We start from the raw sequence: 57,671 nt of genomic DNA, 5'->3' as shown, positions 1-57,671 counted from the left end.
TTGCTTGACGTAAACGTGATTCCCGCTGAAAATGTGTTCAGCGGGAATTTTTTACTGATGAAACGGTGGATCTTATGAAAGAAATTTTCTATTTTAAAAAAAAGCTTGTTGAAACAGGCAAACGACAGGGCTGGTGGGATTCCGCAGGCCTTGTGGCCGCGCTTTCCGGCGGCGGGGATTCGGTCGCCCTGCTTTGGCTTCTGCATAAGTTTTATCCCGGGCGCATCGTAGCGGCGCATCTTGACCACTGTACCCGCGATGGCGCTTCACATGAGGATGCCGCGTTTGCCCTTGAACTCTGCCGCGGGTGGGGCATAGAGTGCCGGGTAAAGACCGTTGAAGTCTCCGCAGGCCGCCTGACCGGCGAGTCTTTCGAAATGGCGGGGCGCCGTGTGCGTTATGAGCATTTCAACGAGACCGCAGAGGCTGAAGGTCTGCCGTTTATCGCTGTCGGGCACTCTGCGGATGACCTTATAGAGACACAGCTTATGAATCTTTTCCGCGGAACGGGGCTTGCCGGCCTCCGCGGCATTCCTGAGGTCCGTGGCAATATAGTGCGCCCTATAATCGGTTTCAGGCGCGAGGAACTTCGCTCGCTGCTGCGCGGCAACGGTATACCGTGGCGCGAGGATGCAAGCAACGCAGACAGGACTTATACGAGAAACAGGGTGCGCGAAGAACTTATCCCCTGGATCAAAAACAACCTGAATCCAAACTTCGAGTCCTCTATGACAGGGCTTGCCAGACAGATAGAGGCCGAGCTCGCAGAGCGCGATGCGGTCACAGCGCGCAATCTTGAGAGGGCAGTCTTTGATATGCCGCCCGCGCTTGTCTGCTGGAAACCCTCCGTGCTTAAAGAAATCTCTGATACAGGGCTTGCCGATATGCTGCGAGCCCAGGGGGCGCAGCTGGATCTGCCGATCCTTTCAAGGGACAGGACGCTTAAGCTCGCCGCCCTTGTAAGAAAAGGCGGCTGTTGGCGGTTCCAGTGGGCGCGTGATATTGAGGTCTGCTATTCGGACAGAGGGATCGGATGGCTCCATCGCAAAGACGTCATAAAAGGCGTGCTGAAAAATGCGGGAAAACAAGGATTGCCATGGTGGTCAGGATAGCATTTGTTATGTTATGATGTATGCTGTTTTTGTGAACGGATCCTGTTCATAGGAGTTGTTGTATGTTGGGCTATAAAATAGGTGAAATTTTGATTTCTGAGAAGGAACTGCATGACAAAGTCGCCGAGCTTGGCGACAGGATACGCCGCGATTATGCCGGCAAAGAGCTTACCTGTGTCTGTGTGCTCAAAGGGGCTGTGGTATTTCTTGCGGACCTCGTCAGACATATCGGGCCTGAGGTCGATGTGCGGATAGATTTCCTTGCCATCTCTTCCTACGGAGCGTCCACTAAGAGCAGCGGTATAGTTCAGATCCAGAAGGACCTGAGTTCTGATATTAACGGCAAACATGTTTTGATAGTTGAAGATATACTTGATACCGGGCTCTCTCTCTCTTACATCAGAACGCTCATGAAAGAGCGGAGGCCGGAAAGCCTTGCTGTTTGCGTGCTTCTTGACAAGCCCGAACGCCGCAGGCAGCCTGTTGACGCCGAATATATCGGTTTTTCTATCCCGGATGAGTTTGTTGTAGGTTACGGACTTGACTATGCGGGCAAGTTCCGCCATCTCCCCGCAGTGCATATCGCCGAGCCGGAATAATGTGGTTCGATAACATAAAAGGCCATGAAAGTGAGGTAATACCGATTTGAATAAAAGGTCGAAAAACGTAGGCATGTACATTGTCCTGATCGTGCTTGTCGTGAGTCTTGTAAATGTATTCCTGACACCGGACACGAAAAAACAGGGATCTGAGGTGCTTCCATACAGCCAGCTGCTTACCGAAGCCAATGCGGGCAATGTCTCAAAGGTCATGATCGACCATGAACAGATCAAAGGTACTCTTAAATCCGGCAAGGAGTTCACGACATATATCATTGATGCGTCAACTTTGCCGGAAGTGCTCGCCAACAAAGGAGTCGAGGTCGAGGTCGTTCCTCCGCCAAAGAACTCTTGGGTGACGGCGCTCCTGACGTCTCTGCTTCCGACGCTGCTGCTTATCGGGGTGTGGATATACTTCATGTACAACATGCAGGGCGGCGGGAACAAGGTGATGAGCTTTGGAAAGAGCAAGGCTAAGATGTTCATGGATAACAGGCCCAAGGTCACCTTTGCAGATGTGGCCGGCTGCGACGAGTCAAAAGAGGAGCTCTCGGAGGTCGTTCAGTTCCTTAAAGAGCCGGACAAGTTTACGAAGCTCGGGGCCAGGGTCCCGCGAGGAGTGCTTCTTCTCGGCGCTCCAGGCACGGGTAAGACGCTTCTTTCGCGTGCCGTCGCCGGAGAGGCGGATGTTCCGTTCTTCAGCATCAGCGGTTCCGACTTCGTCGAGATGTTTGTCGGTGTCGGAGCGGCACGGGTCAGAGATCTCTTTGAGCAGGCGCGCAAATTCCAGCCCTGCATAATTTTCATAGACGAAATCGACGCAGTCGGACGCCATCGCGGCGCAGGCCTTGGCGGCGGACACGACGAACGTGAACAGACGCTGAACCAGCTTCTCGTAGAGATGGATGGATTTGATACAGGAGCGGGTGTGATACTTATCGCAGCGACCAACAGGCCTGATATCCTTGACCCTGCGCTTCTGCGCCCCGGGCGGTTCGACAGGCAGATAGTGGTAGACAGGCCGGACGTAAACGGCAGGCGTGACATACTCAAAGTCCATTTAAAGGATAAAAAGGTCGCCAAGGGAGTGGATCTTGACGTCCTTGCACGCAGGACCCCCGGTTTTGTGGGCGCCGATATAGCAAACCTCGTAAACGAGGCGGCGCTGCTAGCCGCGCGCCGCAGCAAGAAAACTCTCGGGATGCCGGAGTTCGAGGAAGCGATCGACCGTGTAATGGCCGGTCCCGAGCGCAGGAGCCGCATAATAAGCAAAAGGGAGCGCGAGATAATCGCATATCATGAGTCAGGACATGCGCTGGTGGCCAGCAAGATCCCCGGCAGCGACCCTGTCCACAAGATCTCGATAATCCCGCGCGGGCATATGGCGCTTGGTTTCACCCTGCAGCTTCCCGCGGAAGACAGGTTCCTGATCTCTAAGCAGGAGCTCTCAGACAAGATCACAGTTCTGCTCGGCGGCCGGGTAGCGGAGATCATCCGCTTCGGCGACGTTACCAACGGGGCCTCCAATGACCTTGAACGTGCAACGCAGATCGCACGCCAGATGGTCACACAGTTCGGCATGAGCGAGAGGCTTGGCCTTGTGACGCTTGGCAGGAAACAGCACGAGGTGTTCCTTGGCAGGGACATCGTGGAGGACAGAAATTACAGCGAAGAAATAGCCTACGCCATAGACCAGGAAGTCCGCAGCATCATCGACGACTGTTTCAACAAGGCGAAGGATATCCTTACGGAGAACCGTGATCGTCTTGAGGAGATAACAGCCCTGCTGCTTGAGAAAGAAGTGCTTGAGGGCGACAAGCTTGACGAACTGCTCGGATATCCGAAAAAAGAGATCACAAAAACAGTTGCTGACGAAGAAGCTGAGAAAGAAGGGCCTGCTTCGGAGGAAACCGTTCCGGACATTGAAGAGCAAAAGGCCGAAGGCCGGTATAAGCCCGTCGAAACAGAGCAGGGTGCAAAAAAGAAGGATAACGTGGATAATGACGACGACGATCCGGACGACGAGGAGGATTAGTTTAAGCAGATTTTCCGAGTTGAAATTAAAATTATTTTGATATACTCTGCGAGGGGCGCCCGGGATTTCCCCGGGCGTCAGTTTTGGGGCGTAGATTTTAAAAATACACAGCAGGGATCGAAAGATGGAAGATAGGTTTGAATTGTATTCACCTTGGCCGCTTGCCGGGGATCAGCCCGAGGCGGTAGAAAAGCTCGTAAGAGGTTTCAGCAGACCGGGAGCGGTGCAGACACTGCTCGGCGTCACCGGCAGCGGAAAGACGTTCACGATGGCGAACATCATCCAGCGCCTGCAGAGGCCCACTCTTGTCATGGCGCACAACAAGACCCTCGCCGCGCAGCTGTACAGCGAATTTAAAGAATTTTTTCCCAATAACTCCGTAAACTACTTTGTGAGCTATTACGATTATTACCAGCCGGAGGCCTACATGCCCGCGCAGGATATCTACATAGAGAAGGACGCGTCGATCAACGAGCGCATCGAGAAGCTTCGCCTGGCCACTACCAAGGCGCTGCTTGAGCGGCGTGATGTCATAGTCGTCGCGAGCGTATCCTGCATATACGGTCTTGGGAAACGCAAGAACTATGAGGATGCCATCTTCCGCTTTGCTGTCGGCGAACGCTGGGAACGACGTGCATTTATGACCAGGCTTATAGAAAACTACTATCAGCGCAATGATGTTTCACTGCTTCCAGGCAATTTCCGCAGCAGGGGCGAGACGATGGAGATATACCCTGCCTACAGCGACACGGCAGTCCGTGTTATTTTTTTTGATGACGAGATAGAGCGTATAGAGGAGATAGATCCGGTCTCTGGCAGGTGCATCCTCACAAAGAGCCACACAGGAATATTCCCCGCCCAGCATTATGTCACAACGACGGATGCTATAGAGAAGGCAGCCGTAGAGATCGAAAAAGAGCTTGAAGCCCGCGTATCGACTCTTGAGTCCGAGGGCAAGCTGCTTGAGGCGCAGAGGCTTAAAATGCGCACAAAGTATGACCTTGAGATGCTGCTTGAGGTCGGCTACTGTTCCGGGATCGAGAACTATTCCCGTTTTCTGGACGGCAGACAGCCGGGAGATGCTCCGGGAACACTTATGGATTTTTTCCCTGAAGATTCGCTGATATTCATAGACGAGTCCCATATGACGCTTCCGCAGGTGCGCGGCATGTACAACGGAGACAGGGCGAGGAAGGAAGTTCTTGTGGAGCACGGCTTCAGACTGCCCTCGTGCCTGGATAACAGGCCGCTCAAGTGGGATGAATATGAGCCCCTGCTGAAGGACGCGCTCTTCATCTCCGCCACGCCCGGCGACTATGAGTTAGCTCACTCCGACCAGGTGGTGGAGCAGCTTATCAGGCCTACCGGCGTCACCGACCCTATCGTTGAAATACATCCTGCCGCCGGCCAGGTCGACGACCTGCTCTCGGAGGTGCGCCCGATAATAGAGAACGGCGAAAGGGTGCTTGTATCTACACTGACGAAACGCTCGTCTGAAGATCTTGCAGAGTACATGGCTGAGCTCGGCATAAAGGTGCGTTACATCCACTCGGAACTGGATACTTTCGAGAGGGCGGAGCTGCTGCGTGACCTCAGGCTCGGGGTATTTGCGGTGCTTGTGGGAGTGAACCTGCTTCGTGAGGGCATAGACTTACCGGAGGTCTCTCTTGTCGCGATACTGGATGCCGACAGGGAGGGCTACCTTCGCTCCCACCGCTCTCTGATACAGATGATAGGGCGTGCCGCCAGAAATCAGGCGGGCAGGGTCATACTGTACGCCGACCGTATCACGGACAGCATAGACGCAGCGGTGAAGGAAACTGAGCGGCGCAGGGAGAAACAGACGGCATATAACGAAAAACATGGGATAATCCCGCAGACTATATCGAAGGCAGTCAAAGACCTTTTGCCGGCAGAGCTGCTTCAGGACGGCGGATATGCCTCGGGAAGGGCGGCATCCCCGACCGCAACTGTGGATATGCCGGATATACATGAGATAGAGCGCAGAATGTGGGAGGCCGTCGAGAAACTTGACTTCGAGACGGCGGCTGAACTCAGGGATCAGATACAGCAATTGAGGGGCGATGCTAAATTTGGAACAGAGCATAAGAATTACAGGAGCAAGACAGCACAATCTAAAAAACATAGACGTAGAAATTCCTAAGAACAAGCTCGTTGTGGTGACGGGGCCGTCGGGCTCCGGCAAATCATCGCTTGCATTCGACACCGTTTATGCCGAGGGGCAGAGGCGCTATGTGGAGTCTCTGTCGTCCTATGCGAGGCAGTTTCTGGGCATGTCTGACAAGCCGGACGTAGATGAGATCACCGGGCTTTCTCCGGCAATCTCGATCGAACAGAAGGGGACCGGCCATAACCCGAGATCCACTGTCGGTACAGTAACCGAGATATACGATTATCTTCGCCTTTTATTCGGCAGAGCCGGCACTCCGCACTGCCCTAAATGCGGAAAGGAAGTCCACCGCTACAGCGTGGATGAGATCATAGACAGGATATACCGCGATTACGACGGCAGGCCTATCGAGGTACTGTCACCGCTCGTTAAGGGCAAGAAGGGCGAGTACCGCAACCTTCTGCTGAAACTGCATCAGCAGGGATATCTGCGCGCGCGCGTAGACGGGACGCTCCTCTGGCTTGAGGAGGATATAGACCTCGACAAAAAGAAACGCCATACCATAGAGTGCGTGATAGACAGGCTGCGCGTCAAGGAAGAGAACCGGTCGCGCCTTGCGGAGGCCGTAGAGATGGCGATGAAGCTCTCCGACGGGTTTGTATTGCTTGTATCCGAAGGTATGGACGATATCGAGCTCACAGAGAAATATATATGCCCTGATTGCGAGGTAAGCCTTCCTGATATTGAGCCAAGGCTTTTCTCATTCAACAATCCATATGGCGCATGTCCTGACTGCGGCGGGCTTGGAGTACACATGTACTTTTCTGAGGAACTTGCTGTCGATCCTGAACTGCCTATAGGCGACGGAGGGTTCATCCCGTGGAAGTCGGCGAAGTATATGGTTCAGAAGGCGGAGCAGTTAGCATCTATACATGGATGGGACCTCTCTCTGCCATTTGAAAAACTGCCCTTTGACGTCAAAAAAATATTGCTTGACGGGACAGATGAAGTGATCCCGATGATTTTTTCTGATAAAAACGGGGACTGGGAGTACAACGGACATTATATAGGGCTACTGCCTTGGCTCGAGAAGCGCTTCGAAGAGACTGGATCAGACAATTACAGGGAGGAGCTCCTGCGGTTCCGCGTTGAGGATGAATGTTCGTCCTGCCATGGCGCAAGGCTTAAGCCGGAGGCGCTGGCCGTTACCCTTGGCGGATACAACATAGCACAGCTCACGGAAATACCAGTTGAGGACCTGATAAATGCGCTTGATGATCTTGATATAGGCGATCGCGAACGGAAGATAGTCGGCCAGGCTCTGACTGAGGTGCGCAAACGTCTTGCCTTCCTGAACGATGTAGGGGCCGGATATCTGAGCCTTTCACGGCGCGCAGACACTCTAAGCGGCGGCGAGAGCCAGAGGATAAGGCTCGCGACCCAGATCGGCTCGCAACTCACAGGTGTGCTCTATGTGCTGGCTGAACCGACCATAGGGCTCCATCCGAGAGATACCAACAGGCTGCTCGACACTTTAATGGCGATACGCGACATAGGCAATACTGTGGTAGTGGTTGAACACGACAGGGATACGATGGCGGCGGCGGATCACATACTGGAACTTGGCCCCGCTGCCGGGGAGCTGGGCGGCTACATTGTCGCAAGCGGGAGCGCAGAAGATATAAGAAGAGGGGATTCATCCACGGCAGCTTACCTGCGCGGCGAGGCCGACGGCACGTTCCGGCCCGAGGCAGGGAGGCGCACGCCGAAAGGCATGATAGAATTGCGCGGCTGTGCGGAGAACAATCTTAAAAAACTCGACCTGGACATCCCGCTTGGAATATTGGCGGCGCTGAGCGGTGTTTCGGGCTCAGGCAAGAGCACACTTCTTTATGAGATACTATATAAGGGCCTGCGGGGGAAGTTTGATAAGGAATACAGGGAGAGGGCCGGGAAATTTGATTCCATCTCCGGATATGGATCCCTGCGCAACATCGTTCTTGTCGACCAGAGCCCGATAGGGCGCACTCCGCGCTCAAACCCCGCGACTTATACCGGGGTCTTTACGCCTATACGGGAGTTCTTTGCACAGCTCCAGGAGTCCAAACTTCGCGGTTATCAGCCCGGGCGCTTCAGTTTCAACGTTAAGGGCGGACGCTGTGAGGCATGCGGCGGGGACGGCGAGCTTAAGGTTTCGATGCTCTTTTTGCCCGATGTTTACGTCAAGTGCGACGTCTGCAAGGGGCGGCGGTATAACCGTGAGACGCTTGAAGTGCGCCACAAGGGGCTGTCGATAGCCGATGTGCTTGACCTCTCGGTGGACGAGGCCATCGAACACTTCAAGGATATCCCCAGGATCGCAAATAAACTCAGCGTGATCCAGGAGGCCGGTCTGGGTTATATAAAGCTTGGGCAGTCCGCAACCACGCTGAGCGGAGGAGAGGCGCAGCGCGTCAAGCTGGCAACGGAACTGAGCAAGAAATTCAGAGGCAACACACTCTACCTGCTTGACGAGCCTACGACCGGCCTGCACTACACAGACGTAAAAAAGCTGCTGAAGCTGCTTCATAAACTCGTGGACCAGGGAAATTCCGTGCTCGTCATAGAGCACAATCTGGATGTGTTGGCTTCGGCGGACTATATAATCGACCTCGGGCCGGACGGAGGACGCCGCGGCGGAAAACTTACCGCGAAGGGCACCCCCGAGGAGGTCGCGCGTTCAAAGGGCGCCACGGGAAAGTATCTGGCAGAATTTCTCAAAAAGATAAAAGAGGGGAATAAGAGCCTATGAGAGACGAAGATAAAAAAATAAACGAAGATATCTGCTGGGGCAGGAACCCCGTCATCTCGCTGCTTGATACCTCGCCGGAGCGCTGTATGAAGGTGATGGCGGCGAAGAACGTGCAGCCGCACATAAAGGCAAGGATACTGGACCTTTGCAGGGCGGCTCACATAAACATGCAGCTGGTTGAAAACACGGTGCTGGACAGGCTGACGAATAAAGAGAACCATCAGGGCGTGGTTGCATACATTGCTCCGATGAAGCTGTGGGAGGCCGAGGAGCTTATCGGCACCCTTCCTGCCGCACCGGAACCGGCCATGATCCTGATCTGTGACCACATACAGGACCCGCACAACCTGGGTGCGGTCATAAGGAGCGCGGAGGCGGCAGGCGCATCCGCCGTCATGATACCGAAACGCGGCGGATGCCTGCCTACCGGCACTGTTGTAAAGACGAGCGCAGGGGCTGCGCTCAGGCTGCCCGTGGCGAAGACAGGCAACATCTCGCAGATGATACGAATGCTTCAGGAAGCTGATTTCTGGGTGACGGGGCTTGCCATGGAGGCGCGCGAGACACTTTTCAAGAGTGATATGCCGCAGCGGCTCGCCATTGTCGTCGGAGCGGAGGGAAAGGGGTTGGGGACCGCTGTGTCAAAGGCGTGTGACGAACTCCGCAGTATCCCCATGAAGGGCGCAGCCGGTTCCCTAAATGCATCAGTAGCTGCTTCCCTTGCGATGTTTGAATGGGTCAGGAGCGTCTCCCGATAAAACAGTGACGGTGTTTGCATAAATGGTTCCCGTTGTTCTTTCCGGATCATTTGACCGCTTTCAGAATAAGTGCTACAATCTCATGACTAATTCAGGGGTAATTTCTGGAAGAGTGGGGCGTGCCCACTCTTTTTTTATTACGGAGGCATATTTTGAACAAAGAAAAACTTGGCGAAGTATATAAGGAGCTGTCGGAGCGTATAAATTCGTCCGGCTATGACTGTGTTGGCTTTGAACTGACCGCTGAGGATGGCGTTAATATCCTGCGGGTCTATATCGACATGCCGGGCGGAGTGGATCTCTCCGACTGCGAGAAGGCAGCGAGAGAGGTCAACGAATATCTTGATACAGTGGAGGATGTACTGCCTGAAAGGTATTTTCTCGAGGTAAGTTCGCCAGGGCTTGAGCGTCCGCTGTTTACGCCGGACGACTACCGGCGGTTTGCCGGCAAAGAGGCGCAGGCAGTGTTAAAGCACGGCAAAAAAATAACCGGTTTTATAAAGGACGTCGAAGGCGACTCGGTCCGCATCTCTACGGGAGAAGGAGAACTCACACTGCCGTTTGCGGAAATAGTACGCGGAAAGCTTATCTACAAAGAGCAGCGCGGAGAGAAGAAGACATTTAAAAAAATACCGGCGAAAAAGAAAAAATAAACAACTGAACTTCCACCACTCGGTGAGATTTTTGTTTTTATTTTTTGTCACTGGCGATAATTTATAGGGAAACAAAAATTACAGAGAGAGGAGACGAATAGATGCAGCTTGGAAAAGATTTTAAAAGAGTTCTGAAACAGATAGAAGAGGAGAAGGGACTTCCTGAGGAAGTCATTGTCTCCAGCCTTGAAGCAGCTATGATCTCAGCCTATAAAAAGTACAAGGGCGGAAATCAGACCATGGAAGTCTACATTGACGCAGACAGCGGAGAGTTCACCCTCTGCGAGGTGCGCATGGTAGTTGACGAGATAGAGAACCCCGACAGCGAAATCACGCTTGAAGAGGCAAAACTCAGGGGATACGAGGATATAGAGATCGGGGATGTCATAAGAAAAGAGGTATTCCCCGAAGATTTCGGCCGTATCGCCGCACAGACGGCAAGACAGGTCATAATACAGCGGCTCAAGGATGCCGAGCGCCAGGTCGTCTATGAGCAATTCTCGGATAAAATAGGCAATATAATCACAGGTACGGTATTCAAATCCGAGGGCGATCAGGTCCTCGTCCGCCTGAACGAGAAGACAGAGGCGATAATGCCAAGGGAAGAGCGCATAATCGGCGAGAGATACGTCCCGGGCGAAAGGAAGAAGTTTTACCTGCTGGATGTCCGCCAGACGAGCAGGGGGCCGAGGATCATCGTCTCCAGAACTCACCCCGGCCTGCTGCGCCGGCTGCTTGAGCTTGAAATTCCGGAAATTGCCGACGGAATAGTGGAGATACGTAATATAGTGAGGGAAGCCGGGACGCGTGCCAAGATAGCCGTATCCACGCTGGACGCCAACGTCGAGCCTCTGGGTGCATGTGTCGGCAAACAGGGCGGGCGTATCAAGTCCATAAGCAACGAGCTCAATGGGGAAAGGATCGACATCATAGTATGGAGTTCTGATATCCTCACATACATAAGAAACTCGCTCTCCCCGGCAAAGGTCATCAGGGTAGAGCCGCTTCTTGATCAGGACCGTTCCGTTATCGCCTATGTACGTTCCGATCAGCTCTCCCTCGCGATCGGAAAGGCGGGGCAGAACGTGCGTCTGGCCGCGCGTCTTACCGGGTGGAAAATAGATATCAAGGTCAAGGAAGAGGACAGGCTTCCGACGATGAAAGACCTTTTCCTCGACATAAAGGATATCTTATCGGAAGAAGAGAAATAGCGCATGGCTGTGTCTATGGACGGGCGGCGGCAGACGGTGGAAAAGGAAAAACATCCCCGTACCTGCGCGGGCTGCGGGGAGAAATCATCGAAGCGCGGCATGATGCGGGTCGTAAGGACCCCGGAGGGTGAGGTAAAGTTCGACCCTACGGGCAAGGCAAACGGACGAGGCGCCTATTTATGCCGCAGTATAGACTGCGTAAGAATGGCAAGGAAAAAGAAATCGCTTGCAAAGGTACTTAAAACCCAGGTTGACGAGTGTGTGTATAATATGCTCGAGTCACTTTGCAGCGAAGAAAAAGCCGGTGTATAACGAAATGGACAATATATCAGAACAATTTATGAACACGATGGGAATGGCAAGACGGGCCGGAAAGCTTATAGTAGGGCAGGACAACGTCTTTGCCGCAATGAAGCGGGACCCGCTGCTCGTCATAGTGACCGATGACTGCTCCGCCAGCGTACTGCGTTCACTGGGAGCCGGGGTGGACCGCGGAACGGTAAGGGTGGTTACAATGAAAGATACAGACAGAACTGTTCTCGGGGCTCATCTTGGCGTCGGCTCTGCCCAGGTGGCGGCGCTTCCCCTGAAGAGCGGTTTTGCTAAAAAAGCCTTATCCCTATATGACAGGAGTGATGCCAATGAGCAAAATCAGAGTATATGAACTTGCCAAAACGCTTGAGAAAAGCAACACGGAGATGCTGGATATCCTTGCCAAACTTGGCGTGGCCGTAAAATCGCACATGAGTTCGATCAGTGACGATGTGATCAAACTGGTCGAGGATTCGATCAAGCAAAAGAACGCCGATAAGGAGAAAAAAGCTGAGGAAGCTCTCGCGACATACCCTAAGGTAATGGTCCCAGAGGGTTCGTCTGTTTCCGATGTCGCTGCAAGTATAGGGGAGAAGCCCGGCAGCGCGGTCAAGATCCTCATGGCTGCAGGGCTCATGGTTCCTGCGACGGCAGCGGCGGATGAGAAGATCCTTGAAATATTGGGAAAGGGATTCGGGAAAAAATTCATATTCGGGATGCCCGTACCGGAGGTTATCGCGGAAACGGCTGAAAATCCCAAGACAGAACCGGCAAAGCCGGCTGCTTCAAAGCAGAGCGGCAAGGCCGGCAGCAAAGCAGGCGGCAAAGCAAAAAAAGAGACTCCGGCCGGGGGGAAGGTCCTCCCGAAAAGACCTCCCATAGTTACGGTAATGGGTCACGTTGACCACGGCAAGACCACGCTGCTTGACTACATCAGAAAGACCCGTGTGACCGAAAAGGAAGCAGGCGGGATCACACAGCACATCGGGGCTTCATGCGTCAATTACATGGGGAATACTATCGTCTTTCTTGATACTCCGGGACATGAGGCGTTTACATCTATGCGCGCGCGCGGGGCACAGGTCACGGATATTGCGATCCTGGTAGTGGCGGCCGATGACGGTGTCAAGCCACAGACGCTGGAGGCGCTGAACCACGCTAAAGCCGCGGGAGTGCCGGTAGTAGTGGCCGTAAACAAAATAGACAAGCCTGACGCAAAACCTGAGAGGGTACGGCAGCAGCTTTCCGACTACGGACTTGCACCTGAAGAATGGGGCGGGGACACGATTATGGTGGATGTCGCCGCTAAGACCGGCATCGGCGTGGACCAACTGCTCGAGATGGTCCTGCTTGTCGCAGAGATGCAGGAACTAAAGGCGGACCCGGACGCACTGCCGGAAGGCACAGTCATAGAGGCGAACCTTGATAAGGGCAAGGGGCCGGTCGCTACCGTCATCGTACAGAACGGGACACTTCGCCGCGGCAACATAATACATACAGAGACGTCGTGGGGGAAGGTCCGCGCGATGATCGACGATGCGGGGAATAGTATTGAAAGCGCCGGGCCAAGCACACCTGTTGAAATACTTGGGCTTGAAAATGTGCCGCAGCCCGGGGAAAAGTTCTCCACCCTGGCAACGGAGCGCGAGGCCCGTGACATCATGTCGAACAATGAGTTCGAACGCAGGGTGATGGACCAGAGCAAATCAAAACGCCTCACACTTGAAGAACTCTATGAAAAGATGCAGACAGAGGAGATCCCCCAACTTCGCATAGTTCTCAAATGCGACGTTCAGGGCTCGATCGAAGCCTTTCATGCATCTCTGATGAAGATGAGCACAAATTCCGTTTCGATAAACATCGTTCATGAGGGCGTAGGCAGGATATCAGAGTCTGACGTCATGCTTGCATCCGCTTCGAACGCGATCATCATCGGATTCAACGTCAGGCCTGACAGCAACGCGAAGAAAATTGCCGAGGCGGAGGGTGTGCAGATAAGGCTCTATCAGGTCATCTACGACATGCTTGACGACGTCAGGGCGGCAATGGAGGGCATGCTGGCGCCGGAACTGCGTGAGCACACTCTGGGGCTTGCTGAGATAAGGGAGATATTCAGAGTCCCGAAGATAGGCAATATCGCTGGATGCCGCGTAACAGAAGGTCTTCTCCGCAGAAGCGCCAAGGTCCGTCTTATCCGCGACGGCGTCGTATTCTGGAACGGAGAGCTCTCCGGCCTCAAGCATTTCAAGGACGACGTAAGAGAGATAAAGGCAGGAAACGAATGCGGACTCAGTTTTGATAAATTCCAGGATTTCCGTGTGGGCGATGTCGTAGAGGCCTATGAGATCCTCAAGGAAAAGAGGACTCTGGAGTAGGATATGTCTTTCTGGATCGGTGCAGCCGAGTGTTCCCTGAGGCTCCGTTATTCAGGAAGTCTCAAGGAACGCAGGCATGTTGTCCGTTCGCTGCTGGATGGTGTCAGAAGCCGTTTCAGCATATCACCGGCAGACCTCGGGCCTGTTGATACATGGCAGTATGCGGACCTTGGTTTTACAGCCGCAGGATCTTCTTCGGCGGAACTGGATGAAAGGCTTCGCAATCTTGAGAACTACCTCTGCCAGAGGGAAGCGGACGGCGAATTTGAGATAGTAAAATTCACCCGGGAGGTATTCGCCTATGGTGACATATCGGATTGACCGCATAAACAAAGAATTTCTTCGCGCCATATCTGATCTTATACAGACGAAGATCAAGAAGGAAGAAGTTAAGGACGCGATATTTATCAGAGTCAGCACATCCAGAGACCTCAGTTTTGCCAAGGTCTATTACATACTCATAGACACGCAGAAGAAAGACGAGATGCAGAAAGCGCTTGAATCCGTCGCGGGCAGACTGCGCGCCCTTCTGGGCAGGGAGATGCACCTGAGGACGATCCCGGAGCTTCACTTTGTATATGATGACTCAGAGATAAGGGCGCGCGCGATGGATGAGCTGCTTGACCGTGTTGCGGCGATGGATGCATTAAAAACTTCCGCCGCGCCCGAAGACAAAGAGGAAAAGTAAAATGTTCTCTGACGCATTTCAGGAAGTGACAGAAAAACTCAAAGAGAATGAAGCGTGGATCGTCATCTGTCATGAGAACCCCGATGGGGACACTCTCGGATGCGGGATGGCCCTCTACTCACTGGGCAGACGGCTGGGGAAAAGAGTCCGCGTTATCGGTAAAGACCGCCTTCCCTGCCGTTATACATTTCTTTCTTACTCCGAAGATTATGAAACTGTGCCTATATTGTCATCGGAAGATGCGTACGGCTCCCTTATTGTCTGCGTGGATACCAGCACGGCTGAAAGAAGCGTGCGGGGACTTACGGAACTTCTTAAAGACGGTGCCGATGCAGTCAACATCGACCATCATGGAGACAACGCCTTCTATTGTCCCCACAACCTCGTTGTGAACGATGCGTCCGCAACGGCAGAGATCATCACAGACCTCCTGATACGGGGAGGATGGGGCATAACAGCCGGGGAAGCGGAAGCACTTTATGCCGGACTCATAACGGATAACGGCAACTTCAGGTTTCGCTCAACAACACCGCACAGCCATATGTGCGCCGCCCGGCTGCTTGAAGCAGGAGCCGACCCTGCCAAAGTCGACGATTATGTGAACGAGAACCTGAGCATTGCCGGATTGAAGCTCTGGGGGCTTGCACTGTCGCGCACAGAAGTATTTGCGGATGGTGCTGGTGCGATGTTCTGGCTGAAAGAAGCGGATTTCGAGGCTGCAGGGGCAGATGCAAGCGTAGTAGACGGGCTGGTCAACATGCTGCTTAGAATCAGCGGCATTAAAGTCGCGGTCTTCCTTAGCGTTGTGAACGGAGTCAACAAGGCCAGCATAAGAACAAGGCTGCCGTACAATGCCAGGGAACTTGCCGCCGTATTCGGCGGCGGAGGGCATATACAGGCTGCTGGGGCCGTGATTCCGGGAACATTTGATGAAGCCCTCGTTAAAATAAGGGCGGAAGCGGAGAGGTATGCTGCTGACAGGATTCCTGCCTCTGAATAAACCGGTCGGCATGCGCAGTACGCGCTGTGTCGAAATGGTCCGGAGCATACTCGGCAGAAAAATAAAAGTAGGACACGGAGGCACCCTTGACTCAACTGCCTCCGGACTTCTTGTGCTCCTTGTCGGCCAGTGCACGCGCCTAAGTAATTTCGTAATGGAGATGCCCAAGTGCTACGGGACGGTTGTCAGCCTTGGAAGCGAGACCTCTACCGATGACGCTTCTGGCGAAATATTATGCGCGAACGAATGGCGCCATGTGACGGAATCTTCGATAGACACTGCGCTGTGCGGTTTTATGGGCTGGAGGATGCAGGCTCCGCCGAAAATATCCGCCGTACACGTGGACGGAGAGAGGGCCCATAACCTCACGAGAAGCGGGCAGGATATTGAACTTGCGGAGAAACCGGTTTATTTCGCTATGGTGCGGAGGACAGGCCCTATATCGCCGAATGGGGAAGTTCCGTTTATGATACGTTGCCGCAAGGGGACATATATCCGCAGTTTTGCGCGGGATCTCGGCAGGGCGCTTGGCTGCGGCGCACATGTGCTGCAGCTTGAAAGGCTGAGCGTCGGACCGTTTGACATCACAGCCTGCAGGAATGCAGAAGAACTTTCAGGCATTAGCTCGGAAGAACTTGCGGGTGAGATCCTGCCCCTCAGTTCTCTATGCGGGACAGTTCCCATGTACAAGGCGGATGCCGCCGGCGGAAGGCGTCTTTCAAACGGCCAGGGGGTCTCTCTCAGCAGCCTGGACCGCGTTTGTTACGGAGGCTTCATATCTGCATCGAACAGTATAATCGTAACGTCCGAAGGTATATTCTCTGTTTGTTCCGCTGCCGCGGCGGGCGGCACCATATGCCTGATGCCGGCAGTCAACATAATAAGCGACGGGGGTAAGTGAACATGATATTCGCCCTTGGGGCATTTGACGGTTTTCATGCAGGTCATAGGCTCCTGCTCAGCGCGGCGCGCGAAAGGGCGCACCGGAGCGGGACAGAGTGGGGTGTGATAACCTTTGAAGGACACCCTCAGATGCTCTTTAACAAAGACGGCTTCAAGCTTCTCTTTACACCTGAGGAGCGTGATGTGCTCATAAAATACTTCGATATACCCGTTGTCTCAAAAATCTCCTTTACGCGTGCGATCGCGGATATGACGCCGGAAAGCTTCATCGACTGCATCTCTGATAAGAATGACATAACAGGGCTTGTGATAGGCGAGAATTTCCGTTTCGGCAGGGCAAGGACAGGAACGCCTGAATTGCTTGGCCGGATATGCGCGGAACGAGACTGGTCACTGGATGTAATACCATCCTATATGATGAACGGCATTGTTGTAAGCAGCACGGCAATCAGGGATGCGGTCATGCGCGGACAGATGCAGCTGGCCCGTGAGATGCTAGGGTATCCGTTTATGATCCAGGGCAGGGTGATAAAGGGCGACGGCCGCGGCAAAACTCTTGGGTATCCTACGGCGAACATATCAGTAAAGAACGGAAAGGTCTATCCGGCAAGAGGAAGCTATGCGGCTCTGGCATATCTGGGCGGAAAGTGGCATGGAGCCGCGCTCAACATCGGTTATAACCCAACATTTGACGGGATAAGGGGGCTGAGATGCGAGGTCCACATAATCTGCTACAGCGGCAGCCTGTACGACAGGAACCTTTCTGTCTTCGTAATTGCACGCAACAGGGAAGAGATGAAATTTTCCGGACCTGAGGCCCTCTCCGCGCAGCTCAAAAAGGATATGCGGCTCTCTCTTTCCATGGCTTCATCATATAAGGAGCGGTTTTCGGAAGAACTTAAAAAATTTGAGTCTCTTCTGCTTTGACATGTAACCGCCGGCGTCGTATCATACTATGGTTGTTTTTATAGAAGCGGTTTCGCTTCTATTCCGAAGGAGGACGATTTCCCTTGTTAAGACAAATGAGAAGCCATATTAAGCTGATAATGGCAATAGTTATATTTCTGTTCGTAATTTCCTGCTTTGGAGGATATGGCCTCTATATCCGCTCAGGCAAAGGCGGAGGCGGCGGCAACAGGGACTATCCGGTCGCAGAAGTCGGCGGCAGAAATGTTATGCGCTCCGAACTCGAGAACGGAGTCGGCCGCATAGCAGAACAGTACTCGCAGAGCAAAGAGATAACCTCCGGGGACCTTCCGCAGCTCAGAAAAGCCGTTATTGACGGCATAGCCGTTCAGGCAGAGATAGAAAAAGAAATCAAATCCAGAAATATAGATGTAACAGATGATGAAATCAACGAAGAGTACAAGAAGATCATGGACAGCTATCCCACGAGGGAGGAGTTCATGGCAAACATGCAGCGCAGCGGGACAACTGAAAAAGCGGTAAAGGACGACCTGCGCAAGCAGATATCGCAGCAGAAGCTCATGGATTTGATCCAGACCGATGTCAAGGTCAGCGACGCCGAAGCACGCGGTTTCTATAACACCGCGAAGGGTTTCCTCTACAAGCAGCCCGCCGGGACCATGGTCAACCTCGCGCTGTTTAAAAACAGCGCCGCTGCGAAACTTGCCCAGAAGGCGCTGGAGGGCGGGGCCAACTGGGATAAGGTAATGGAGGAGCACAAAGCGAAAGCGGATATCAAGACTTTTACGCCCTATAACAAGCCTGTCCTCATGACGGATAAGATCATGTCCGGTCCCATGGCGAAACTTAAGGACTACCCGATGGACAAAGTATCACCGGTGATCAGCGTTACGAGCGAAGACAACTACATAGCGATCAAGCGCGCCAAATCACCGGAAAGGATATTGAGCTTCAATGAAGTAAGCGCGGATGTCATTGCCCTGCTGAAGAACCAGAAAATCAAGGAGAAACAGGACGAGTTTTATAAGACGCTCCTCGACAGGGCGGAAATAAAGATACTCGATCCTAAGATATTCCCGTCGGCGCCGCAGACAGGGGTAAAATCAGAGGATAAGCAGTAACCTGTAAGCGGCACGCGTAAACGGGCTGTGGATCTAAAGGCAATATCCTTATGATGTCCGCGATATATCAATTGAGGTATTGACAAAGAAGCTGATGCGAAATAAAATAGCCCCTGTTGGTGAGGTGGCCGAGCTAGGCTGAAGGCGCTCGCCTGCTAAGCGGGTAGGGTGGCATAAACCGCCCTCCAGGGTTCAAATCCCTGCCTCACCGCCACAAAAACGGTAATGCGCCGGTAGCTCAACTGGATAGAGCATCGGACTACGGATCCGAAGGTTACGAGTTCAAATCTTGTCCGGCGCACCATTGTAATCACTGGATCCCCGAGGGTCAAAACCTCGGGGATTTTTTGGGTCTTAAAATAAAAATAAGCGTAAAATCATCCGTGCCCTATACTCAACGCATACCGATCCTGGTCAGCCATGGCTCGATCTTATTGGCATCATTAGCTGTAAGTCCTTCCAGGATGTTGGAGTTGGGACAGAGATTCTTAATGGCGCCCATGCTTTCTGTGATTTTGCTGCCGCCGCTTGTACAGAATGGAATTACCGTTTTGCCGGAAAGATCATAGGATCCTAAGAACGTATAAATCGGCATTGGCGCCGTATACCACCAGATCGGATACCCTACAAAAACGACATCGTAACTGTTCATATTTTCTACTTTAGTAGAAAGCTCCGGTCTGGCATTTGTTTCTTTTTCCGTTTTGGCAACCTCGATGCATTCATTATAGCCTGCCGGATAAGGCGTTACCGTCTTAATCTCAACGATGTCGCCACCGACAAGCCTGTGGATTTGTTCAGCGGCTCTTTTTGTGTTTCCGCTATGGGAAAAGTATGCTACGAGTATTTTTTTGCCCTTTGTGTCCATTGTTTTAACCTCCTTGTCATTTGCCGTGTTATCCTTGTCTGCAGCAGTTTCCGCCTGTTTTTGCGAAGAGGCAGGATCAGCGGCATTGCTGATGCCGCAAGCAGTCAGTGAAAAAATCATGAGGCCGGACAGCGCCAGGATAAATAGCTTCCTCATTTTTCCCCTCCTATCCGTTATTTATAAGATTTCTCATAGATCGCGATGCAGTCTTCTTTGGTCAACTTTATACGGTCGCAGGCGAAAAGCACTCCCATCGGCCCCATAGCATTATCGGACATCTTCGGAAATTCATCAGGCGTGATGCCGTAGCCGCTCATCTTCAGATCTGCCACACCGCAGTCCTGCAAGAGCTTTTCGAGTATCGTGATGAAATCCATCGGATCATTGGCATCCTCCATGCCCATGGCTTTAGCCATGCGAATGAAGCGGTCATCGCATACATGGTGTTCGATGATGTTTGTAAAATAGGCACGGCTGAGCATGATGAGGCCTGCGCCATGCGGCAGATTTTCATGATAAGCCGATAAAGCGTGTTCCAGGGAATGCTGGCTGGTAGTCGTGCCGACGCACATGACCGTACCGGACAGGATATTCCCGAAAGCCACATGTTCTCTGGCTTCCATATCGCTGCCGTCCTTGACTGCGCGGGCCAGATAGCGTCCGACATTTTCGATCGCGGTTATGGCATACATATCGCTCATGAGATTGGCAAATTTGGACACATAGCCCTCCAGGCTATGGCTCAGCGCATCAAAGCCCTGATAGGCGGTAAACAGCGGCGGCACGCTCTTCATCAGATCTATGTCTTCGATGCAGAGTTTCGGGAAAAGCGCAGGCGTCTTGATGGCGACCTTCTCGTTTGTTGCCGGATTGGTAATTACACAGCCTGCATCCGCCTCGGAGCCAGTTCCCGCCGTCGTGCTGATGGCGACGATCGGCAATGGCTCATTGCCGATCGGTTTTTTCCTGCCGGTGCCGCTGGCGACATAATCCCATAAATCACCGTCGTTTACCGCCATAATGGCAATTGCTTTGGCCGAGTCGATGGAGCTGCCGCCGCCAAGAGCCACTATGAGATCGCAGCCATTTTCTCTGGCAAAAGCGGCGCCTTCCATCACGTTATCCTTCACCGGATTCGGCTGTACTTTATCGAACACAACAGCTTCCACACCGGCCATGCGAAGCTGTTCTTCCGTACGCGCCAAATAGCCGTTGTCTCTGGTTGACTTGCCGCTCGAGATCACGATCATAGCCTTTTTACCCGGCAATTCCTGTTTGTGAAGTTCATTCAGCATTCCTGCGCCAAATAAAATTTTTGTCGGTATATACATAGTGAAACTCATCGTTCAAACATCTCCTCTTGACTTATATTCTATATCAAATTTTGCCCCGGCTCATACTTTTGGAATGAGCTCCAACACCTTTATTATTTTATTATGCCCCATGAAAAATACATATAGGATCACGCGGTAAAAACAAAAGGAAAGCCCCTTAAACGGATCCCATGAGGCCATGAATTAGTAAGATATGCTGACTGCTGCCAAGTAATGGGCAACATCCTACTCGATTCTTAAAATAAAGCTATAAATTATTGCGGCCATATATTGACATAAACGATATTAAATGGTATACAATTTTAATATTAAAGATTTTTCTGAATTATTACAATAAAAGGAGGGTGGGTATTTAATTAATAATTTAGCATTTTAATAATATTATTTTAGTCAGGGGTGAAACAAGTGAATTTACGAAAAAGACGAATTGCCATTTATGCAGCAATTGTTTTTGTTATTACTATTTTTGCCGTCACCGCAGGGATAGCGGCATGGCCGACAATTCCTTACGGAGCAAAAAATGCGACCCCTTCGCAAAAGCTTCTTGCATGGAAAACCGCATCTTTTAATGCAAGAGGCTTGGATTACAGTTTTCTTCCCATCAACCAGCCAGGACATGGGACCGATGTTCCTGGAGAGACCGGGACCATAGCGACAGACGCAGAACTTGAGGCCTACTTAAACAGCGTTCAGAGCAAATCAAGAGGAACTATGAAATGGAAGTATGTCTTCGAGTACAATGCCGTACAGAACGACGGGACCCTGGAATCCCCTGCAAAACCGATCAAACTTGCCTTTGCAGTTTTCTCAAAAGAAGGAGTGTTTGAACCTGAAGACGTGAAAGCTCTTAATCGCCCGGTCGTTTGGCTTCAGGGAGAAATTCACGGAGACGAGTCCTCCGGAAGTGAGTCTATGCAGCTAACCGCATATAGGCTTACTCAGGGAGACCTCCGGCATATCCTTGATGAGGTCGTTGTAATTATGTTGCCGCGTGCAAACCCTGAGGGCGCATGGAGATGGACCCGTGGAAACAATGCTGCAGTGCCAACCGGCGGCAACTCAGGACAGGATCCCAACAGAGACAATATCTGGTTTGAATCCATTCTCCAGAGGGCAGTCCACAAGACGATGAACGCATACGCGCCGCATGTCGTGCTTGACCAGCATGAAATGGGGCTTTCCACAGGCTCGGAATATGCATATGTAAACGGGACCCCAGTTGCAACGGGAAACACCGTTGATTATGTATTTGATGTTTCGATACTTAATGCTCCCCACCCTGCACTCAACAGAAAGATCGCTGTGGATATAGGGCATGATCTGCTTGAGGTCAACTGGAGAAAGGACCTTGATGAAAAGAAAATAAGATGGACCGTCTATCAGGCCTTCGGCGGGACTAAAAATGTAGACTCAATGGTCCTGAGCAGCGACATGAAAACCATGGTGCCAGGGTATAGGGTGCTGAAGTCCTGGAGACTGGAAGCAGACGGTGATCCCAGGATGGTTGACCCGTCATACGGTCTTAAAGGCGCGGCGTCATTTTTAACAGAAACCCCGTCGCCCAAACCAAGGGTAATGATGAACAATCGCACGCTTGGACACAACGCATTTGTGGAATCTCTGCTGAACACCGTATATGAAAATGCCGAGACCGTTCGCGATACGGTAGAAGCAGGCCGCAAGGAGACAGCAGATCTCGGCAAAACAGTAAGTTCGGAAGACAAGCTGACCCTCAGCTATATGAACGCTCCAGGATATGACGATCCCGGGAAATGCACGGAATCGTACACAGAATATTATATTGTTCTTTCCGGTGATGCTGATAGTGACGGTTCGCCTGACATCGTTGAAATTTCCAACGATGTAAAGGTCGGACGCATGATGTGGGATCGGTATAAGACCGGAGACAAAGCGGGGCAGCCACGATTCGGATATGTACCGGCAAGCGTTATTACACGCCCATACGCCTATATATTCGAAGCTGAACAGGAAACTATTGACCGCCTTGTATGCACAGGCGTTAAAATCCACCGCCTCACAGCCGATGTGACACTTGATGTAACTGCATTTGATGTCAAGAAGGTAGAAGCATCTCCCGACATCAGATCGACATCATTGCTTTGTGACGATGGAGTTCAGCCGTTTGCTTTCAACGTATCCGGAGATTTATATGAGAAAAAGGGCGCACCGTTTAAAAAAGGCACATATGTTATGTTTATGTCTCAGCCAATAGCTCCTTACGGAGCGCTCTCTCTTGACCCGGAGAGCTGCTGGAATTATGCAAACCTGTGGGTTCTCCGCTCCGGACAAGGCAAAGCAGGTCTTTTGCCTGCTGAAGTAGGAAAGGATTTTCCTGTTTACAGGCTAATGTCAGCTAAAAACCTACCTGTAGAGGAACTTCCTGACCTTTCGAAGTATGTTGGCGCAGAAACACCGCATGCGCTTCCACTTGCCGATGAAGCTGCATTTGCCAAAGATGCGTCGAAGGTCGCAGGAAATATCCTTAAACCCGTCGATCTCTATATACCCAACGATGGCGTTACGGGCAAGATAGTTGACGGAGAATACCTGGTTTCCGCAGGGAGCATCCGTAACCTTTATCGTGCAATGGGCGGCGATGGAAGGCATGCCACAAACATGAAATGGCTCCTCCTCAACAAAGAGAACAATGTCGTTGCGGCTGCACTGAACGAGGACGGATCTCTCACTCTTGACATGGATGAATATGGCAAGACAGATGACAACAATGGTAAAACCTATGTCCGGATGGCCGCACAGTCTGATGTGAGCCACGGCGGCGACAGCAGCGGATGCAATGCTGGCTTTGCCGGCATACTCCTTCTTCTGGCTCTTGCTGTACCCGTCACACTTTACAAAAAAGATTGATCCTCATTACTATCGCTATATTCAGAAAAGCATAGCAATAACGTATAAAAATATTTGGGCAGACTCCGCAAAAGGGGTCAATGCCCAAATATTTTTTGGGGATCCATTATTTTTATTGTGGTTCATTTATTAAGGTAAGGTAAGCGTCAAACCATCCATACTGTCCCAAATAATATCAAAATGGTTACCACGATGAAGGGGATTTTTATCAACTCAGACTTCATAGTGCCTCCTGCATCCGCTTCCGAGCGGACAGCCCCCGCAGGTCGGCTTCTTCCTGCAATGCTCCTTCGCGTTTATCACGATGAGGGCATGGAAGTTATTGTAAACTTCCGCGCTTTTTGGCAATGCGTCCTCGAAAGATGCCTTCATAGCCGCGTAACTTTTGCCCGCTTCGATCGGGTAGCGGCTGCAGAGCCGGTTGGTGTAGGCATCCACTACGAAGGTCGGGCAGCTGAAAGCGTAGAGCAGTATCGAATCGGCTGTTTCCTGACCAACGCCCTTTATGGAGAGCAGTTCGGAGCGGAGTTTGTCAAACGGCTGCTTCTGGACGGCCGAAACATCGTAGCCATAGTCTGCATACCACGACGTGACCGCTTTGAGGTATCCCGCCTTTTGATTGAAGGATCCGGCTGGACGTATAACCTTGGCCAGTTCCTCTGTCGGCATCTCGGATATGCTTTCGGGTGAAAGGTCACCGCCAAAGTTGGCGATAGCCTTCTCAACGTTGCCCCACGCTGTGTTCTGGGTCAGCACCGCGCCGACCATTATCTCGTAAGGCGTCCTCGCAGGCCACCAGTGTAACTCGCCGTAATAGGCGAGGAGCGTTTCGTATATGTATAATAGCTTATCGCCCATTGCGGCCTCCTTTCTGATCTCTAAACAGGCTGTCGGGTTTTGCGAGCAGGTCTGGAAGGTTCTTATCCTCAAGCTCACTATATTTTGTCTTCATTTCTTCCAGTTGGCATATGATATTTTCCATAGGGGATTATATAGGAAATAACGGCATAAATCCAGTTATATCAAGGACTTGCAATTCTTACTGTTACATTTATAATGTCAGGGTGTGCATGGCAATAATTTTTTCTGTAAGATCTGTTGCAATGTGTGTTTTGTAATAAGGAAGTGAGTAAAATGACAAAAGTGTCACTGTCTAATCCGGAGTTGTTTAAGATTTTTGACGAGGCGACCGGTGAAGTACACCTTGGCAGCAGTCAGAAGTGGTATGGGACGGAACAGCAGCGCAGAGCCGGGTGCGGTCCCTCTGTAGCTTCAGACTTGGTCTCTTATATGCTTCTTTCACGCTCGGATCCTTATGCTAAGGGTAAATATATAAGCAAGAAGGATTTTCTCGTTCTGATGGAAGAAATGTGGCAGTATGTCACGCCATCCGAAAGGGGGCTTCCCTCTACGGACCTTTTTTATAAGTATCTGCTCTCCTACGCAAAAGACAAAGGGCTCTGTGTCAGCAGGTGCGCGATCTGCGATATGCACAGCCCTGCCTCTTCATGGCCCTCCCTTGCTGAGATCATAAGATTTTTGGAGGTGGGGTTGCGCATGGACCTGCCTGTTGCTTTTTTGAACCTGGACAGCGGCGAAGAAGAAAATCTTGATGTCTGGCACTGGGTAACGGTTATAAAGCTTGAATACGAAGGTGAGCAGGCCTTTATAGATATAATTGATGACGGCGCCGTATCCCACATCAACCTGACGCTTTGGTATAAAACGACAAAACTGGGAGGCGGATTTGTCTGCTTTGATATAAAAAAACGGCATATTTAGAAAAACGCCCCGCCGTCAACGGCGGGGCGTTGCTGTCTCAGCGCCTGTTACTGTAAAGTCAGAACTTTTCTCCTTCTGTTCTTGCAACTACGGCTGACACACACATGTCACCCGTGACGTTGATGGATGTGCGTGCCATGTCAAGGATGGCATCTATGCCAGCGACCAATCCCATACCCTCGATAGGGAGCCCGGCGGATGTGAGGACCATGGACAGCATGATAAGCCCGGCTCCCGGCACACCTGCCGTACCGATAGAGGCAAGCGTTGCTGTGATGAGTATTCCTATCTGGGCTCCCATCGACAGGTCGATTCCGAATGCCTGTGCCACAAACAGGGCGCATACACCCTGATAGAGGGCTGTGCCGTCCATGTTGATCGTAGCTCCCAGAGGCAGGACAAAGGAGGAAACCTTCTCAGATACGCCGAGGTTCTCCTGCACGTTTCTCATGGAGATGGGGAGCACCCCGGAGCTTGAACGCGTGACAAAAGCGGCAAGCATTGCCTCTTTGACGCCGCCGAAGAACCAAAGCGGCGATTTTTTCGTAATGCCGGCAATAAGTCCGGAGTAAACGATCGCCGCCTGAAGGAAGCAGCCTAGGTAGACGGCCAGAATGACCTTCGCAAACGGTGCGAGGACCGACAGGCCATACTTTGCGGCTGTAACCGCGATCAGCGCGAAGATGCCGACAGGCGCAAATTTCATGACTATGCCGGTCATTTTGTACATCGTCTCGGCAAGGGACGCGTTAAATTCAAGGAATTTGCGGCCCTTTTCACCGATCAGTGCGGCAGATACCCCGAGGAAGAGCGCGAATACTATTACCTGGAGCATGATGCCGTTGACAAGAGCCTGCATCGGATTGGAAGGAAAGATGTTCATGAGGACTTCAGTCATCGACGCCCCAGCCTTCGCTTCGGCAGTTACGCCGGCTGTAATGTTGAGCCCCACGCCAGGCTGGATAAGATTGCCGAGGATAAGTCCGATTGCAACTGCCACTACCGTCGTACATAGATAGAGAGCTACGGTCTTGACCCCGATGCGTCCAAGTACTTTCGGGTCCCCGATAGAAGCAGCTCCTGTAATTATGCTGGAAAATACAAGAGGGACGATGAGCATCTTCAGCAGGGCCAGGAATATATTGCCTATGAGATTAAGAAGTGGCATAAGAAAATCTGCTATGAACGGGCTGGTGCTGACCATAGGACCAATAATAAATCCGAGCGCAATACCGATCACGAAACCTATCGCGATCTTCCAGATAAGCGGCATTTCTTTCTTTGCCTGCACGTCAATCACTCCTTTAAATTATTAAGATTTTGTGGAGAAACAACATGGGAAAAAAATGTTCTTTGACAATGTATCTCTATCTAATTACTGTATTTTATCATAACGCTTGAATTTTGAACACGAGTATTTCTAATTTGACATAATCATGATCAGGTGTTAATTTCTCTCTACATTTGAGGGTGGGTTGAAGTGTTTTTCATGCACATGGCTGATGCTCCGCTCCCCGATGGATCTTCTGCGGATCTTGACCCAGGAAGCAGATCAACTTTTATTAAGATCATGATGTCCCGGGATCAGGCATCATGTCCGGCGTTTGGGTAAAGGAGTGAACTAATGGGGATTTTGCGTTTGCTGCCAACTGTACCGTTGCCTTTTCTCAGTCTGTGTCTACCTTTTGTCGGTGCGGCAATAATTTTATGCCTGCGCTTTTATCACAAGATAATATTTATGAGCACAGGCAGGGTCATGAATATAAACAGGAATGCATTGAAAATGTCTTTTTTGCTCATTTTTATCCTAAATCTTGTTTTAGCTTTTGCGATATGGCTTCGATCCAGTTCAGAGGGTACTGTCTTTTACGTCTTTGGCAGCGGAGGATGGAAGGAGACATTGTCCGGGATCAGCGGCGTGCGGATCCATACTCTGATGCAGGTAGATCCTCTTGGAGCAATGTCCGCAGTCGTCATGGGTTTTGTCGCGCTGATCGCGGCACTGCGCTCTCTCGCTGATAAAAAACATGCTTTCTCTCCCACAAAAGCCGCATTTTATCTGCTTACGCTATGTGGTATCCAGGGAATATTTTATTCCAACGGTCTTTTCTCCCTTTTTCTTTTTATAGCAGTAGCCCAGATCGGGGCTTCAGGTCTTTACAGGGGAGTGCCCGCTGACAGGAGCGTATTTTGGTGCTCAGTCTGGTATTATATTTCCAGGGCGATCCTCCTCCTTATGTTTTTATCGGGGACAATGATACTTTATCTGCATTATAAGACAGATAATATTGCCACTCTCTCTGCCGTGATAAGGTCCGGGCCGTTTGAGCTGTTGGCATTTGCCCTGCTGGTCGTGCCGCTTTTCTTCCTCTTCATTAAACCATCTTCGTACGTTACTGATGCGGGTCGGCGCTGTTTCTTCGGGATAAGGGCACAGGCGGCTTTTTTCGTTGTCTTCCGGATCGTTTTCTTCCTCTTCGGTCCTATGAAGGGGTTAGAGAAGATGCCGGGATTTTTCATTATTCTTGGGCTCCTCTCTCTTGCTTCAGCCGTGATATTCTCGGCAAAGGAGAGGGATCCGGTCAAATTTGCAGATTGTATGGAAATGTACATGAAGGGATTTATGCTCGTCTCTCTGGGCATCAGTATCAACGGCACGTTCAGCGCTGAGTCTGCCGCACGCTATGGCCTTGGCGCGCTTGAAGGCATGGTCTCTCTTTGGATGATATTTCTGCCTGTCTCTGCGGCTCTCTCTGTTATCTGCTGCCTGCTCAAAGAAAAAACGGATGGTGTGGAACTGTGGTGCAGAAGAGGGCTTTGGCGGAAGTTACCCTATACCGGAACGGCGCTTTTTCTCACAGTCTGTGTTATGGCCGGTCTGCCTCCGTTTGCCGGTTTTGCCGCAAAACAATTTTTATTGCGATCCTCTAATTTTATAAGCCCGTTTCTTATGGCGGCACTTTTTATGGCTTCGATACTATTGCTGCTCACCGGCCTGCGCTATATTGGGGAATTGATGTTCGGCAGGGCAATGGAGGAAGGAACTGCCTGCTTTGATGGTGATATTGCAATCGCTCTCCCTCTTTTGCTCCTTTTTCTTATCTTTACCTTTGCCACCGCCGCTCCCGGCAGGTTCTTTGAAATAGCGGTATCTCCGTCGGCAGAGTCTCTGATAAACAGGGGACAGCATATAGTAAACACTATCCGGCAGGACGGTGCTTTAAGATGAACTACCGCATCACTACAGGTTATTTTGTGTGGAATTTCCTCACATGGACTATGGTTTTTGTATTATCGGCCGCGATCGTCTGTCTGCTTACTTATGCTGTCATAAGGGCAAGGACCGGCCGTTTTGTCAAGGTTACGAGCGTATCGGCCGAGCCGGGGGAGATTTTATCTTTAACGGAGAATAAAATCCGCACATTCAGGAAAGAGTGCATAGAACCGTGGATAAACCTGGTGCAGATACATGTGATCGCTATCGCAGTGCTTTTTGCTCTGTTTATGATCGCAATTTCCTGCCGCTGGTGGGGAGGATAAGAGCACATGACAGACCTGTTTTATTTGATCCTTAAATATTTTTACGCAGGACTCCTTATGTGTGCCACTATACTTTCGGCGGTCTTTGCTGAGAGCTTGTATTATTATCTTCTGTATATTCTTAAACGGAATAGTCAGTCAAGCGTAAAGGCGGTCGCTTCGCCCTTAGTTTTGATAAGGAGGGCTTTTTCTGGAACTGTCATTTTGCCTGAGACTGCATGTGCTGGGCTGGCGCTTTATGGTCCGGCGCTTGCATTTGCGGCGTTTTTACCAGTGTGTGCAAGTATTCCTTTTTGTACGGTGGTGCCGATACTTGATAACGGCAGTGATATTATGCAGATACTGCAGTTTTTTCTGACATCCGAGGCGCTGTCCGTCCTCACAATTTACTCGCTTGGTTCTCCGTCGGCCAATAAGTCCGCGTTCAGACTTATGAAGGAACTGGCCTGTTTTATGCTGCCGCTCATAGCGTTTGTCGCTTCGGTCTCCTGGTATTTTAACATGGCTGCACCGGAGGTCGATGCCTTCAGCCTTAACTCGTTCTCAGTTTTACTGCAGGGGACTGCGATTGGGTGGTGGGGGACCGCGGGCATAATTCTCTTTATATTTATTATAATAAGCCAGATCCCGCACAGCGGCCCTCTGATGGGCTGCGCGCTGTTCGACGAAGGGGAACTTGTGGAATATCAGGGCTGCCAGAGAGCTATAATGCAGATCTGGGCGGTTTTCCGAGCCTATATCATTATCGCTGTAATCACGCACATTTTTTTCCCGTGGAACTATTTCAAGACACTTGACACTTCTGGCTCCGGTATTTCATGGTGGTTTCAGGTGTTTAATTTTGTAGTATTCTGGTTTGTAGTTATTATTGTCAGGGTCTTTGTTTGCCCTGTATGCTGGAAACTGACGGAGATGTTTGAGAGGAAGATCCCCTGCTATGCACGCATCATGCTGTTTCCCGTCCTGACAGCGGCAGCAATGGTGCTCGTTTACTACGAGGCTGTAAAATTATCGCTGGAGGCGGCTGCATTTTAAATCCGCTCGACCCTATTATCACGACAGGGCAAATTTGGTAATATGTGTCTGATTTTACGTGATAGAATTAGAGTTCTTATTTCAATACCCTGGAGGTTTACGAATGAATACAGCAGGAGAGTCAAAAAACCTTAATTTCCTTGAAGATATTATAAAAAAAGATCTCGAGAGCGGCGAGGTAAAATCTGTCAGGACGCGTTTCCCTCCCGAGCCTAACGGATATCTGCACATAGGCCATGCAAAGTCGATCTGTATCAACTTCGGACTTTCCGAACAGTTTGGGGGGGATTGCAATCTGAGATTTGACGACACTAACCCGACAAAGGAAGAGACGGAGTATGTCGAGTCGATTCAGGAAGATGTCAGATGGCTGGGTTTTAAATGGGCTAAGCTCTGCTATGCCTCGGATTACTTTGATCAGCTCCACCGGTGGGCAATCGAACTTATAAAGGCTGGCAAGGCCTACGTAGATGACCAGACTGCCGAAGAAATAAGGATCAACCGCGGGACTCTGACGAAGCCGGGCGTAGATTCACCGTATCGCGGCCGCAGTGTGGAGGAGAACCTGGACCTGTTTGACAGGATGACTAAAGGTGAGTTCGAAGAGGGTTCGCATGTCCTGCGTGCTAAGATAGACATGTCCAGCAGCAACCTAAATATGAGGGACCCTGTGATCTACCGTATCCTGAAGCGCAGCCATCACAGGACAGGCGACAAGTGGTGCGTCTATCCGATGTATGACTTTGCACACGGCTATGAAGATGCGATAGAGGGCGTGACCCATTCTATCTGCACCCTTGAGTTTCAGGACCACAGGCCTCTTTACGATTGGTTCATCGCAAACGTCAGTACCCCGCATGTGCCTCATCAGTATGAGTTTGCCAGGCTTAACCTGACATATACCCTCATGAGCAAGAGGAAGCTGCTTGAACTCGTTAACCTCGGGATCGTGTCCGGCTGGGACGACCCGCGTATGCCTACAATATGCGGATTCAGACGCAGGGGATATACCCCGGAGTCGATCCGCCGCTTCTGCAGGGAGATAGGAGTCTCAAAGGCAGACAGCCTTGTCGAGGTTGAACTTCTACAGCACTTTCTGAGGGAGGAGCTTAACAAGACGGCACCGCGCGCAATGGCGGTACTGCACCCGTTGAAGGTCGTGATCGAAAACTGGGCTGAGGATTTCGTAGACGAACTTAATGCTGAAAATAATCCGGAAGACCCGTCGGCAGGCAGCCGCATGGTGAGGATAGGCAGGGAAATATTTATAGAGCGCGAAGATTTTATGGAGGATCCTGTAAAGGGTTTCTTCCGGCTTTCACCGGGAAGTGAAGTCCGTCTGAAATATGCATATATAATAAAATGTGTCAATGTCGTAAAAAATAAGGACGGCGAAGTCACAGAGCTGCGCTGCATCGCTGACATGGATAGCCGCGGCGGAGACGCTCCTGACGGAAGAAAGATAAAGGGCACCCTGCACTGGGTATGGGCTGGGGATGCGGTTACTGCCAGAGTCAACCTCTACAGTAATCTTTTCACGCTCCGTAATATGAGCGAGATGGAAGCAGGAAAGGATTATAAGGACTATCTGAATCCGGATTCTCTCGTTGTCATTGATAACGCTCTTGTTGAGCCGATTGTTGCACAAGCGAAGCCTCTGGAGAAATTTCAGTTTCTGCGCCATGGATATTTCTGTGCGGATCATGAAAGCCGGCCGGAATCACCTGTCTTTAACCTGGCCGTCTCTTTGAAGGATTCATGGGGCAAGGAGCAGAAGAAACAGCAGTCTATGTAAAAACAACGGCAATATCGTCAACCATGGCGCCGCCAATGTATTTTTAAACGGCGGCGCCATTTTTTAACGGAGTGTCTCAATCCACGAAATCGTAATATTTAAGCCGTCTGCGGCACTCTTCTTTGCCAAGCTGCGCCGCGACTTCGAAGACGCCCGGGCTGACCTTGCGTCCGGTCAACGCCCAGCGTAACGGCATTGCCACTTCTTTCATGCTGCTGCCGTTTGTCGCTGTCCATGCTTTAGTAAAGGCCTCAAGCTCATCGGGCTTCCATTCTTCCATCTTACTGAGGAGCTCTCCGCAGAATTTTTTGAGGATATCCCTATGTTCGGCGCTGATCTCCGAGGCATCGTAGCGCCTCTTTACCGCATCAAAAGAGATAAAGTAGTCGCTGTAATCCGCGAGCTGCAGGGTGGTCTGTCCTCTGCCGCCCATGGTGCGGAGGGCTGCCGCAAGGTACTCGTCAGTGAACGGACTGAGGTCAAGGCCCATCTTTAGCCAGATCGGGCGGATGATCCCCAGAAGCTTCATCGGATCCATGATCTTCATCTGCTCCTGGTTGATATGGTTCAGTTTGTCCATATCGAGAACCGCCGGCTTTTTTGTTACGGCTGTAATATCGAAGAGTTTCACTGCATCCTCGCGCGTAAATATCTCCTGCCCGTTTCTCGGCGACCAGCCAAGCAGAGCTAGAAAGTTGAAGACCCCGTCGGAAAGATAGCCCATGTCGCTGTATTCAAAGACGCTCGTTGCGCCCTGCCTCTTTGAGAGCTTCTTCTTGTCCTTTCCGAGGATCATCGGAAGGTGCGCGAACTTTGGCGGCTCAAACCCGAGGGCATCGTAGAGGAGCAGCTGTTTAGGTGTATTTATGATGTGGTCTTCGCCTCTTATTACAGTGTTGATCTTCATTGTAAAGTCGTCTATGACCACCGCGTAGTTGTATGTGGGCATTCCGTCCCTCTTGATTATGACGATGTCCTTTATTGAGCCGTCTTGATTGACCGACGCATTTTCGCTCATAACCTCTATGTGTCCGTAGACCGCATCGTCAAATGCAATAAGCTTGCCGGAGGGGACCTTATAAAATATTGCGCCGTCCCGGACATATGCCTGTCCGGTGTCGACCAGCCGGTTCGCATAATCGCGGTATGACTCCATACGCTCGGACTGCCTGTATGGTCCGAAATCCCCGCCTTTGTCCGGCCCCTCGTCCCAGTCGAAGCCCATCCACCGCATCCCGTCGAGGATGCTCCTTTCATATTCGGCCGTCGAGCGCTCCGCATCCGTGTCCTCTATGCGGAGGACGAATGTCCCGCCTGTGTGGCGGGCCCATAGCCAGTTAAAGAGGGCCGTGTGCGCTCCCCCTATGTGCAGCGATCCTGTAGGGCTGGGTGCAAATCTTACGCGGACTTTATCTGTCATTATATTATGCCTCCCATGGTCTATAATAATTAACGGCCGGACGGTATTCACGTTATAACCTATGCGAAATCAATTCGAGCCGTGCTGTTTTCATATGAAACTGCATGAGTTATGGTATGGACCCGATAAGTTCAGCATCGCACGACTAGAGATTATACCCTAAGAGACAGGGGATGGGTCAAATAATGAAGAGGGAAATGTTTTTGATAGACGGACACGGGCTTGCTTTCAGGGGATTTTACGCTCTTCCTGCGACATTGGCGGCCTCTGACGGGACGCCGACCAATGCCATCGTAGGTTTTATGAATATGCTGCTCAAAGGCATGGACAAATGGGGCAGGGATGGTATCGGTCTTTTCTTCGATCCCAAGGGACCCACGAGGCGCCATGAGATCTTCAAGGCGTATAAGGAGGGAAGACGCCCTACCCCCGAAGAATTCAAGATACAGTTGCCTCTCATAATAGAGTTGAGCAGGGCTATGGGCATACCAGTTTTTATCAGGGATGGAGTCGAAGCGGATGACTATATCGTCTCTACCGCCTGCTCTGCCGCAGAGGACGGGTGGAAAGTGAATATCCTGTCTGCCGACAAGGACCTCCTGCAGGTAGTGAGCGGGGATATATCAGTCATACGCCCGACTAAGGGCGTGAGTGACTTCAGGCTGTACGATGAAGGGTACTTCACTGCAGAGTTCGGATTTGCGCCCGCCAGAATGGCGGATTACCTTTCCCTTATAGGCGACACTGTGGACAACATACCGGGAGTCCCGGGAATAGGCGATAAGACGGCCAGGGAACTTATTGTGTCATACGGGGCACTGGAGGGTATTTATGAACATATCGGCGAAATTGCGAAGGGCAGACGCTCCAAGCTTGAAGAAAACAGAGACCTGGTATTTTTAAGCAGGGGGCTTATAATACCGCAGATAACCGAGGCTGTGTCTCTTGAGCAGCTTTCTGCCGCCGGGCCTGATATGGAGTCATTGAGGCCGCTATGCACAAGACTTGGGCTTAAGAAACTGCTGCAGCGCTTTGAAACTTCAGCAGAAGGCGGAAATACATTAAAATCGTCACAGAAAGCGCCGGCAGTCAATGGAGGAGATAAGGAAAACAACTCGGATCTGTATGTTTCCGCTGTCCCTGCGCCATGTAAGTCGGACCTTTCTGAAATACTTTTATTGAAAGAGCTTGCGATCGCTGCAGGAGAAGAGAATAATTTTTTTCTTGCCGCCAGGGATGGCCGTTTCGCATGTCTGAGGCTTTGCGATGCGGATGAAACGGCTGCTTTTGCCGAATGGTCTGAGTCAGGGACACTGACGCTTTATGGTTATCGCGAAATGCTTGTGAAAAATCAGCTGCACTTGCCGCCGTTCCACCATATCAAGGACGTTGAGATAGCACATTATCTTCTGCATCCTGACAGGGGCGGAACTGGCATAGAGAAGACGATCGGACGTCAGCTCCGGCATGGGGCAGAGCTTGCCTCTGATCTGTTCGGCATGTATGATACATTTGAACGACAGCTTAAGGAATATTCGCTTGATAAGCTTATGTATGAACTGGACCTGCCCCTATGTCCTGTCCTTGCAAAACTTCAAAATAATGGTATTCCCATCGACAGGAACAGGCTTGCAGTTCTGGCATCAGATCTTGAGACGGAGATCACAGGTATTGAAACCGACCTTGCTGATATGATAGGGGAGAGGATTAACCTTAACTCACCAAAGCAGGTAAGTTGGCTTTTGTTTGAGAAACTCAGGCTTCCGCCTTTTAAAAAGAACAAATCCGGATATTCGACCGACATAAGTGTGCTTGAAGAACTGGCGCGGCTTCCCGAGCCGCTCTGCGACATCCCGTCGAAATTGATAGAGTATCGTGAACTGACGAAAATCCTTTCCGGGTTTGTACAGCCTTTCCTCAATCTTTCATCACATGGCGACGGCCGCATCCACTCCACTTTTGATCATCTGTCTACCGGAACAGGGCGTCTTGCAAGCAGAGACCCAAATGTGCAGAATATGCCTGTCTTTGGACGCTGGGCAGTCAGGTTCAGGGACTGCTTTGTCCCGTCCGCACCGGATAAAATATTTGTTGCGGCAGACTATTCACAGATCGAGCTTCGCGTGCTTGCCCACTTATCAGGCGAAGAAAGGCTTATAGAGGCTTTTAAGGAAGGACGCGACATTCACATGGAGACGGCCTCCTGGGTGTTCGGCCTGCCGCCGGAGGATATTACTCCCGAACAAAGGCGTTTCGCCAAGGTCGTAAATTTCGGGCTGCTCTATGGAATGAGCGCTCACGGGTTGGGCCGGAGGCTTGGTATCCCCAGACCGCAGGCGGCTTCTATGGTGGAGAGGTACTTCAGTGTTCTGCCGAAGGTGAAAGAATATCTTGACAAAAGCATGAAGGATGCCAGAGCTGCCGGTTTTACACGTTCTATCTTCGGCCGCATACGGCCGCTGGCAGAGGTATCGACGGTGGAGGGCAGAGGGAATGATCCTATAGGCAGAGTTGCGGTAAATACTCCGATACAGAGTGCTGCTTCCGACATCGCGAAGATCGCGCTGATGAGGTTTGATAAGGTCCTCTCGGATGAATTTACGGGGGCATTCCCTGTTCTTCAGATACATGACTCCATAGTCTGCGAATGCTGGGCAAAGGATGCCGATGCAGTAGAAAAGCGGCTTGTAGCAGTGATGGAGAGCGTCGATGTGCTGAGCGTTCCTGTCAAGGCGGAACCAAAACATGGGGATTCTCTCAGCAAAGTCTGATTTTACATATTATGTGAGGATCGTTCCCGGACATGTGGATCAATGCGGGATACCCTGATCCGCTAAATAAAAACTTGCGTCTTTCGGAAACCTGCAATATAATGTCTTATTGTATGTTAGACGTACAAGAACATCTGGAGGTGCAATACATTGAAGAAGGATATACATCCAAAATATGAGACCTGCAAGGTAACCTGCGCCTGCGGCAATACATTCGAAACCAGGTCAACGACAGGGGACATGAGAGTTTCGGTTTGCAATGCATGTCATCCTTTCTACACCGGCAAGAAAGGCCGCGTTATCGAGGCAGGACGCCTTGAAAAATTCCGTCAGAAGTACGCAGGCGTGAATTACGGACAGAAGACAACGAAAGAGACAACCGAAGAATAGCGAATAATAGCTTTTACCCACGAGGGGAGCGAGATTGCTCCCCTCTTTTTTCTCATGCCCCCAATTCCTGTTTTGCGGCATGATTCTGACCGAGGAGGCATCCCTGTGGCTATTTTCGTAAAACTTATTGCAGCAACGCCCGATGCGGCAAAAATTGTTGCCGCTGCAGCCAGGATGTGCTACAGCCCCTCCGGCGCCGCAGACATCCTTGATGGGCTTGATGCGGAAAAAACAGCTTCTTTTTTAAACATGCTGGCCGAGTCCGGGCACATGTCGCCGTTCGAGCATGTCTCGTTTACCTTCGCAATAGAAGGCATAAGCCGTGTTACGACACATCAGCTCGTCCGCCACAGGCTGGCAAGCTATTCTCAGCAGAGCCAGCGCTACGTCGGGATGACAGGGCAGACATGTATCATACCGCCGGAGATCGAATGTAATCCTGAGGCACTCTCTTTATTTAAAAAAGGAATCGAAAAGGCGTGGGATTGTTATGAAAAACTTGTAGAGATGGGTATTACAAAGGAAGATGCCCGTTTTATACTGCCCCACGGCACTGAGACAAGGATCGTCGTCTCGATGAACGCGCGGGAGCTGCATCATTTCTTTGAGCTGCGTCTCTGTAAACGCGCACAATGGGAGATAAGGGATCTGGCACGCCGGATGCTCATACTTGCAAGGAACACTGCTCCTGAAATATTTGAAAATTGCGGGCCCTCCTGCGTGACCCGCGGAGCATGCGCAGAAGCTCGTCCTTGTAACGATCCTTACCCGAGTATGGAGAAAATGCTTTCAGAATGAATATTTTTTTTATAATACAGATAGTTGTATCCGCTCTGTCAGGTGTTCAGCGGGATAGGATCCCTGTAGGCGGGCAGGCGGTTATCGAGGGAGTCCTCATGAAAGGTCCGGAGCACTGGGGCCTTGCGGTGAGAGAGCCGGGCGGGAGGATCTGGCTCAAGTCATGGCTGGGTTCTGTCTGGATCAAGCATGGAATATGGAAGCTGCCGGTTATCCGCGGATTTGCCACGATGGTTGAAATGATGAGAATAGGCATGAAGGCCCTTTCCCTCTCAGCTGAGATCAGCCTTGGTGAGGAAGATAAGATTTCCCCGCTCGAGATGGCATTATCAATTGCTGCCGCGATCTTCGCAGTGATAGGACTTTTTATCGCGCTTCCCATGTTTGTCGCCGAATACCTCACATATCTGTTCAATTTATCCCATGTGTGGAAGAATGCGGCTGAAGGCGTCATGCGCGGGCTGGTCTTCATCGGCTATGTCGCACTTATCGGCATGTGGAAGGACATACGGCGTGTATTTGAATACCACGGCGCGGAGCATAAGACTATCAACGCTTATGAACAGGGATCTGAACTGACCCCGGAAGCAGTGTCCCGATATTCAAGGATACACAGACGCTGCGGGACGTCTTTCCTCCTGGTGGTTATTTTTGTAAGTATAATAGTCTTTTCGGCTATAGGCGGAGGTTCCATAGCCTGGCGTATCGGAAGCAGGGTTCTCCTTCTTCCTTTTGTGATAGGTATATCTTATGAATTTATAAAGGGAGCGTCGAACTCGGATACGTGGGGAAGGATATGCATAATGCCAGCGCTTTCCCTGCAATACATCACGACCAGGGACCCAAGCCCCGACCAGATCGAGGTAGCGCTTGCAGCGCTTGATCTGGCGCTCCATCCGGAAAAAGACAATCAGACAGCACAGGTGGTGTAGTTCATGGAACTTCTGAGTAAATTACAGGAAATAGAGAAAAGTTTTAAGGAAATAGAGGAGCGGATGTCTATCCCCGAGGTGGCGAACGACCCCCAGGAGATGCAGTCGCTGGGCAGGAAACATTCCGAACTGGCCCCGATAGTCGATGCCTTTATGCGGTATGAAGCGGTAATAAAAGGCATCAATTACGCAAAAGAGATGATCGCAGGCGGCGATGAGGACATGGCGGAACTGGCAAAAGAGGAGCTGGCTCTGCTGGAAGAACAGATCCCGGAGCTTGAGCGTCATATACAGCTGCTGCTGCTGCCGAAGGATCTGAACGACGACAAGAGCGTAATAATAGAGATCAGAGGCGGGGCCGGCGGAGAAGAGGCCGCCCTCTTTGCCGCCGACCTCTTCCGCATGTATACCCGTTTTGCTGAACGCGAGCACTGGAAGACAGAGCTGATATCCGCGAACGAAACCGGCATCGGAGGATACAAGGAAGTGGTCTTCCGTGTGGACGGCGTCGGAGCTTTCAGCAGCCTTAAGTTCGAGAGCGGTGTCCATCGCGTACAGCGTGTCCCCGAGACAGAGGCAAGCGGACGCATCCATACGTCTACCGCCACTGTTGCAGTTCTGCCGGAAGCTGAAGAAGTGGACGTCGAGATCCGGACTGAGGATCTTAAGATAGATACGTACCGTTCCAGCGGCGCCGGCGGCCAGCATGTCAACATGACGGACTCCGCGGTAAGGATAACGCATCTTCCCAGCGGTATTGTGGTCACGTGCCAGGATGAGCGCTCACAGATAAAGAATAGAGCTAAGGCCATGCAGTTCCTGCGTACCAAGCTTTACGCCGCTGAGCTCCAGAGGATGAACGCCGCCATGGCTGCCGAGCGCAAAGGCCAGGTGGGGACCGGTGACCGCTCCGAGCGTATCAGGACATATAACTACCCGCAGAATCGCCTTACAGATCACAGGATAAACCTGACCCTGTACAAACTTGACCAGATACTGGACGGCGATATCTACGAGCTTATCCGCGCACTGTCTGATGCGGACCAGGCGGAAAAACTGAAGGCGCTTTCTCTCTGAGGAAGAGGAATTGAAGCTCTCTGAACTTCGCAGAGTATGCAGGGATATGCTGACCGAAGGTAATATCGACAGGCCTTCTTATGTAACGGATGTCCTTGTTTCAAAGATTATCAGTGTAGACAGGGCGCTGCTTATAACCAGAAATGACGATGATATCCCAAAACGCGAATGCGATATGGTTTTATCTATGGCGGAGCGGAGGTTGCGGCATGTACCGCTCTCCTATGTGATCGGCGAGGCGGAGTTTTACGGATATGTCCTTAAAGTAGGCGAGGGATGCCTCATCCCCAGGCCGGAGACGGAGCTCCTCGCAGAGGAGATGCTGAAACTATGTCCCGGTCCGAAGCGTTTCGCGGACTGGTGCACGGGAAGCGGATGCATAGCGATCGCACTGCTTCTTCAGAATGAGAATTACTCCGGGGTCGCTGTCGATTCAAGCCAAGAGGCGCTTAAATGGGCTGAAATAAACAGAAAGTTATACGGTCTTGACGGCAGGCTTGAGCTGATATGCTCTGCGGACCCGTTAAAATGCGGCATAGAGAACGGATCGCTTGATTTTATAACAGCCAATCCTCCGTATATACCTGAGGAGGAAATTGCGGGGCTTATGCATGATGTCCGGGACCACGAGCCGCTCGAGGCTCTCGACGGCGGAGCGGATGGTCTTGAAGTGTACAGGATGCTCTTCGCCGCGATCCCGCCTTTTTTGAGATCAGGAGGCTTTGTAGGTTTTGAAACAGCCGGTGACAGTCAGTGTTATGCTTTGGAGGATATGGCTCCGCCTTGCCTTGTGCTTAAAAAAAGAATTTTTGATTATAGCGGCGTCATGCGTCATCTGATATGGCAAAAATTATAAAAACACGTTAGAATCCAGGCATCATCACTGGAGTATCAGAAAATCCGGAAGGGGTGTTTTTTTTGGAAAAGAGAGAACTCGTAATCATAGGAGCCGGACCTGCAGGTTTGACTTCGGCCATATACGGCCGCCGTGCCGGACTGGATGTCCTTCTTCTCGAAAAGGGGATAGCAGGAGGCCAGATCAACATTACAGATGAAATAGAAAACTGGCCCGGTGTTATCCACTCAACAGGTTCGGAACTCGGAGTTTCATTTCGCAAACATGCCGAGCACTTTAACACAGAGTTCAGGGACTGCACGGTGAAGGGGATCGATATTCGCAACGGCAGCAAGATAGTAGTGACGGATAAAGGCGAGATCGAAGCCGAGGCAGTGATCCTCGCTACGGGAGCAAGCTTCCGTAAGCTCGGATGCCCAGGCGAAGCAGAATTCACCGGAGGCGGTGTAAGCTACTGTGCCGTCTGTGACGCGGCATTCTTTGAAGATGAGACGATAGCTGTCGTCGGCGGCGGAAACGTTGCGGTCGAGGAGGCAGGATACCTGACCCGTTTTGCATCCAAGGTATATATCATTCACAGGCGCGATGAATTCAGGGCCGATAGGCTTGCGGTGGAGCAGGCTCTGGCGAACCCTAAGATCGTCCCGATCTGGAATACTGTCGTTGAGTCGATAGAGGGCGATGGTGTCGTAGAGAAGCTCGTTATTAAAAATGTAAAGACCGGAGAGGTATCGGATCTTCCTGTCGCCGGCGTGTTTGTCTTTGTCGGTACGGAACCTAACGTATCATATCTTGGAGAGCCCGGTTCGGTCGTAAGACAGACAAAAGGCGGCTGGGTCGACACCAATGACAAAATGGAGACATCTTTAGAGGGTATTTTTGCAGCCGGAGATATCCGAGACAAGTATCTGCGCCAGGTCGTCACGGCAGCCGGAGACGGAGCTGTGGCAGCTATGGCCGCATACGCCTATATCACCGAACAACTGCATCTGCGCTCCGTTCTGACGGAGCCGGAACATGTCTTCGCCCTCTTCACGTCCAGCATAGATCAGGCGCAGGTGACGCTTCAGGTCGAAGCCGAGAGATATACGAAAGAAAGCGGCAAAAAGGTCGCTTTCATCGACGGATACCGTAACAGCAGGATGACGGAGAAACTTGGCCTTACAGCTATGCCTGCGCTGGTAGAGCTTAAAAAAGGCGAGATCGTCCGTGTCGTTCAGGTAAAGGATATCGCGGATATAAAGGAATTTATAGCGGGATAGGCGAAACCTGCGCACAGTAAGACAGGAGGCATGCCTGCTATCGGGCGGCCTCCGTTTTTTTTTCTGCGCACACGTATTATTGCCCTTTGCAATATGGCTCAAATCGGGTATAAATTTTTGAATGCCTTTTATGTCACGGAGGTGGCACATATGAGAAAAGCTGTTGTGGTGCTTATCCTTGCATCCTTTGCCGCATTATATACGGTTTCTCCCCTCCTGGCCGATGCTTCGCCCGCACCAACATCAAAGACGATCGAACGCGAGATCAAAATGGGAAAAAAAATTTCCGAGCAGGTGGAGAAAGAGATGCCGCGTGTTCTGGATCCTGCGGAAGAAGCGCGCCTTGGGATGATTGCAGGCAAACTCATCCCTTATCTTGAGCGTGATCTGGAATATAAGGTACGTATTGTCGATATGAAGGAGCCCAATGCTTTTTCCCTCCCTGGAGGGATGACGTATATTACCACAGGCATGCTTGATTTTCTTAAGAGTGATCCCGAGATAGCGGCAGTGCTGGCTCATGAATTTATACACGCCGATCGTGCGCATGTTATAGTACAGGCTGCACGCAACAACAGGCTGAACATAATGACTATTGCCGGAATAATCGCCGCCACACAGGGAGGCGGCGCAGGCGCCATGATAATGACAGGCGCCATGCAGACAGCAATAATGAACGCCTACAGCATCGACCTTGAAAAAGAAGCTGATGCCAGAGGCATAGACGTACTTACCAAAGCAGGCTACAACCCGGCTGCCATGCTTACAATGATGGAGAGGCTGAAGATAGAACAACTGCAACGTGCCTATGTCGACCCCGGTATTTTCCAAACTCACCCGGAAGTCGAAGAGCGGGTCGAAGCGGCACTTAAATACATGAAAGACAAAGGCATCGAAGTGCAGAGAAAAGATGTCTTACAGAGCCTTAAGATCGATGTGGACAATGTCTCCGATGATGTCCGTATAACTGTGGATGGGGCGGTTTTGTTATCTCATCCGAAGGACCCGGAAGCGGATAAGCTGTTCCGCGAGCTCAAGACCCGCCTTGATGAGACTCTGGAGCTGGAGCTGGCTCCCTACGATATACAGGTGATGGGGGCAGGAGAAAAACAATTGCTGATGATCAAAGGAAGGGTCATTCTGTCAGCGGGTGAGCTGCTTGCCGGAATGCCTGCCCTTGCGGAGATACGCGGCAGGATCAACGATGCGCTAATCAAGGCAAGAAAGGGAAACCTTCTAACGGATTATTTCAAGTAAAAAGACGATTTTAAGCCGGCATTCCTGTAAAATAGTGGAAGCTGAAAAGAGGAGGGGTATCATGTATGTTTCACTCTACCGCAGATATAGGCCCCAGACATTTTCGGATATGGTGGGGCAGAATGCTGCGGTCGGCGTTCTGCAGGAATCACTGAAGGAGGGCCGTCTCGGGCATGCCTATCTTTTCTCAGGCCCGCGCGGATGCGGGAAAACTTCTGCTGCCCGTCTTGTCGCCAAGAGCCTTAACTGTCAGCATCCGACGGCGGAAGCAGAGCCTTGCGGAGAGTGCTCCAGCTGTATCAGTATTGCACTGGGAGAACACCTGGACGTCATTGAGATCGACGGGGCTTCCAACAGGGGCATAGGAGAAATAAGAGACCTTAAAAGCCATGTGAATCTTAAGCCGCTTAGCGCCGAATACAAGGTCTATATAATCGATGAAGTCCACATGCTTACTGAAGCGGCATTCAACGCACTGCTTAAAACGCTTGAAGAGCCGCCCTCCAATGTAGTATTCCTGCTCGCGACCACCGAACCTTATAAAGTGCCGGTAACTATACGTTCGAGATGCCAGCATATCCCGTTCCACCGCATATCTATCGCGGACATGGTCAAACGCATTTCTTATGTCTGCAATTGTGAGAACATCACGGCAGACAACGAGGCCATCTGGGAGGTGGCGCGCCAGGCCGACGGCGCCCTGAGAGATGCGCTCTCCCTTACCGAACAGGCCGTCGCTCTTGGTAAAGGCAGTTTAACACTGGACAGTGTCCGTGACCTCACCGGGGGCAGCAATAGGACAGAGCTGGAAAAATGGGTTACCGAGCTGCGTACGGATCCCGAAAAGTCTGCTGCAGATCTGCATGCAATGCTTGCAAGGGGGATCTCCGCCGAGCGTTTTACGGAGTCCCTGTTTGCAATATTCAGGGATCTCTGGATGTTCTCGCTGTGGGGCGAGGGTTCGTTTGAGGCGCTAGAGGCCTCCGACGCTGAACGCGAATTTCTTAAGAATGAGACCGGAGCATGGACTCCGGACAAACTCAGGGCTGCATGCATGCTGTGCAACCGCCTGCTGCCCAGGGCGCGCTACGGCATGAGGCTCGAGGTGTTTTCCGGACTCATAATGCTTGAACTTATGAATGTGACGGAGGGGAAGCTTGCAGAAACCGAGAGGGCTTTGACCCGCATGCCGGCTCATACCCCGGCGGCTGCGGCGCCTTTGACGGAAGCCCGAAAGCAGGCGCATGTCACGCCGCCTGAGCCTCAAAGTGCTCCTGATCTGAAAAAGGCGTTTGCCGATCCAAAGCCTTTCTATGTGCCGGAAGATATTATTTCAGCGCCGGCGCCCCTGGCATACGACATTTCCGCCTTATGCTCGGACCTTGGAGAGGGGACGTTCTCAAAACTTTTATCATTGCTTGAAAGCAGGCATATCCAGATCGCGGCCGCCCTTATCGGCTGTACGCTTCTGCGTACCGATTCCGGATGGGATATTGCTTTTAATGGGAACCCGCATGCGGAGGTGTTTTTCTCAATCCCGCAGAACAGGAAAATACTCTCCCAGGCAGTACAGGGATTTTGGGAAATAAATAGCGGGCCTGACGAAACAACAAGTCCGGCTGCCGCAGATGATCCTCTTTTCCCACAGGTAAACGGCACGGCGCCCGTGGCCGGAAAGACTCTCCCTGATGATGGAAAGAAGCGTCAGACGATGGCCTCGGACAGGACGGACAGGATGCTTAAGCTTATGGGGGCGGAGATCCTTTATGTAAAGGAGGCGGGCTTTGGAGAAGATCCGGAATCTTCCCAAGGCGGGGAACAGTAATGGATAAACCATTTGTACATCTACATGTCCACAGCGAATACAGCCTGCTTGACGGCGCCAATAAGTGCGGTGACCTTGCCGAGACGGCAAAAGAGATGGGAATGGATGCCGTTGCGATTACAGATCATGGCGTCATGTACGGCTGTGTCGAGTTCTATGGCAAATGTAAGGCGGCAGGCGTCAAACCGATACTAGGCTGTGAGGTCTATGTCGAACCTAACGGCTACACCTGCCGTGACGGGAAAAATCTGTACCATCTTATCCTTCTTGCTGAGAACGACGAGGGATATCACAATCTTATGCGCATTGTCTCAGTGGCCAACACAGACGGTTTTTATTACAAACCGAGGATCGACCATGACCTCCTTGCGAAATACAGCAGAGGGATAATAGGCGCCTCTGCATGTCTTGGCGGAGAGATCCCCAATCTTATAATCAAGGGTGATATAGAGGGTGCGGCCGCGAGGGCTGGGCTTTACAGAGATATTCTGGGCAAGGGCAACTTTTATCTGGAACTTCAGCACAACAGCATCCCGGAGCAGGCGATCGTGAACAAGACACTCGTAGATATCGCACACAGGTACGATTTTCCTCTTATTGCGACAAACGACTCTCATTATATGAAAAAGAGTGACGCCGACTGGCACGATGTACTGCTCTGTGTCCAGACCAACAGCACCGTCGACAACCCGAACAGATACAGATTTACCGGAGATGACTATTACTTCCGTTCTCCGGATGAAATGTGGAAGATATTCGGCGCAGAATTGCCGGAAGCACTTATAAACACTCAGAGGATCGCAGACAGGTGCAATGTGGAGCTTGAGACGGGACATTATTATCTGCCGGAATTCCCCCTGCCGAAAGGAGAAACGCTGGAGACACACCTGCGCGGCATGGCGGAAGAAGGGCTCAGGCGTCGGCTTAAAACAGATATCCCGCCCGAAGAATACGCGTCGCGTCTTCGCTATGAGCTCAGTATTATCGAGCAGATGGGCTTTTCAGGTTATTTCTGCATCGTTTCAGACATAATAATCGCGGCAAAGGAACGGAACATACCGATCGGCCCGGGACGAGGCTCGGCCGCGGGATCCGTCGTTGCATGGTCGCTTGGCATAACCGATCTTGACCCTATCCGCTACAATCTGCTTTTTGAACGTTTCCTGAACCCAGAACGTATCAGCATGCCGGATATCGACACCGACGTCTCTGATAAAGGGCGGGATGAGCTTATTGCTTATATCGTTGAAAAATACGGCAGCGACAGGGTCGCCCAGATAATAACCTTCGATCGCATGAAGAGCAGGGGGGCCATAACTGACGCAGGAAGGGCCCTGGGCATACCCATACCTGAGGTACGCAAGGTCACAAAGCTCATACCTGACGCGCTCAAATCCGGTATCAAGAATATCACGGAGGCACTTGAAAGCGTGCCCGACCTTAAATTGCTCTATGATTCTGACCAACGCATAAAAAGACTTCTTGACGTGGCATCGCATATAGAAGGGATATCACGGCACTGCTCCCAGCACGCCGCGGGTGTGGTGATAACGCCCAAGCCTATAACAGAGATGGTCCCCGTCCGTAAATTCGGAGAGAACCAGATCGTCACCCAGTATTCGATGGAGCCGGTCGAAAAACTCGGTCTTGTAAAGATGGATTTTCTTGGGCTTAAAACGCTTTCTGTGCTGGAGGGTGCGCTGAATAACGTCAAAGCGAACGGCAAAGGCAGCATAGACCTTAACGAGATACCTATGGACGACAAAAAAACCTTTGAGATGCTCCAGCGCGGAGAGACACTTGGCGTCTTCCAGCTTGAATCGACCGGAATGACGGCGCTGGTGCGCCGTATGAAGCCTGACTGCTTTGAAGACCTTATAGCTCTTGTGGCACTCTACCGTCCAGGACCTCTTGAGAGCGGCATGGCTGACCAGTATGTCCGCTGCAAACACCATGAAGAGCCGGTCCGCTATCTCCATCCATGCCTTGAGGAATCCATGAAAGAGACATACGGGGTCATTCTTTATCAGGAGCAGGTCATGCAGAGCGCATCAGCGCTTGCCGGTTATACGCTGGGAGAGGCGGATCTTCTGCGCCGTGCAATGGGGAAGAAGAAAGCCGGGGTCATGGCGGAGCAGAGAGCCAAATTCGTCAGCGGCGCCTTAAAAAATGGGGTCGATACGAAGACGGCGGGGGAAATTTTCGACATAATCGAAAAGTTTGCGGGGTACGGTTTCAATAAGTCGCACAGCGCCGCTTATGCTCTTATAAGCTACAGGACTGCATGGCTCAAAGCCAATTACGGGCCGGAGTTCCTTGCCGCTTATCTGACCAGTATAATCGGTTCTAAGATGGATGTCCTTGGGCAGTATATAAGAAGCGTGAGAGATGCAGGTTATCCTGTCCTGCCACCAGATATAAATGTCTCGAAGGAAGATTTCACTGTAGTGGGCGATGTGATCAGGCTTGGACTCTCTGCGGTAGCTAAGGTCGGAAGAGGCGCGGTCTTAAGCATTATAGAGAGCAGGGAGAAGGACGGTCCCTTTGTTTCTTTCTGGGATTTCTTCCTTCGGATCGATACCAGGGTGGTCAACAGGGGAGTAATTGAAAACCTGATAAAGGCCGGTGCATTTGACAGCATTGAGGCAAACAGGGCAAAACTTTTGTCTGCAATGCCGCTCTTTCTGGATGCGGCTTCCAGACGTGCCTCCGATTCCAACCAGTGTTCGCTTTTCTCTGACGAGGACAGCGCCGGGCTTGAACCGGAGATGGAGGAGTGCGATGATATCAGCATCAGGCAAAAGCTGGATTTTGAAAAGGAGAGCATGGGGCTTTATATATCAGGTCATCCGTTTGACCAGTACCTCCCGTTCGCAAAAGACTATATCACATGTCCTATTGCCATGCTTGAACATTGGCAGTCGCCGCAGGTCCCGGTAATAACAGCCGGTCTGCTGCTCTCGTCTGCCGAACGCTACACAAAGAGCGGGGATCCGATGGGCATACTTGTCTTCGAAGATTCAGAAGCAACCGTGGAAGTTGTGATGTTCAGGAAGCAATGGGCCGCTTACAAGCCGCTTCTGACGACAGGTTCCTTTTATGTAATAAAAGGACAGGTCCGCAATGACAGAGGCATCTCAATACTTGCAGATGAGATATACACGGAGGAAGAATTTGCCGAAAAACTTGATCCGCATGTTACTATAACAATTGACGCAGATGGACTGGATGAGAATTTCTGCCAGGGACTTTTCAATATTTTCGGGCAGAACAGAGGAAAGTATGAGGTCATGCTGAAGCTTGTCTCGTCTGAGAAGACGGTTGTATCATATTTGAAGAGGGTCAAAATCGATCCGGGAGAAAAATTGATCGCTGATCTGGAAAAATTTTCAAAAGGCATGGCGGTCTGTGAATATATGGGCCGCGGATAGAGACAATTAGGGGAGTGATCCGGTTATGTCCCATCAGCAGGAAGATTGCAGCAATGCAGGCGGGGATTATATAGTTGTTAAGGCGCTTGAAAACGGAGTGACAGTGACCGGCGTTACAAGGGGAGCCGAGAACAAATTTCTGCACACTGAAAAACTAGATGATGGCGAAATCTGGATCGCCCAGTTTACCGAGCACATCTCTGCCATGAAGATCCGAGGAGCCGCCTCTGTCTTCACAAAACACGGGGAGATAAAGAGCGGGAAGCAAGGGGGGCATGAATATAACTGATGAACACTTCTGAACGCAAGGTTAAAATTGTCTGCACGATGGGGCCTACTTGTTGGGAATACAGCTGCATGTATGCGATGGCTGAAGCCGGGATGAACGTTGCCAGGCTCAATTTCAGCCACGGCGACTATGCCTCGCATGAAAAAACGATAGAAACTGTAAGGGCAGTTGAACAGGAACGTCAGACTCCGATAGCGACATTGCTGGACACGAAGGGGCCTGAGATCCGTACCGGCTTTCTTGTCGGCCACCGCAATATCACGCTGACGGCAGGGGATACATTTGTGCTGCGTACCGACGACAGGGATGGGGACATTACCGGTGTTTCTGTGGATTATGGACCGCTTTACAAAGAAATATCAGAAGGACAGCATATTTTCATAGACGATGGATCCCTGCACCTCTGCGCTGAGTCCATATCACCTGATGGAATTGTCTGCCGTGTGGTGGTCGGAGGTGAGCTTGGAGAGAGGAAAGGTGTAAACGTACCTGGAGCGGACCTTTCTGTTCCTACGCTCACTGAAAAAGATGTCAGCGATATATGCTGGGGTATAGAGCATGGCGTTGATTACATCGCGGTCTCGTTTGTCCGTACCAAGGACGACATAATGGAAGTTCGCCGCGTACTTGAAAGGGAGCATGGTTCAGCAAAGATAATAGCTAAGATGGAGACAAGGCAGTCCGTTGATAATATTGACGGGATATTGACCGTTGCCGACGGCATAATGGTCGCGAGAGGCGATCTTGGGGTAGAAATACCGACGGAAGACGTCCCTATGGTACAAAAAGAAATCATAGAAAAATGCCGTTCACAGGGTAAGCCGGTTATAGTCGCCACACAGATGCTTGATTCTATGATCCGCAACCCCAGGCCTACGAGAGCCGAGGCCAGTGATGTGGCCAATGCGGTTATAGACGGAGCCGATGCCGTTATGCTCTCAGGGGAGACGGCAAACGGGAAGTATCCGCTTGAATCTGTCCAGACTATGAATAAAATTATCATGCGTACAGAGCGCGAACTCGAAGTCTGGCAGAGGACGCCTAAGTCGTTCAGCAATAACAGCGAAATCGCGGATGCAGTGAGCCATGCAGCCAAAGATATTTCCAGCATAGTCAAAGCGGCGGCGATAATTTCACTTACGAGCAGCGGCGGCACTGCCAGGATGATCAGCAAGTATCGGCCTGTCTGCCAGATAATAGCGGTGACGCCCTCTTTAAGCACATGGAGGGCCCTCTCTCTTGTATGGGGGGTAATGCCGGTGATATGCCCCTTCATCTCTGATCTTGAAACATCTGTTGAGACGGCCATATCGATTATTCAGGATGAGGGCCTTGTAGAGGCCGGCCAAAATGTTGTTCTCACCACAGGAGTCCCCCTCGGAGAACCTGGAAGCACGAATATGGTGCAGGTGCACACAGTAGGCCAGGTAGTAGGAAAAGGACTTTCCCTTGTGAGACGTAAGGTGACAGGTATAGCCCATAAGGCTGCGACTGCGGAAGAGGCGCTTGAAAAGATGGCATCAGGCGGCATTCTTGTCATCAGAAAGTCTACCAGGGAATATATCCCTGCAATTGAAAGAGCTGCCGGAGTAGTTACGGAAGAGGGCGGATTCACGAGCCATGCCGGTATTGTGACCCTTAACCTTGGGCTTCCATGCATAGTCGGGGCCGCAGGTATATTTGATGCCGTAGAAGACGGGATGACGTTGACGGTGGATGGCATCAGGGGGCTTGTTTATCTGGAGCGCTATAAATAGTGGCGTGGATCGGAGCTCACATCTCTGTTGCAGGCGGGCTGTGCAGGGCTTTTGAGCGTGCCGATGCAATAGGATGCGAATCAATGCAGATTTTTACGCGTAACCAGAGGCAGTGGCAGAACAGCAGTCTCTCATTTAAGGAGATAGATGATTTTTACCGGGCATCAAGGTCAAGTTCAGTGAAAGCCGTTGTGTCACATGCGTCTTATCTCATAAATCTCGCAGGAGCGCCTGATGTGAGGACACGCAGCGTAACGGCCCTCATAGAGGAAATTAAGCGATGCCACCAGCTTGGTATAGATGATACGGTCCTGCATCCGGGGTTTGCCGGTGGTGAAAGTCCGGAAATCGCCATTAAAAAAATATCGGAATCATTGATGAGGGTCCTTGATGCGACATCAGATTCCCGTGTGCGCATTCTTCTTGAGACGATGGCGGGTCAGGGATCAGCGATCGGAGGGGATATAGCTCAGTTTTCGCGGCTTCTTGACCTGGTCGGCGATCATCCGAGGATCTCCTTCTGCGTTGACCTTTGCCATGTATTTGCCGCAGGCTATGAAATACGCACAGAGGAATCTTACAGCAGGTTTATTTCCATGCTGAGCAAGTATGTAGGATTGGAAAACGTGCATTGCTGGCATTTAAGCGACAGCAGGATGAACAAAGGCAGCCGGAAAGACAGGCATGCCCATCTTGGGCAGGGAGAGATAGGTCTGGGGCCGTTTTCAATGCTTCTTGGGGATGAACATTTCAGTGAAATTCCAGCTATACTGGAGACACCGAAAGACGGTTGGGGGGATGAGGGCAATCTTTCTATCCTGCGCAAACTCAGAGGGTCTTAGGTGATAATATTCTAGGTGTTGTGTTACAAAAATATTGCAGATGCGGGAGGAGGTGCTGAATTGCCGTTTTTTGAACTGCGCTGGCAGGACATCCCCGACATACTTATAGTTGCCTTTATTATATACAGGGTCCTTATGCTTCTTGTCGGCACACGCGCGATGCAGCTTCTCCGAGGTGTATTGATAATAGGGGTTATTGGTGCCCTTGCAAATATTCTGGAGTTTCGCAGCCTTTCGTGGATCATAGCCAAAATACTGAGCGCTTTTATAATCGTGATACCGATCCTTTTTCAGCCGGAACTCAGGCATATGCTTGAAGAACTGGGCAAGGGACATCTGTGGAGGATCAACAGGGACGAGGCAGGTCTTGATGTAAGGGCAGATCAGCTGGCAAAGGCACTTCTCTACTGTCAGTCTCAGAGGATAGGAGCGCTCTGTGTGTTACAGCGCAGCACCAGCCTCAAAGAAGTCTGGCGTACTGCCGTGCTTCTGAAAGCCGATATAACCGAAGAGCTTCTGGTCTCTATATTCTGGCCTGGAACGCCTCTGCATGACGGCGCGGTAGTCATTGATCAGCTTAGTGTCGTCGCCGCAGGATGTTACCTGCCACTGACAGAGAAGACAGATATATCAAGATGGTATGGTACCAGGCATAGGGCTGCGCTTGGCGTGACGGAGATGTCTGATGCTATGGCCCTCGTCGTTTCAGAGGAACGGGGCGAGATAACAGTCGCTGTCAGCGGGCGCCTTTCTAAACCACTCAATGAATCTCAGATCCGCAGGATCTGTACGCATTATTTCAGCAATGAAGGCAGAGAATCGAACTTTATGGAGAGGCTGAGAGAAGAAATACAGCAACAATGGCCGGGAAGCGTGCATCATGATGAATAAAATCAAAGAATACATCAAAGAAAAATTAAATAAATTAAATAAAACAGAGGGGACGACAGATAATAATGTAAGGTTTTTCCGGTTAAAACGTTTTCTGCTCGATATTAAGGGGCAGCCGCAGCTTCACACTAAGCTCTTCCTCTATAGTGTCTCAATAATTATATCTGTCTTTATCTGGGCGTTTGTAGCATGGAACGGCAATACCGACGGAACAAGGAGCATGTCTGTGCAGATACAGTATAATAACCTGCCCCGCGGTTATTCGATGTTTAACAAAACAAGGACCGTACAACTGAAGCTTGCCGGACGTATCAACGCCCTTTCCCGTTTAGAGCCTAATGACGTCACGGCACAGGTCGATCTTCAGGGGCTTCAGATAGGCAAATACAGCCTGCCTATAAAGATCGATGCTCCGTCGCATGTAAGGATCAGGAGCTGGGATCCTCTCACTGCGGAGGTTGAAATATACAGACATGTGGAGAGGACAATACCCATAACATGGAAGGTCGATGGTGAGCCCCCTGAAGGAATGGTAATCGCATCTGTGGATATTAAGCCTGCAGAGGCCATACTCAGCGGACCAGAGACAGATGTCCTGACCGTACAGGCGGTAAATGCCGTTATCCCTGCGGACAAACTCAAAACATCCGGTCAACTTCGTGTGCCTCTTAAGATATTTGGCGTTGATGAGGGAAGATCAGATAGATTTACTCTTGTTCCGTTATATGTAAATGCGTCAGTATCACTGGAACGCGAAACCGTAGGAGAGATGGTCCCTGTTAAGGTTTCTGTAATAGGGGAGCCGGCTGATGGGTTTCAGATAGATTCCGTCACTGTAGTGCCTGACCATGTGACGATCAGCGGACGCCCGACCGCTGTACAGAAAATGCAGTCGCTTGTCCTTCCCCCGGTAGACATAACAGGGCTTGATCAGGATCTTCAGCTTATGCTCCCGCTGCGTCCCGGAGATATCGACCCTGATCTGGAGATAACTGGGCCTGACAGAGCCAAAGTTGAGATCAGGATACGTAAAAAAATGGCGGTGAAAAATTATTACAACGTTGGAATAATGATAGAGGGCAATACCCCCGGCAAGGAATGGAAGATATCGCCTGAGTCGGTCAATATAACTATCGAGGGGACCCAGTTGGCATTGGAGTCGCTGCAGGGCGGAAATGTACCGTGTGAGCTTTACATTGACGTCTCGAACATAGTCTCAAGGAAAGTAGAACTTCCTGTGCTGGTAAAAGGCCTCAGAAAAGATTTTCAGGTAGTGAAGATAGAGCCGGAACAGGTAACAGTCACTGCGTTGGACTGATTTGGAGCCGGTATGATCCTGCTTTAAGGAGAGTGTCTTTATGGATATTGGGAATGCAAAAAAAATACGCCGTCTATTTGGGACGGATGGCGTGAGGGACATCGCCAATCATGGGATGATGACCCCAGAAGCAGCCCTTAAACTTGGCAGAGCGTATGTCCTGTTTCTTAAAAGCCGTGGGGCTAAAAGTCCTCATATCGCAGTCGGCAGGGATACAAGACATTCCGGCACTATGCTGGAGTCGGCGCTGGCTGCCGGCATTACCTCTGCCGGCGCCGATGTTTCCGTGCTCGGTGTCATCCCCACACCCGGGGTAAGTTTTGCCGTCGCACACAATCCATTTGACGGGGGAGCTGTTATAAGCGCCTCGCACAACCCGGCGGAATATAACGGCATAAAATTCCTGGACAAAGACGGATTTAAACTTACTGACGATGATGAAATAGAGATAGAAGAGATGCTGGACGAGGCAGGATCATCCGCAGTCCGTCCCACGCATGGCAACATCGGCCGTATTTTTGACGGGGAACACTATACAGGCGAATACGTCAAGGCGCTTCTTGATCTGATGAGCGGGGTCAAAATCAGGGATTATCGTGTGGCAGTGGATTCGGCCAACGGGGCTGCCTCGGCAATAGTATCCCAACTGTTTGAAAAATGGGGCGGGAAAGTTACACTTCTTGCCAACGAACCTGATGGGATGAACATAAATGACGGTGTCGGTGTCACCCACATGGATTACCTCTGTGCAGAAACTGTCAAAAACGGTGTTGAGATAGGTATAGCATACGATGGCGACACAGACAGAGTTCTCATGTGTGATTCAAAAGGGAGGGTGATCGACGGGGATATCATCCTCTGGGTAATAGGAAGATGGCTTGCAAAAAAGGGGACCCTCGGTTCCGGACTTGTCGCCACTGTTATGAGCAACATGGTACTTGAGGACCTTCTTCTCGAAGATGACATAAAGGTCTTTCGCTGCGGGGTAGGTGATCGTTATGTACTTGATACGATGCGCAGGGAGGAGTGTCGTCTCGGCGGCGAACAGTCCGGCCACATTATAGCGCTTGATTATGCCAATACGGGCGACGGCCTCTGCTCAGGGACTCTTTTTCTGAATGCTTTGGCAGAACTTGAAGAGGATGTCTCCACGTTGGTGGACAGATTTAATAAATATCCCCAGGTGCTGCGCAACCTCAGGATAAAGGACAAGTCAGTGGTTATGAACAGCCCGAGGCTTGCAAAGGCCGCAGCAGAGGTTGAATCCATGCTGGCAGGGAAGGGCAGGATGTTGCTGCGTCCTTCGGGTACCGAGCCTCTCGTCAGAATATTTGTGGAATCGCGCGACGCGGATCTGATGAACAGAGCGGCGGATATACTTCAGGAAACTATAACTGAGATCATTACAATGGAGGGATGACATGTCTGATTTTACACCGATAAGAAAGGCGGTTTTCCCTGTTGCCGGACTTGGGACACGGTTTTTACCGGCGACAAAGGATATACCAAAGGAGATGCTCCCGCTGATAGACAGGCCTCTCATCCATCACGGGGTGGATGAGGCGGTTGCGTCAGGGTGTACGGATATCATTTTTGTTACAGGCACAGGTAAGGAGACTATACGTCAATACTTCCAGCATTCAGAATTTTTGGAGAGTCGCCTTCTGGAACAGGGTAAAGACGATCTTGCAAAACTTATACATGATATCCCCAGGCTGGCCAGCTTCTGTTATGCCATGCAGGATGAGCCGCTTGGGTTAGGTCATGCGGTTTTGTGTGCGGAGGAGTTCTGCAGTGATGAATTTTTTGGTCTTATCCTTCCTGATGACGTAATGATTGCCGATCCGACTGTACTGCTGCAGCTTGATGCGGTGAGGGGGAAATACGGAAGTTCTGTGCTGAGCCTTGAAAAAGTTGAGCACGAGGATACAAATAGGTACGGGATAGTCGACGCCATTGAGGTTGAGCCCGGGGTGTTCAAGATAAACGGTCTTGTTGAAAAACCTGATCCGGAAAATGCACCGTCGGATCTTGCCATTATGGGCAGATATGTGCTTTCTCCTGCTATATTCAGCCACCTGCGCGGCATAAAGCCTGGCAAAGCCGGGGAATATCAGCTTACAGACGCCATCGGGTCACTGTTGAAAGAAGAGCCGGTTTACGGTGTGGTATATAAAGGAAGGCGTCTTGACTGCGGTATACGTGAAGGCTGGATAAAGGCCACTATCGTAAAAGCGCTTGAAATTCCGGAGTTGCGCGAAATAGTGATCAGCACACTCAGGGAAGAAAAAATAATATAATGGAAGAGAGATCAAAGTAACCGACAGGGCAAGGGCTGTGAAAATCAACAGACATTGCCCTGTCGGTTGCTATTTCTGAGGCTCATCGGTGAACGGGAAATAGATTTTCAGGTGCGTTATATTTTTAAGCGCATAGTCGACGCGGCCCGAGACTATGGGCATGGGCTGCCATGGTCCTCCGTTCACCCTTGCGATTATCAGTGATTTTCTTCCGTATGTTGACCATATATCCCAGAGTTTTTCTCCTTCAAATGGTCCTGGGACAAGAGCGCCCTTGAAAAGGGGGAAAGTAGCAGCCATCGGGGAAGATCCGTCCGCAGGTCCGGCTATAAGCCACTGAGTCATGTCCCATGCCCCCTGCATCTCTTTGGATTTAAGGGCATGATCCCAAGGGATGATCTGGAAGCCTCCGACCTGTCCCACCGGCGACGTGCTGAAATCTATGACCCCGCAGTGGTTTGCGCGGAGTGTCCCCGCCCTCTGGAAAAGTGTTCCCTCGAAGCGTCCGGTGCCCGCCAGCGGTTTTATAACGCGCCCTATGATTTTGGATCCGGTTCCTGACCATTCCGTTATGCGTCCGCCCGGTCTGTTTTCGATCTCAACCATATAAGGCAGGGTTTTTTTCAAAACTGTAATTATAAGAGTGTCGCCTTTTTGGGGCAGATCGTCTTTCCCCAGCGGCGTCCTTTCCATACTGCCGTTTCGAACTATAGATACTTCAGACCCTACAGGCGGAGCGAATGCCCCGAATATGCCGGAAGATGCCTTTGAGGATATCACTATTGATGCGCCGGGGCCTGCTGCAGGCGCTATCGTCTCCTTCGGGATCATGCTCATGGTCCGTCCTTTTTCTTTTTCGACGGAGACCAGCAGATGTATCGCATTTACGGCGGATGCGCAGACCTCTCCCGGTCTGCCCCACGCGCTCGCCGTATAGCTTGGCCAGCGTGTGTCAGTCGGAAGCGCGATCACGGCACCGATCTCCCTATGCTCTTCGCCCGGATAAGATACGACGACAGGACTGCCCTCTATCATTTCAATGCTTATCTCAAAGAGAGCGGCATCAGAATTTGCTGATGAGACTTGTGGCGCAGTCAGAAGAAAGATGGCTATAAAAGAAACATATAAAACTGTCCAAATATTATGATTATGGTGCCTTCGGCAGATAAGATCATGTCCCATATAAGACAATATAATCCCCCCAGATGGTCTTAAAAGGGCGATGGGAAAAACCAGATAGCCCATACATTACCCAGAAAGTGAAATAGTATCGAAGGAAATATATTCCCATACCTCTCCCTCAACGTGCCCATGATAAGCCCGGGGAAAAAAGTTGCAAGCGAAATTACGCTGGGAGCTGCAATCAGATGTATAGGTGCGAATATTAAATTTGTGATTACAATGGCCGCAAAAGCGGACAGCTTTCTGCGCAGGATAGGCTGTACCCAGCCGCGGAAGAATGTTTCCTCGATTATTGCAGCGGCAAGCCCTGATGCCAGCATGCTCATGACCATTCCCGGCGTCCTGCTGTGCGGCAGTGTGTCCCATGGCCAGTACAGCGCCACAGGCGTGAGTATGGACAATACTCCTGCGGACACGAGGAGCGTCTGCAGGATAGAGTCCTTATCGTATACCCATCTTAACCCATATTCGTCGATGCTTTCTTTTCTAACCCGGCACCATATATAAGGCCAATAAAGCAGGAAGATGCCTGCTAGCATGGGTGCGGCATTGCGCATGAAAAGTTATTCTTCTGAGATATCCGAGCAGTCGGAACACATCCCGTAGAAGAATACCTCCGCCTGCTGTATCTGAGCTATATCGTTCCTGGCAGTTGCTGCGGAACGGAACAGTATGTCTTCATCGATATTAAGATCTACAAGTTTGCCGCATTTTTTACAGAGAAAATGTCCGTGAAGTGTCGTCGTTGGGTCGAAATAGACCCTTTTTTCATTGATGCTCAATATTTTTAAAAGACCTGCATCGGCGAGAAGCTGCGCCGTGCTGTATACTGTAGCAACAGACATCGTAGGATACTCCGTGACCAGCTCGCGATAAAGAGAATCAGCCGACGGGTGGTCGGTGCGGCCTTCCAGCTTTTTGAGTATGGCTATGCGCTGCGCAGTGATTTTTGCTCCCTTTTCCCGAAGAACTGAAATCCCATCGTTCAAAGTCCACATAATATTTTGTCCCCCATCTTCCAAATATAGCTAAATCAAATTGATTATAAATGCTACAGACTATTTTGTACATTCTGAGATGAAAGTTCCATGTTGGACTTGCCTAAATTTAAACATAGAGGCTATAATGACCGTTGCACATTGTGGGGTGTAGCCAAGCGGCAAGGCAGCGGACTTTGGATCCGCCATCGATGGTTCGAATCCATCCACCCCAGCCAT

Annotated in this window: 48 protein-coding genes and 3 tRNA genes; 43 read left to right on the top strand and 8 right to left on the bottom strand. The window is 51.0% G+C overall.

Going from position 1 to position 57,671, the window contains the following annotated elements:
- The first annotated feature begins 74 nt into the window (after positions 1 to 74).
- From tilS to LLF78_00205, 19 genes are all read left to right on the top strand, one after another.
- Positions 75 to 1,112 carry a tRNA lysidine(34) synthetase TilS gene (gene tilS / locus LLF78_00295; GenBank protein ID MCE5200942.1) on the top strand — a complete coding sequence of 346 codons (1,038 nt, stop codon included), beginning with the start codon at positions 75 to 77 and terminating at the stop codon, positions 1,110 to 1,112.
- A gap of 65 nt (positions 1,113 to 1,177) precedes the next feature.
- Complete coding sequence (gene hpt, locus LLF78_00290; GenBank protein MCE5200941.1) at positions 1,178 to 1,711, top strand: hypoxanthine phosphoribosyltransferase; 534 nt, start codon at positions 1,178 to 1,180, stop codon at positions 1,709 to 1,711.
- Between the two features lie 73 nt (positions 1,712 to 1,784).
- Entirely contained in the window at positions 1,785 to 3,746 is a 1,962-nt protein-coding gene (gene ftsH, locus LLF78_00285) for an ATP-dependent zinc metalloprotease FtsH (GenBank protein MCE5200940.1), read from the top strand.
- Positions 3,747 to 3,870: 124 nt separating this feature from the next.
- Complete coding sequence (gene uvrB / locus LLF78_00280; protein MCE5200939.1) at positions 3,871 to 5,910, top strand: excinuclease ABC subunit UvrB; 2,040 nt, start codon at positions 3,871 to 3,873, stop codon at positions 5,908 to 5,910.
- Positions 5,840 to 8,668: an excinuclease ABC subunit UvrA gene (uvrA, locus tag LLF78_00275; GenBank protein MCE5200938.1), complete on the top strand. Its 2,829-nt coding sequence runs from the start codon at positions 5,840 to 5,842 to the stop codon at positions 8,666 to 8,668. The genes uvrB and uvrA overlap by 71 nt, the downstream gene beginning before the upstream one ends.
- Positions 8,665 to 9,426, top strand: coding sequence for a 23S rRNA (guanosine(2251)-2'-O)-methyltransferase RlmB (rlmB, locus tag LLF78_00270; GenBank protein ID MCE5200937.1), 762 nt, complete (start codon positions 8,665 to 8,667; stop codon positions 9,424 to 9,426). Before uvrA ends, rlmB begins: the two co-directional genes overlap by 4 nt.
- 152 nt (positions 9,427 to 9,578) lie before the next feature.
- Positions 9,579 to 10,079, top strand: coding sequence for a ribosome maturation factor RimP (locus LLF78_00265; protein ID MCE5200936.1), 501 nt, complete (start codon positions 9,579 to 9,581; stop codon positions 10,077 to 10,079).
- A 101-nt stretch (positions 10,080 to 10,180) separates the two neighbouring features.
- A complete protein-coding gene (gene nusA, locus LLF78_00260) occupies positions 10,181 to 11,290 on the top strand; it encodes a transcription termination factor NusA (protein ID MCE5200935.1) in 1,110 nt (369 codons plus the stop codon).
- A 3-nt stretch (positions 11,291 to 11,293) separates the two neighbouring features.
- The gene (locus tag LLF78_00255; GenBank protein MCE5200934.1) at positions 11,294 to 11,602 is read left to right on the top strand and encodes a YlxR family protein; all 309 of its coding nucleotides are present in this window, start codon (positions 11,294 to 11,296) and stop codon (positions 11,600 to 11,602) included.
- A gap of 4 nt (positions 11,603 to 11,606) precedes the next feature.
- Positions 11,607 to 11,954: a hypothetical protein gene (locus LLF78_00250; GenBank protein ID MCE5200933.1), complete on the top strand. Its 348-nt coding sequence runs from the start codon at positions 11,607 to 11,609 to the stop codon at positions 11,952 to 11,954.
- On the top strand, positions 11,932 to 13,977 hold the full coding sequence (gene infB / locus LLF78_00245) for a translation initiation factor IF-2 (GenBank protein ID MCE5200932.1): 2,046 nt from the start codon (positions 11,932 to 11,934) through the stop codon (positions 13,975 to 13,977). The genes LLF78_00250 and infB overlap by 23 nt, the downstream gene beginning before the upstream one ends.
- Positions 13,978 to 13,980: 3 nt before the next feature.
- Entirely contained in the window at positions 13,981 to 14,298 is a 318-nt protein-coding gene (locus LLF78_00240; protein ID MCE5200931.1) for a DUF503 domain-containing protein, read from the top strand.
- Positions 14,279 to 14,665 (top strand): 30S ribosome-binding factor RbfA, encoded by a 387-nt coding sequence (rbfA, locus tag LLF78_00235; protein ID MCE5200930.1) that lies wholly within the window; start codon positions 14,279 to 14,281, stop codon positions 14,663 to 14,665. The genes LLF78_00240 and rbfA overlap by 20 nt, the downstream gene beginning before the upstream one ends.
- Before the next feature lies 1 nt (position 14,666).
- The gene (locus LLF78_00230; protein MCE5200929.1) at positions 14,667 to 15,665 is read left to right on the top strand and encodes a bifunctional oligoribonuclease/PAP phosphatase NrnA; all 999 of its coding nucleotides are present in this window, start codon (positions 14,667 to 14,669) and stop codon (positions 15,663 to 15,665) included.
- The gene (truB, locus tag LLF78_00225; protein ID MCE5200928.1) at positions 15,634 to 16,566 is read left to right on the top strand and encodes a tRNA pseudouridine(55) synthase TruB; all 933 of its coding nucleotides are present in this window, start codon (positions 15,634 to 15,636) and stop codon (positions 16,564 to 16,566) included. Before LLF78_00230 ends, truB begins: the two co-directional genes overlap by 32 nt.
- A gap of 2 nt (positions 16,567 to 16,568) precedes the next feature.
- A complete protein-coding gene (gene ribF, locus LLF78_00220) occupies positions 16,569 to 17,495 on the top strand; it encodes a riboflavin biosynthesis protein RibF (GenBank protein MCE5200927.1) in 927 nt (308 codons plus the stop codon).
- 83 nt (positions 17,496 to 17,578) lie between these two features.
- A complete protein-coding gene (locus tag LLF78_00215) occupies positions 17,579 to 18,616 on the top strand; it encodes a SurA N-terminal domain-containing protein (GenBank protein ID MCE5200926.1) in 1,038 nt (345 codons plus the stop codon).
- Between the two features lie 118 nt (positions 18,617 to 18,734).
- Positions 18,735 to 18,830: transfer RNA gene (locus tag LLF78_00210), tRNA-Ser, on the top strand.
- A gap of 13 nt (positions 18,831 to 18,843) precedes the next feature.
- Positions 18,844 to 18,920, top strand: a tRNA-Arg gene (locus LLF78_00205).
- Positions 18,921 to 19,010: 90 nt separating this feature from the next.
- On the opposite strand, the gene LLF78_00200 is transcribed toward LLF78_00205, so the two are convergent.
- Both LLF78_00200 and LLF78_00195 read right to left on the bottom strand, forming a co-directional pair.
- On the bottom strand, positions 19,011 to 19,640 hold the full coding sequence (locus LLF78_00200; GenBank protein MCE5200925.1) for a flavodoxin: 630 nt from the start codon (positions 19,638 to 19,640) through the stop codon (positions 19,011 to 19,013).
- A 17-nt stretch (positions 19,641 to 19,657) separates the two neighbouring features.
- Entirely contained in the window at positions 19,658 to 20,827 is a 1,170-nt protein-coding gene (locus LLF78_00195) for an iron-containing alcohol dehydrogenase (protein ID MCE5200924.1), read from the bottom strand.
- A gap of 396 nt (positions 20,828 to 21,223) precedes the next feature.
- On the opposite strand from LLF78_00195, the gene LLF78_00190 reads away from it, so the two are divergent.
- Complete coding sequence (locus LLF78_00190; GenBank protein MCE5200923.1) at positions 21,224 to 23,704, top strand: hypothetical protein; 2,481 nt, start codon at positions 21,224 to 21,226, stop codon at positions 23,702 to 23,704.
- 213 nt (positions 23,705 to 23,917) lie between these two features.
- On the opposite strand, the gene LLF78_00185 is transcribed toward LLF78_00190, so the two are convergent.
- Positions 23,918 to 24,562: an endonuclease III domain-containing protein gene (locus LLF78_00185; protein MCE5200922.1), complete on the bottom strand. Its 645-nt coding sequence runs from the start codon at positions 24,560 to 24,562 to the stop codon at positions 23,918 to 23,920.
- 276 nt (positions 24,563 to 24,838) lie between these two features.
- Here LLF78_00185 and LLF78_00180 point away from each other — a divergent pair, with 276 nt between their 5' ends.
- Positions 24,839 to 25,486: a hypothetical protein gene (locus LLF78_00180; protein MCE5200921.1), complete on the top strand. Its 648-nt coding sequence runs from the start codon at positions 24,839 to 24,841 to the stop codon at positions 25,484 to 25,486.
- Between the two features lie 58 nt (positions 25,487 to 25,544).
- Here the strand turns inward: LLF78_00180 and LLF78_00175 are convergent, their stop codons facing one another.
- On the bottom strand, positions 25,545 to 26,777 hold the full coding sequence (locus LLF78_00175) for a dicarboxylate/amino acid:cation symporter (GenBank protein ID MCE5200920.1): 1,233 nt from the start codon (positions 26,775 to 26,777) through the stop codon (positions 25,545 to 25,547).
- Between the two features lie 492 nt (positions 26,778 to 27,269).
- On the opposite strand from LLF78_00175, the gene LLF78_00170 reads away from it, so the two are divergent.
- The 4 genes from LLF78_00170 (at position 27,270) to LLF78_00155 (ending at position 31,856) form a co-directional block, all read left to right on the top strand.
- Positions 27,270 to 28,715 (top strand): hypothetical protein, encoded by a 1,446-nt coding sequence (locus LLF78_00170; GenBank protein MCE5200919.1) that lies wholly within the window; start codon positions 27,270 to 27,272, stop codon positions 28,713 to 28,715.
- On the top strand, positions 28,712 to 29,026 hold the full coding sequence (locus tag LLF78_00165) for a hypothetical protein (protein ID MCE5200918.1): 315 nt from the start codon (positions 28,712 to 28,714) through the stop codon (positions 29,024 to 29,026). The genes LLF78_00170 and LLF78_00165 overlap by 4 nt, the downstream gene beginning before the upstream one ends.
- 6 nt (positions 29,027 to 29,032) lie before the next feature.
- Positions 29,033 to 30,061 carry a hypothetical protein gene (locus LLF78_00160; GenBank protein ID MCE5200917.1) on the top strand — a complete coding sequence of 343 codons (1,029 nt, stop codon included), beginning with the start codon at positions 29,033 to 29,035 and terminating at the stop codon, positions 30,059 to 30,061.
- A gap of 103 nt (positions 30,062 to 30,164) precedes the next feature.
- A complete protein-coding gene (locus LLF78_00155) occupies positions 30,165 to 31,856 on the top strand; it encodes a glutamine--tRNA ligase/YqeY domain fusion protein (GenBank protein MCE5200916.1) in 1,692 nt (563 codons plus the stop codon).
- A gap of 76 nt (positions 31,857 to 31,932) precedes the next feature.
- Here LLF78_00155 and LLF78_00150 read toward each other — a convergent pair whose 3' ends face one another.
- Complete coding sequence (locus LLF78_00150; GenBank protein ID MCE5200915.1) at positions 31,933 to 33,276, bottom strand: glutamate--tRNA ligase; 1,344 nt, start codon at positions 33,274 to 33,276, stop codon at positions 31,933 to 31,935.
- 185 nt (positions 33,277 to 33,461) lie between these two features.
- Between LLF78_00150 and polA the strand changes: the two genes are divergently transcribed.
- From polA to LLF78_00065, 17 genes are all read left to right on the top strand, one after another.
- Entirely contained in the window at positions 33,462 to 36,047 is a 2,586-nt protein-coding gene (gene polA, locus LLF78_00145; GenBank protein ID MCE5200914.1) for a DNA polymerase I, read from the top strand.
- 150 nt (positions 36,048 to 36,197) lie between these two features.
- Positions 36,198 to 36,437 carry a 50S ribosomal protein L31 gene (gene rpmE, locus LLF78_00140; GenBank protein ID MCE5200913.1) on the top strand — a complete coding sequence of 80 codons (240 nt, stop codon included), beginning with the start codon at positions 36,198 to 36,200 and terminating at the stop codon, positions 36,435 to 36,437.
- Positions 36,438 to 36,542: 105 nt separating this feature from the next.
- Complete coding sequence (gene thyX, locus LLF78_00135; protein MCE5200912.1) at positions 36,543 to 37,235, top strand: FAD-dependent thymidylate synthase; 693 nt, start codon at positions 36,543 to 36,545, stop codon at positions 37,233 to 37,235.
- Positions 37,232 to 38,167, top strand: coding sequence for a DUF1385 domain-containing protein (locus LLF78_00130; protein ID MCE5200911.1), 936 nt, complete (start codon positions 37,232 to 37,234; stop codon positions 38,165 to 38,167). Before thyX ends, LLF78_00130 begins: the two co-directional genes overlap by 4 nt.
- Positions 38,168 to 38,170: 3 nt before the next feature.
- Positions 38,171 to 39,244 carry a peptide chain release factor 1 gene (gene prfA / locus LLF78_00125; protein MCE5200910.1) on the top strand — a complete coding sequence of 358 codons (1,074 nt, stop codon included), beginning with the start codon at positions 38,171 to 38,173 and terminating at the stop codon, positions 39,242 to 39,244.
- 10 nt (positions 39,245 to 39,254) lie between these two features.
- Positions 39,255 to 40,100, top strand: coding sequence for a peptide chain release factor N(5)-glutamine methyltransferase (gene prmC, locus LLF78_00120; GenBank protein ID MCE5200909.1), 846 nt, complete (start codon positions 39,255 to 39,257; stop codon positions 40,098 to 40,100).
- A 62-nt stretch (positions 40,101 to 40,162) separates the two neighbouring features.
- Positions 40,163 to 41,362, top strand: coding sequence for a thioredoxin-disulfide reductase (gene trxB / locus LLF78_00115; protein MCE5200908.1), 1,200 nt, complete (start codon positions 40,163 to 40,165; stop codon positions 41,360 to 41,362).
- A gap of 150 nt (positions 41,363 to 41,512) precedes the next feature.
- Positions 41,513 to 42,619, top strand: coding sequence for a M48 family metalloprotease (locus LLF78_00110; GenBank protein ID MCE5200907.1), 1,107 nt, complete (start codon positions 41,513 to 41,515; stop codon positions 42,617 to 42,619).
- 61 nt (positions 42,620 to 42,680) lie between these two features.
- Entirely contained in the window at positions 42,681 to 44,444 is a 1,764-nt protein-coding gene (dnaX, locus tag LLF78_00105) for a DNA polymerase III subunit gamma/tau (protein MCE5200906.1), read from the top strand.
- On the top strand, positions 44,444 to 47,875 hold the full coding sequence (locus LLF78_00100) for a DNA polymerase III subunit alpha (protein MCE5200905.1): 3,432 nt from the start codon (positions 44,444 to 44,446) through the stop codon (positions 47,873 to 47,875). The genes dnaX and LLF78_00100 overlap by 1 nt, the downstream gene beginning before the upstream one ends.
- A gap of 25 nt (positions 47,876 to 47,900) precedes the next feature.
- Positions 47,901 to 48,164, top strand: coding sequence for a trp RNA-binding attenuation protein MtrB (gene mtrB, locus LLF78_00095; GenBank protein MCE5200904.1), 264 nt, complete (start codon positions 47,901 to 47,903; stop codon positions 48,162 to 48,164).
- Positions 48,164 to 49,921 (top strand): pyruvate kinase, encoded by a 1,758-nt coding sequence (gene pyk / locus LLF78_00090; GenBank protein ID MCE5200903.1) that lies wholly within the window; start codon positions 48,164 to 48,166, stop codon positions 49,919 to 49,921. Before mtrB ends, pyk begins: the two co-directional genes overlap by 1 nt.
- On the top strand, positions 49,921 to 50,763 hold the full coding sequence (locus LLF78_00085; GenBank protein ID MCE5200902.1) for a deoxyribonuclease IV: 843 nt from the start codon (positions 49,921 to 49,923) through the stop codon (positions 50,761 to 50,763). Before pyk ends, LLF78_00085 begins: the two co-directional genes overlap by 1 nt.
- Before the next feature lie 60 nt (positions 50,764 to 50,823).
- On the top strand, positions 50,824 to 51,654 hold the full coding sequence (gene cdaA / locus LLF78_00080; GenBank protein MCE5200901.1) for a diadenylate cyclase CdaA: 831 nt from the start codon (positions 50,824 to 50,826) through the stop codon (positions 51,652 to 51,654).
- Positions 51,644 to 52,972 (top strand): hypothetical protein, encoded by a 1,329-nt coding sequence (locus LLF78_00075; protein MCE5200900.1) that lies wholly within the window; start codon positions 51,644 to 51,646, stop codon positions 52,970 to 52,972. The genes cdaA and LLF78_00075 overlap by 11 nt, the downstream gene beginning before the upstream one ends.
- Positions 52,973 to 53,012: 40 nt before the next feature.
- Positions 53,013 to 54,392: a phosphoglucosamine mutase gene (glmM, locus tag LLF78_00070; protein ID MCE5200899.1), complete on the top strand. Its 1,380-nt coding sequence runs from the start codon at positions 53,013 to 53,015 to the stop codon at positions 54,390 to 54,392.
- Position 54,393: 1 nt separating this feature from the next.
- The gene (locus LLF78_00065) at positions 54,394 to 55,272 is read left to right on the top strand and encodes a UTP--glucose-1-phosphate uridylyltransferase (protein MCE5200898.1); all 879 of its coding nucleotides are present in this window, start codon (positions 54,394 to 54,396) and stop codon (positions 55,270 to 55,272) included.
- Positions 55,273 to 55,341: 69 nt separating this feature from the next.
- Here the strand turns inward: LLF78_00065 and LLF78_00060 are convergent, their stop codons facing one another.
- From LLF78_00060 to LLF78_00050, 3 genes are read right to left on the bottom strand one after another with little or no spacing between them, the layout of a single operon-like run.
- A complete protein-coding gene (locus LLF78_00060; GenBank protein MCE5200897.1) occupies positions 55,342 to 56,454 on the bottom strand; it encodes a hypothetical protein in 1,113 nt (370 codons plus the stop codon).
- 29 nt (positions 56,455 to 56,483) lie between these two features.
- The gene (locus LLF78_00055; GenBank protein ID MCE5200896.1) at positions 56,484 to 57,011 is read right to left on the bottom strand and encodes a CPBP family intramembrane metalloprotease; all 528 of its coding nucleotides are present in this window, start codon (positions 57,009 to 57,011) and stop codon (positions 56,484 to 56,486) included.
- Positions 57,012 to 57,017: 6 nt separating this feature from the next.
- Positions 57,018 to 57,452, bottom strand: a complete 435-nt coding sequence (locus LLF78_00050) for a transcriptional repressor (GenBank protein ID MCE5200895.1) — start codon at positions 57,450 to 57,452, stop codon at positions 57,018 to 57,020.
- A 144-nt stretch (positions 57,453 to 57,596) separates the two neighbouring features.
- Between LLF78_00050 and LLF78_00045 the strand changes: the two genes are divergently transcribed.
- Positions 57,597 to 57,670: transfer RNA gene (locus LLF78_00045), tRNA-Gln, on the top strand.
- The last annotated feature ends 1 nt before the right edge of the window (position 57,671 follow it).

The organism is Synergistaceae bacterium, from assembly GCA_021372895.1.
Taxonomy (GTDB): domain Bacteria; phylum Synergistota; class Synergistia; order Synergistales; family Synergistaceae; genus JAJFTP01.
This window is presented reverse-complemented; position numbering and strand designations above follow the sequence as displayed.

Coding starts and splice junctions, on each gene's coding strand:
- tilS (MCE5200942.1), top strand. CDS start 75: ATGAAAGAAATTTTCTATTTTAAAAAAAAGCTTGTTGAAACAGGCAAA.
- ftsH (MCE5200940.1), top strand. CDS start 1,785: ATGTACATTGTCCTGATCGTGCTTGTCGTGAGTCTTGTAAATGTATTC.
- uvrB (MCE5200939.1), top strand. CDS start 3,871: ATGGAAGATAGGTTTGAATTGTATTCACCTTGGCCGCTTGCCGGGGAT.
- rlmB (MCE5200937.1), top strand. CDS start 8,665: ATGAGAGACGAAGATAAAAAAATAAACGAAGATATCTGCTGGGGCAGG.
- nusA (MCE5200935.1), top strand. CDS start 10,181: ATGCAGCTTGGAAAAGATTTTAAAAGAGTTCTGAAACAGATAGAAGAG.
- LLF78_00255 (MCE5200934.1), top strand. CDS start 11,294: ATGGCTGTGTCTATGGACGGGCGGCGGCAGACGGTGGAAAAGGAAAAA.
- LLF78_00250 (MCE5200933.1), top strand. CDS start 11,607: ATGGACAATATATCAGAACAATTTATGAACACGATGGGAATGGCAAGA.
- infB (MCE5200932.1), top strand. CDS start 11,932: ATGAGCAAAATCAGAGTATATGAACTTGCCAAAACGCTTGAGAAAAGC.
- LLF78_00240 (MCE5200931.1), top strand. CDS start 13,981: ATGTCTTTCTGGATCGGTGCAGCCGAGTGTTCCCTGAGGCTCCGTTAT.
- rbfA (MCE5200930.1), top strand. CDS start 14,279: ATGGTGACATATCGGATTGACCGCATAAACAAAGAATTTCTTCGCGCC.
- LLF78_00230 (MCE5200929.1), top strand. CDS start 14,667: ATGTTCTCTGACGCATTTCAGGAAGTGACAGAAAAACTCAAAGAGAAT.
- truB (MCE5200928.1), top strand. CDS start 15,634: ATGCTGCTGACAGGATTCCTGCCTCTGAATAAACCGGTCGGCATGCGC.
- ribF (MCE5200927.1), top strand. CDS start 16,569: ATGATATTCGCCCTTGGGGCATTTGACGGTTTTCATGCAGGTCATAGG.
- LLF78_00200 (MCE5200925.1), bottom strand. CDS start 19,640: ATGAGGAAGCTATTTATCCTGGCGCTGTCCGGCCTCATGATTTTTTCA.
- LLF78_00195 (MCE5200924.1), bottom strand. CDS start 20,827: ATGAGTTTCACTATGTATATACCGACAAAAATTTTATTTGGCGCAGGA.
- LLF78_00185 (MCE5200922.1), bottom strand. CDS start 24,562: ATGGGCGATAAGCTATTATACATATACGAAACGCTCCTCGCCTATTAC.
- LLF78_00180 (MCE5200921.1), top strand. CDS start 24,839: ATGACAAAAGTGTCACTGTCTAATCCGGAGTTGTTTAAGATTTTTGAC.
- LLF78_00170 (MCE5200919.1), top strand. CDS start 27,270: ATGTCTTTTTTGCTCATTTTTATCCTAAATCTTGTTTTAGCTTTTGCG.
- LLF78_00165 (MCE5200918.1), top strand. CDS start 28,712: ATGAACTACCGCATCACTACAGGTTATTTTGTGTGGAATTTCCTCACA.
- LLF78_00160 (MCE5200917.1), top strand. CDS start 29,033: ATGACAGACCTGTTTTATTTGATCCTTAAATATTTTTACGCAGGACTC.
- LLF78_00155 (MCE5200916.1), top strand. CDS start 30,165: ATGAATACAGCAGGAGAGTCAAAAAACCTTAATTTCCTTGAAGATATT.
- LLF78_00150 (MCE5200915.1), bottom strand. CDS start 33,276: ATGACAGATAAAGTCCGCGTAAGATTTGCACCCAGCCCTACAGGATCG.
- polA (MCE5200914.1), top strand. CDS start 33,462: ATGAAGAGGGAAATGTTTTTGATAGACGGACACGGGCTTGCTTTCAGG.
- LLF78_00130 (MCE5200911.1), top strand. CDS start 37,232: ATGAATATTTTTTTTATAATACAGATAGTTGTATCCGCTCTGTCAGGT.
- prfA (MCE5200910.1), top strand. CDS start 38,171: ATGGAACTTCTGAGTAAATTACAGGAAATAGAGAAAAGTTTTAAGGAA.
- LLF78_00110 (MCE5200907.1), top strand. CDS start 41,513: ATGAGAAAAGCTGTTGTGGTGCTTATCCTTGCATCCTTTGCCGCATTA.
- dnaX (MCE5200906.1), top strand. CDS start 42,681: ATGTATGTTTCACTCTACCGCAGATATAGGCCCCAGACATTTTCGGAT.
- LLF78_00100 (MCE5200905.1), top strand. CDS start 44,444: ATGGATAAACCATTTGTACATCTACATGTCCACAGCGAATACAGCCTG.
- mtrB (MCE5200904.1), top strand. CDS start 47,901: ATGTCCCATCAGCAGGAAGATTGCAGCAATGCAGGCGGGGATTATATA.
- pyk (MCE5200903.1), top strand. CDS start 48,164: ATGAACACTTCTGAACGCAAGGTTAAAATTGTCTGCACGATGGGGCCT.
- LLF78_00075 (MCE5200900.1), top strand. CDS start 51,644: ATGATGAATAAAATCAAAGAATACATCAAAGAAAAATTAAATAAATTA.
- glmM (MCE5200899.1), top strand. CDS start 53,013: ATGGATATTGGGAATGCAAAAAAAATACGCCGTCTATTTGGGACGGAT.
- LLF78_00065 (MCE5200898.1), top strand. CDS start 54,394: ATGTCTGATTTTACACCGATAAGAAAGGCGGTTTTCCCTGTTGCCGGA.
- LLF78_00060 (MCE5200897.1), bottom strand. CDS start 56,454: ATGGGACATGATCTTATCTGCCGAAGGCACCATAATCATAATATTTGG.
- LLF78_00055 (MCE5200896.1), bottom strand. CDS start 57,011: ATGCGCAATGCCGCACCCATGCTAGCAGGCATCTTCCTGCTTTATTGG.
- LLF78_00050 (MCE5200895.1), bottom strand. CDS start 57,452: ATGTGGACTTTGAACGATGGGATTTCAGTTCTTCGGGAAAAGGGAGCA.